At 45.7% G+C, this 57,671-nt stretch carries 39 protein-coding genes and 1 riboswitch (2 of these 40 cut by a window edge); of the genes, 20 read left to right on the top strand and 19 right to left on the bottom strand.

Annotation, left to right across the window (positions count from 1 at the left end):
* From HC752_RS18190 to HC752_RS18180, 3 genes are all read left to right on the top strand, one after another.
* Positions 1-678, top strand: the 3' portion of a protein-coding gene (locus tag HC752_RS18190; RefSeq protein WP_190336588.1) for a tripartite tricarboxylate transporter substrate binding protein. Its footprint begins 294 nt before the window's first position; 678 of the gene's 972 nt are visible here — the last part of the coding sequence; the start codon falls outside the window, past its left edge; it ends in the stop codon at positions 676-678.
* A 239-nt stretch (positions 679-917) separates the two neighbouring features.
* The gene (locus HC752_RS18185; protein WP_190336587.1) at positions 918-1,397 is read left to right on the top strand and encodes a tripartite tricarboxylate transporter TctB family protein; all 480 of its coding nucleotides are present in this window, start codon (positions 918-920) and stop codon (positions 1,395-1,397) included.
* A gap of 9 nt (positions 1,398-1,406) precedes the next feature.
* A complete protein-coding gene (locus HC752_RS18180; protein WP_190336586.1) occupies positions 1,407-2,942 on the top strand; it encodes a tripartite tricarboxylate transporter permease in 1,536 nt (511 codons plus the stop codon).
* A 164-nt stretch (positions 2,943-3,106) separates the two neighbouring features.
* Here HC752_RS18180 and HC752_RS18175 read toward each other — a convergent pair whose 3' ends face one another.
* The 3 genes from HC752_RS18175 to HC752_RS18165 all read right to left on the bottom strand — a co-directional run bounded on the left by HC752_RS18175 (position 3,107) and on the right by HC752_RS18165 (position 6,400).
* Entirely contained in the window at positions 3,107-4,069 is a 963-nt protein-coding gene (locus HC752_RS18175) for an ABC transporter substrate-binding protein (RefSeq protein WP_190336585.1), read from the bottom strand.
* Positions 4,070-4,157: 88 nt separating this feature from the next.
* The gene (locus HC752_RS18170) at positions 4,158-4,844 is read right to left on the bottom strand and encodes a response regulator (protein WP_190336584.1); all 687 of its coding nucleotides are present in this window, start codon (positions 4,842-4,844) and stop codon (positions 4,158-4,160) included.
* A complete protein-coding gene (locus HC752_RS18165; protein WP_190336583.1) occupies positions 4,844-6,400 on the bottom strand; it encodes an ATP-binding protein in 1,557 nt (518 codons plus the stop codon). The genes HC752_RS18170 and HC752_RS18165 overlap by 1 nt, the downstream gene beginning before the upstream one ends.
* A gap of 233 nt (positions 6,401-6,633) precedes the next feature.
* Between HC752_RS18165 and HC752_RS18160 the strand changes: the two genes are divergently transcribed.
* The 4 genes from HC752_RS18160 to HC752_RS18145 are packed head-to-tail and all read left to right on the top strand — an operon-like array spanning position 6,634 to position 11,317.
* Positions 6,634-8,034, top strand: a complete 1,401-nt coding sequence (locus HC752_RS18160; RefSeq protein ID WP_190336611.1) for a TolC family protein — start codon at positions 6,634-6,636, stop codon at positions 8,032-8,034.
* Positions 8,031-9,014, top strand: coding sequence for an HlyD family secretion protein (locus HC752_RS18155; RefSeq protein WP_190336582.1), 984 nt, complete (start codon positions 8,031-8,033; stop codon positions 9,012-9,014). Before HC752_RS18160 ends, HC752_RS18155 begins: the two co-directional genes overlap by 4 nt.
* 3 nt (positions 9,015-9,017) lie before the next feature.
* Positions 9,018-10,172: an ABC transporter permease gene (locus tag HC752_RS18150; protein WP_190336581.1), complete on the top strand. Its 1,155-nt coding sequence runs from the start codon at positions 9,018-9,020 to the stop codon at positions 10,170-10,172.
* Complete coding sequence (locus tag HC752_RS18145) at positions 10,169-11,317, top strand: ABC transporter permease (protein ID WP_190336580.1); 1,149 nt, start codon at positions 10,169-10,171, stop codon at positions 11,315-11,317. Before HC752_RS18150 ends, HC752_RS18145 begins: the two co-directional genes overlap by 4 nt.
* Positions 11,318-11,385: 68 nt before the next feature.
* On the opposite strand, the gene HC752_RS18140 is transcribed toward HC752_RS18145, so the two are convergent.
* From HC752_RS18140 to HC752_RS18130, 3 genes are all read right to left on the bottom strand, one after another.
* Positions 11,386-12,138 (bottom strand): chromosome partitioning protein ParA, encoded by a 753-nt coding sequence (locus tag HC752_RS18140; RefSeq protein WP_194717407.1) that lies wholly within the window; start codon positions 12,136-12,138, stop codon positions 11,386-11,388.
* Between the two features lie 15 nt (positions 12,139-12,153).
* Positions 12,154-12,312: a hypothetical protein gene (locus tag HC752_RS18135; RefSeq protein WP_190336579.1), complete on the bottom strand. Its 159-nt coding sequence runs from the start codon at positions 12,310-12,312 to the stop codon at positions 12,154-12,156.
* A 177-nt stretch (positions 12,313-12,489) separates the two neighbouring features.
* Positions 12,490-13,224 carry a beta-ketoacyl-ACP reductase gene (locus tag HC752_RS18130; protein WP_190336578.1) on the bottom strand — a complete coding sequence of 245 codons (735 nt, stop codon included), beginning with the start codon at positions 13,222-13,224 and terminating at the stop codon, positions 12,490-12,492.
* Positions 13,225-13,647: 423 nt separating this feature from the next.
* A riboswitch (glycine riboswitch) is annotated at positions 13,648-13,768 on the top strand.
* A gap of 112 nt (positions 13,769-13,880) precedes the next feature.
* On the opposite strand from HC752_RS18130, the gene HC752_RS18125 reads away from it, so the two are divergent.
* Both HC752_RS18125 and HC752_RS18120 read left to right on the top strand, forming a co-directional pair.
* Positions 13,881-15,293, top strand: a complete 1,413-nt coding sequence (locus HC752_RS18125) for an alanine/glycine:cation symporter family protein (RefSeq protein WP_190336577.1) — start codon at positions 13,881-13,883, stop codon at positions 15,291-15,293.
* A gap of 757 nt (positions 15,294-16,050) precedes the next feature.
* Positions 16,051-17,256, top strand: a complete 1,206-nt coding sequence (locus HC752_RS18120) for a S1 family peptidase (protein ID WP_190336576.1) — start codon at positions 16,051-16,053, stop codon at positions 17,254-17,256.
* 475 nt (positions 17,257-17,731) lie between these two features.
* On the opposite strand, the gene HC752_RS18115 is transcribed toward HC752_RS18120, so the two are convergent.
* Positions 17,732-18,364, bottom strand: a complete 633-nt coding sequence (locus HC752_RS18115; RefSeq protein ID WP_190336609.1) for a LysE family translocator — start codon at positions 18,362-18,364, stop codon at positions 17,732-17,734.
* Between the two features lie 185 nt (positions 18,365-18,549).
* Between HC752_RS18115 and HC752_RS18110 the strand changes: the two genes are divergently transcribed.
* A complete protein-coding gene (locus HC752_RS18110) occupies positions 18,550-20,031 on the top strand; it encodes a carboxypeptidase M32 (protein ID WP_190336575.1) in 1,482 nt (493 codons plus the stop codon).
* A 450-nt stretch (positions 20,032-20,481) separates the two neighbouring features.
* Here the strand turns inward: HC752_RS18110 and HC752_RS18105 are convergent, their stop codons facing one another.
* The gene (locus HC752_RS18105) at positions 20,482-21,339 is read right to left on the bottom strand and encodes an AraC family transcriptional regulator (protein WP_190336574.1); all 858 of its coding nucleotides are present in this window, start codon (positions 21,337-21,339) and stop codon (positions 20,482-20,484) included.
* Between the two features lie 169 nt (positions 21,340-21,508).
* On the opposite strand from HC752_RS18105, the gene HC752_RS18100 reads away from it, so the two are divergent.
* Positions 21,509-22,225: a sugar isomerase domain-containing protein gene (locus tag HC752_RS18100; RefSeq protein WP_190336573.1), complete on the top strand. Its 717-nt coding sequence runs from the start codon at positions 21,509-21,511 to the stop codon at positions 22,223-22,225.
* Between the two features lie 60 nt (positions 22,226-22,285).
* Positions 22,286-23,029 carry a copper homeostasis protein CutC gene (locus HC752_RS18095; protein ID WP_190336572.1) on the top strand — a complete coding sequence of 248 codons (744 nt, stop codon included), beginning with the start codon at positions 22,286-22,288 and terminating at the stop codon, positions 23,027-23,029.
* 93 nt (positions 23,030-23,122) lie between these two features.
* On the opposite strand, the gene HC752_RS18090 is transcribed toward HC752_RS18095, so the two are convergent.
* A complete protein-coding gene (locus tag HC752_RS18090; RefSeq protein WP_190336571.1) occupies positions 23,123-24,052 on the bottom strand; it encodes a DMT family transporter in 930 nt (309 codons plus the stop codon).
* A 149-nt stretch (positions 24,053-24,201) separates the two neighbouring features.
* Between HC752_RS18090 and HC752_RS18085 the strand changes: the two genes are divergently transcribed.
* From HC752_RS18085 to gspS2, 4 genes are all read left to right on the top strand, one after another.
* A complete protein-coding gene (locus tag HC752_RS18085) occupies positions 24,202-24,657 on the top strand; it encodes an Lrp/AsnC family transcriptional regulator (protein ID WP_190336570.1) in 456 nt (151 codons plus the stop codon).
* A gap of 278 nt (positions 24,658-24,935) precedes the next feature.
* Positions 24,936-26,192, top strand: coding sequence for a DUF1611 domain-containing protein (locus tag HC752_RS18080; RefSeq protein ID WP_190336569.1), 1,257 nt, complete (start codon positions 24,936-24,938; stop codon positions 26,190-26,192).
* Complete coding sequence (locus HC752_RS18075; protein WP_190336568.1) at positions 26,189-27,334, top strand: alanine racemase; 1,146 nt, start codon at positions 26,189-26,191, stop codon at positions 27,332-27,334. The genes HC752_RS18080 and HC752_RS18075 overlap by 4 nt, the downstream gene beginning before the upstream one ends.
* Complete coding sequence (gene gspS2 / locus HC752_RS18070; RefSeq protein WP_238930554.1) at positions 27,279-27,656, top strand: type II secretion system pilot lipoprotein GspS-beta; 378 nt, start codon at positions 27,279-27,281, stop codon at positions 27,654-27,656. Before HC752_RS18075 ends, gspS2 begins: the two co-directional genes overlap by 56 nt.
* A gap of 197 nt (positions 27,657-27,853) precedes the next feature.
* Here the strand turns inward: gspS2 and hflC are convergent, their stop codons facing one another.
* Positions 27,854-28,858 (bottom strand): protease modulator HflC, encoded by a 1,005-nt coding sequence (gene hflC / locus HC752_RS18065; protein WP_190336567.1) that lies wholly within the window; start codon positions 28,856-28,858, stop codon positions 27,854-27,856.
* Positions 28,855-29,919, bottom strand: a complete 1,065-nt coding sequence (hflK, locus tag HC752_RS18060; protein ID WP_190336566.1) for an FtsH protease activity modulator HflK — start codon at positions 29,917-29,919, stop codon at positions 28,855-28,857. Before hflK ends, hflC begins: the two co-directional genes overlap by 4 nt.
* A gap of 485 nt (positions 29,920-30,404) precedes the next feature.
* Here hflK and dld point away from each other — a divergent pair, with 485 nt between their 5' ends.
* From dld to otnI, 3 genes are all read left to right on the top strand, one after another.
* A complete protein-coding gene (gene dld / locus HC752_RS18055) occupies positions 30,405-32,111 on the top strand; it encodes a D-lactate dehydrogenase (protein WP_190336565.1) in 1,707 nt (568 codons plus the stop codon).
* Between the two features lie 467 nt (positions 32,112-32,578).
* A complete protein-coding gene (locus HC752_RS18050) occupies positions 32,579-34,114 on the top strand; it encodes an alanine/glycine:cation symporter family protein (RefSeq protein WP_190336564.1) in 1,536 nt (511 codons plus the stop codon).
* Between the two features lie 159 nt (positions 34,115-34,273).
* Positions 34,274-35,068 carry a 2-oxo-tetronate isomerase gene (gene otnI / locus HC752_RS18045; RefSeq protein ID WP_190336563.1) on the top strand — a complete coding sequence of 265 codons (795 nt, stop codon included), beginning with the start codon at positions 34,274-34,276 and terminating at the stop codon, positions 35,066-35,068.
* Between the two features lie 46 nt (positions 35,069-35,114).
* Here the strand turns inward: otnI and HC752_RS18040 are convergent, their stop codons facing one another.
* The 7 genes from HC752_RS18040 to HC752_RS18010 form a co-directional block, all read right to left on the bottom strand.
* Positions 35,115-36,431 carry an McrC family protein gene (locus HC752_RS18040; protein WP_190336562.1) on the bottom strand — a complete coding sequence of 439 codons (1,317 nt, stop codon included), beginning with the start codon at positions 36,429-36,431 and terminating at the stop codon, positions 35,115-35,117.
* On the bottom strand, positions 36,432-38,381 hold the full coding sequence (locus HC752_RS18035; RefSeq protein ID WP_190336561.1) for an McrB family protein: 1,950 nt from the start codon (positions 38,379-38,381) through the stop codon (positions 36,432-36,434).
* Between the two features lie 61 nt (positions 38,382-38,442).
* Positions 38,443-39,930, bottom strand: a complete 1,488-nt coding sequence (locus HC752_RS18030) for a restriction endonuclease subunit S (protein WP_190336560.1) — start codon at positions 39,928-39,930, stop codon at positions 38,443-38,445.
* Entirely contained in the window at positions 39,930-41,570 is a 1,641-nt protein-coding gene (locus HC752_RS18025; protein WP_190336559.1) for an N-6 DNA methylase, read from the bottom strand. Before HC752_RS18025 ends, HC752_RS18030 begins: the two co-directional genes overlap by 1 nt.
* A 120-nt stretch (positions 41,571-41,690) precedes the next feature.
* Entirely contained in the window at positions 41,691-45,239 is a 3,549-nt protein-coding gene (gene hsdR / locus HC752_RS18020; protein ID WP_190336558.1) for a type I restriction-modification system endonuclease, read from the bottom strand.
* Positions 45,240-45,552: 313 nt separating this feature from the next.
* Positions 45,553-48,027 (bottom strand): EAL domain-containing protein, encoded by a 2,475-nt coding sequence (locus tag HC752_RS18015; RefSeq protein WP_190336557.1) that lies wholly within the window; start codon positions 48,025-48,027, stop codon positions 45,553-45,555.
* Positions 48,024-49,142: a substrate-binding domain-containing protein gene (locus tag HC752_RS18010; protein ID WP_190336556.1), complete on the bottom strand. Its 1,119-nt coding sequence runs from the start codon at positions 49,140-49,142 to the stop codon at positions 48,024-48,026. The genes HC752_RS18015 and HC752_RS18010 overlap by 4 nt, the downstream gene beginning before the upstream one ends.
* A gap of 150 nt (positions 49,143-49,292) precedes the next feature.
* Here HC752_RS18010 and HC752_RS18005 point away from each other — a divergent pair, with 150 nt between their 5' ends.
* Positions 49,293-50,336 carry a substrate-binding domain-containing protein gene (locus HC752_RS18005; protein WP_238930559.1) on the top strand — a complete coding sequence of 348 codons (1,044 nt, stop codon included), beginning with the start codon at positions 49,293-49,295 and terminating at the stop codon, positions 50,334-50,336.
* Positions 50,337-50,488: 152 nt separating this feature from the next.
* On the opposite strand, the gene HC752_RS18000 is transcribed toward HC752_RS18005, so the two are convergent.
* Positions 50,489-57,671, bottom strand: partial view of a non-ribosomal peptide synthetase gene (locus HC752_RS18000; RefSeq protein ID WP_190336554.1) — the 3' portion only. Its footprint extends 1,901 nt past the window's final position; only the last 7,183 of its 9,084 coding nucleotides appear in the window; the start codon falls outside the window, past its right edge; the stop codon is at positions 50,489-50,491.

Genomic DNA, 57,671 nt, shown 5'->3' with positions numbered 1-57,671 from the left:
GTCCGTTCCCTGACGGGGATTTTCCCACAATCTTTCCGTGACTTAACACCGGTTGCTGCCACCATTGCCGATTACGGTGCGATCGTTACATCAGCGGATTCCAAGTACAACACGTGGCAAGAAGTGGTTGCGGATTTTAAAGATGACCCACGCAAAGTAAAAATCGCCGGTGGTTCAGCGCGAGGCAGTATGGATCACTTAGTCGTCGCGGCGGCCTTTAAAGGTGAAGGCTTTGATGCTAAATCCGTACGCTACATTGCATACGATGCAGGGGGTAAAGCTATGGCTGCGCTGCTCTCTGGTGAAACTCAGCTTCTTTCTACAGGGCTTGGAGAGGTGCTCGAAATGTCGAAAAGCGGTCAAGTGAAAATACTGGCAGTGACCGCGCCTAAACGCCTCCCTGCGGCACCAGACATTCCAACACTCGTTGAAAAGGGTAACAACACCGTTTTTGCGAACTGGCGTGGTTTCTTCGCCGCACCGGGGACGCCTCAAGCAAAAATCGACGAATACAATAATGCGCTCTCTAAGATGTACACCACTAAAGAATGGGCGACGGTTCGAGACCGTAATGGATGGATTGATAACTACAAGCCCGATCAAGCTTTCTACAAGTTCCTAGAAGAGCAGGAAGAAACAATGGGCTCGCTGATGCGTGAACTTGGTTTCCTGAAGTAAGAGATTGATCGCTCTCGTGCTGTTAAGCAGCCGAACCTAGCAGGCTGTTTTGTTTGAGCTGCTTAACTCACAGAGCTGGTTGTTCCGCCCCTTTTGCCGTGTGCGCTGTAAAGCGACAAACTCCTTTGTTTATTTAGTTATCCTTCAGTGAGGTTGCCATACCCGCGCCATCACAACTAAATTGATTAACTGAGCGTACGCGGCTCTTTTCCTTCCAAGTTGAACAAAGGAATGAAGATATGTCTGTTAAGCCCACCAACCTATTTTGCCGCGACCGTGTGGGTGCGATGATATTTCTCGTCGTCTGCTTATGTTACGGCTATCAAACCACGCAAATCCCTCTATTTCCCGGGGATGAATACGAACCCTTTACAGCGCGCACACTTCCGACACTGCTCACTTTTGTTGGCGTTGTCCTCTCTTTGATGCTGCTTGTCACTGGTCGCCCTGATGACGAAAACAGTTCACTCACGGGGTTTGATTGGAAACTGCTTAGTGGTTTCCTCGTGTTAATGGCGATGTATGGCGTCGGTCTTACCTACGTTGGATTTGTACTAGCCACTGGTTTATTTCTAATGATCGGGTTCTACATGCTTGGAGAACGCAAGAAATCCATCTTGCTTGGCGCGTCTTTCCCGTTTGTTATCGCTTTCTATTTACTACTGACACAAGGTTTGGATATCTATCTGGAACCGGGTGTTTTGTTCTCTATCTGGTAGGAGATTGACATGTTAGATGGAATATTAGCGGGTCTCTCTACCGCAGTGATGCCAATGAACATCATGATGGTGATCGTGGGCTGTTTCGTCGGAACGTTTATTGGCATGTTGCCGGGGCTTGGTCCGATTTCGGCTATCGCATTGATGATCCCGATCAGTTATGGCCTTGATCCCGCATCGGGGTTGATTCTCATGGCTGGGGTGTATTATGGGGCCGTTTTCGGAGGTTCTACCTCTTCAATCTTGATTAACGCTCCGGGGTGTTCGTCGACAGTGGTGACCGCGTTTGATGGCTACCCAATGGCACAAAAAGGCATGGCCGGTAAGGCGCTGGCACTGGCGGCTTACTCCTCTTTTACTGGAGGCACGCTTTCAGCCATCATGTTATTGGTTGCTGCCCCTGCCCTTGCCAGCGTTTCGTTAAGCTTCCAATCTTCCGATTATTTCGCACTCATGTTGCTCGGTTTGTCTGCCGTCGCCGCGTTCGCTGGTAAAGGTCAGGTATTGAAAGCGTGGATGATGACCATTTTAGGCTTAATGCTTTCAACGGTAGGTATCGACAAAGGTGTTGGTGTGGAACGCTTCACCTTTGGTTTGACTGATTTGATGGATGGTTTTAGCTTCCTATTACTTGCCATGGCTACATTTGCCCTTGGCGAAACCTTAATGGGCATTCTAAAGCCACAACAAGACACCCGAGGTGATGAAAGCAACAAGATCAAAAACTTAGGCAGCATGAAAGTCACCAAAGAAGAAATCAAAGAGGTAGCTCCTGTTTCTCTGCGCTCTTCCGTACTGGGTTTTTTTACGGGTGTGCTTCCTGGTGCAGGCGCAACCATTGCAGCGTTTTTAAGTTACGGAATGGAACGTAACCTTGCGCCCAAAGACAAGCGTGAAGAGTTCGGTAAGGGCAGCATCCGAGGCTTGGTTGCCCCAGAGTCTGCCAACAATGCCGCGTCTAGTGGTTCCTTTGTTCCTTTGCTTACGTTAGGCATTCCGGGATCAGGCACCACGGCCATCATGCTAGGTGCCCTGATTGCGTATGGCATTCAGCCAGGTCCGCGCCTGTTTGTGGATCACCCGGATGTATTCTGGTCGGTTATCATCTCCATGTACTTTGGTAACATTGTGTTGATTATCTTAAACCTACCGCTGATCCCATACATCTCGAAGCTACTGATGGTGCCTCGTACCGTACTTCTGCCCATGATTCTGTTCTTCTCCATCACTGGTGTGTACTTGGTGTCATTTAACACGATGGATGTGTTCATCATGCTATTGATTGCCATGGCAGCCATCGCATTAAGGTTGGCAAACTTCCCGCTTGCCCCATTACTACTCGGATTTATTCTGGGCGGATTGATGGAAGAAAACCTACGCCGTGCGCTTATGATCAGTGACGGTGAACTGAGTTTCCTTTGGGAGCGCCCTATAACGGGGGTCTTCGCGACATTAGCGCTAGCTGTTCTGCTAAGCCCTCTTATCGCTCAGCTTGTTGGATTTTTAAAACAACGCCATGCCTCAGCCCCGAACCACCAAGATTAGTTCGAGAACACGCACTTAGGTACTAATGACAAGATCTCAAAAGGCTTCTGAAAAACCGGAAGCCTTTTGGTTTTCTAAAAGCTTATTGGTTTACAAAGTTTTTAAAGATTTTAATTGATAAAACGTTTCACGCCGTCGATGGACTGGTTGTTCACAACGCCATGTTAATCCAGCATTTCCGCTTTCGTTGCAATGTCGCTAGGCATACTTAACTGCCAACGCTTTAACTCTTTCTTACTGAATATGAACACCCCTTTCTTGGGTGTGATAATGGTTGGCATGTCACCCGTTTCATTATACTCATTAATTAATTTGGCCACTTCAATCCCTTGCTCAAGCGCACTGATACTCAACCCACCAATGGCTCTCCCTTTGCCAACGGAATACGACCAAAACGCAAAAACAGGTAAGGGGGAGTTTTCACTTGTCCAAGTGCTCACTTCATCCAATGAATAGTGCCTGCCAGATTCGTCTTTTAATGCAGCATAGTTGGCGATGATAATGGCATCATAGCCCTGTTGTTTGGCCTTCAAGACATTACTTTCCCAGAGTTCGTACTTCGAAATCAGGCTGGTATCCACCGTTATTCCATTAATATCTTGAGTTAACTTATTACTAAAAGAGGTATTGAGAATGGCATGCGATGTCACCGTCCCGTCCATCAGTACTCGAACCTTCGCTACGTCGGGTAACACTTTGCTGATCATATAAACGGATCGCTTCATCAGTGGTCGCTCTAACACGCCTGATATATTGGGGGTGATTGGCACATAGTTTCGAGGATTAGCATTAATTCCTAAGAAGAAAGTAGGAATGTTGCTTTCGATTAAGCGGGGACCTAAATATTTCAGCGCATTATCGTCAGACACCACCACAATATCGGGATTGTGCTGCTGAATAAACGCCCACGCTTTATCCGCTATGGCAGGAAACTGACTCACTGGCTTACGCTTAGTATCCATTTGGAAGTCATGGATATTCATATTCTCGATTTCGCTATGGAAGCCTTCTCGATACTCTTCTACCCATGGGTATTCAAAATGATAGCTATGAATAAAAACAAGTTCTTTAGCAAAACTCGTGTTTGCAGATAGCGTCACCGTCAGCAGCAAAAACAATTTTCTCATAAGAAAGCCCTAACACATTGCCTTATCCAAGTTTAGACAATTTGTTAGGATCTGTTCATTTTAACCACAAGCTCGCTCCAGAACAGAGTTAGCGAAAGATTCTGCGATAAGTGCGCTCAGGTCGACCAACTGAACCATAATGGACGTCGGCTTCAATCTCACCCGTGCTAATGAGGTATTCAAGGTATCGTCTTGCTGTTGTTCGGCTAGCACCAATTTTGATCCCTGCTTCGTCGGCGGTGAATTGTGCGTTGCCGCTAAAGAGCTGACGAATTTTGTCCAGTGTTACGCCGTCAATGCCTTTCGGTAGTCGATTCGTCAAAGGCTCTTGTGTCGTCGATGATTGCAACATTTTATCGACCAGTTTCTGATCCAAATCGGATACCGTTTCCAGCTCTTGTTTTTGTGCTTGATACTTTTTCAACGCGGCTTCAAGGCGTGAAAAAATCACCGGTTTCAACAAGTAATCGACCACCCCACCTCGCATGGCTTCTTGCAGCGTATCCACGTCCCGCGCCGCTGTAACCAAAATCACATCGCAATGCTGTTTTTGCTGCCTGACTTGGCTAAGAATTTCGAGCCCATTCCCGTCGGGCAGATACACATCCAGTATCACAAGATCCGGTTGAAGAAGATCCAACTGCATCTCGGCTTCGGATTGCGAGGTGGCGATGGCGACCACATCAAACCCACCAATCTGATTCAGATATCGGTGATGTACCTCAGCGATACCTTCGTCGTCCTCGATGATCATCACCTTTGTCCTTGCCGCCATTATTGCTTTTCCTTTGGTATATACACCGTTGCTCTTACTCCTTGAGTCGGTCCGTTTCCAATATCGAGCTGACCACCATAGTGCCTCACCAAATTATCGACCAGGTAAAGCCCGACCCCTCGATTATTTTTCGCTTTGCTCGATACCCCTTTGTTAACCAGTTTGGCGACATCAATGTCACTTGGCAAACCGCAACCGCTGTCTTCTACTTCTAAAATAACCTCGGTACCGTAATCGCTGATAGAAACAAAAATGTGGTTACTGGGCATGTTTCCACGCTCAACCATCATTGCGTCAAACGCATTGTCAATTAGGTTACCTAAAATCGTCACCAGATCTTCCGCATTCATGTGATATGGCAACGGTTCTAAGCGCGTACCCGTATCGATCTCCAGCACCAAGCCAAGCTCGCGGGCACGTTCGGTTTTACCAAGTAACAAACCTGCAACTAACGGGTCTTTCACCGTCTCCCTTATAAAACCAATCAACGCTTGGTAGTGTGCCGTTTCTTGCCCTATCAGCTTTTGTACTTCTTCAGATTCCCCAAGTTGAACCAAACCACTGATGGTATTGAGCTTGTTTCTGTGCTCGTGGGTTTGAGAACGCAGCATGTCGGCGTATTCACGGGTCTGGGAGAGCTGTTTGGTCAACTCGGTTATTTCGTCGCGACGACGGAAACTCGACACCGCTCCAACCACTTCTCCCTTAACAATAATAGGATTACGGTTGGCGACAATTCGCTGATCATTCAAATAGAGATCGATGTCGTGCTGCGGTTCTTTTGTAGACAGAATATCAATCAAATCACTGTCTGGCAGCACGTCTTTCATTGGCCTGTTCATCACGCTATCGCGCTTAATTTTAAGAATGTTACACGCACTGCGATTAATTGATCGAATCAATCCTTTATTGTCGATGCTGATCACGCCTTCTTTTATTGTGCTCATCGTCACATCGAGCTCAACATACAATCGGCCGATTTCTTCTGGCTCAAACCCTAATATCGCTTTCTGAAATCGTCGTGATGCGTAATTAGATAAAATGGCATTGGCTATCACCACCAACAACGCCATCGCGATAAGAAACGCGAGATAAGGTTCAATTCTGTCTTGTAGGCTATCCAATAAATACCCCACAGAAACCACCCCAATAATATTGCCATCGCGATCAAATACAGGGCTTTTACCACGAACCGATTTACCCAATGAACCTTCCGCATAGGATACGTAAGACTGCCCAAATTCAAGCGCCTTAATATTATCGCCCCCTTTCATGGGCTTACCCACCCGTTCACTTACTGGGTGGATCAAACGGATACCCTCTTTATTACCAATCACGATAAAGGTCGCCCCAATGAAGTCCGTCAGATCTTTAAATTCTTGTGGGAGCAGCCCCACCTCTTCGGTTGTCACCATGTCGACAACCGATTGAGACTGAGCCAAAAATTGCGCAATTCCGAGTGCTTTGTAGCCCATCTCTTCTTGCTGGGAGTGCTTTATGTAGGCAAATCCGGCTGCGGTTAAAATCAGCAGCTCGAACAGACCAGATAATGTCATAATTATCAAAAGCCTACGGCGGAAACTCAGATTCTTCCAACTTAACACGGTGATTCCCCTTGATTCTGAGCTCGGAACATAACAAAAAAGAAACCTGGCTTCCGTTAGGCGTCGCAAAAAAATTGACTCCGTTATCAAAAAGACTCGGTTGCACCGTTATTTTTTAGAGTATAAACTCTATTTTTATTTTTAGGGCATTAACTCTAATTTTAACGTTTAGCGGTATATTAATGATGATGAAAAGACCTTGCGCCGTTCTTTTAGGGGGGCTGATTGCCCTGCCTTTCTCGACACAATCTCAGCCAGTTAGCTTCGACCAAGCGTGGCAAATTGTGCAACAACAAAGCGATGCCTTGTCTGCTTCTCGAGCGAATCTACAGCGCTACCAACACCTTCAAGCATCTAAAGACCGTTTAAACTTACCCAGCATCACCCTTTCTGCTCACTACACGCGCTTAAGTGACGATGTCACATTGTCGGCTAAGCAAGTCGCAGAAAGTTCCAGTATCGACTTGTCGGGCTTAGGCCATATGTTGCCTCCCAGTGTGATTCAAAGCCTAGCGGGGGCGAGCTCCACTATTACCGAGAAAGACATTTTTTCATCGTCTATCCGAGCCATATGGCCGATATTCACTGGCGGCAGAATCACAGCAGCTCAAGAGATCGCAAAAGGTCAAACCGAAGAAGCGCGTAGCCAACTTGAAATGGAAAGGCAGGCAAAATTTGACGATCTGACCCAGTTTTACTTCAGCGTCGTCCTTGCTCAACAAGTCGTGGAAACAAGGCATGCCGTAGAAGATGGGTTAAGAAAACATCGCGATTTTGCGTTGAAAATGGAAAAACAGGGGCAAATCGCCAAAGTGGAGCGCTTGCAAGCCGAAGCCTCTTTAGATAAAGCCAAGGTTGATCGAAAAAAAGCGGAGCGCGATTTAGACATCGCCAAAACGGCGTTGGCGAGTATGTTGAACGTAGAAGATATCCAGCTGCAAAGCCACCTGTTTATCAACGATAGCCTACCGCCCATGTCGGCTTTTGTTGATCAAACCTTAAAGACTTACCCTGGCTTACACTTGCTCGACGCTAAGGAACAACAAGCCAATCACTTAGTGAAAGCGGAAGACGGCAAATACTTCCCGAACGTTTACCTCTATGGTGATTACACCGTCTATGAACACGATAGCTTGGCCAGCCAAATGAAGCCCGATTGGCTTGTTGGTATCGGCGTCAGCATCCCGCTTATCGATTCTTCAGGCCGTTCTGAACGCTCTCAAGCCGCTCATAGCGCCGTTCAGCAGGTACAACATTTAAAGGCACAAGCACGAAAAGATTTACAAGTGTTTGTGGAAAAAACCTATTTAGAAGCCGAACAAGCCAAAGAAGAAGTCAATGGACTCATTTCTAGCGTCAATTTGGCAGAAGAAAACCTGAAGCTTCGCCAACGTGCGTTTTCACAGGGTTTATCGAACTCATTAGAAGTGGTTGATGCGCAGCTTTATCTCGCCAGCATTAAAACGCAGCAACATGCCGCACGTTTCCACTACCTTATCGCACTGAATAAGCTGCTCGCACTGAGCAACGAAATGACCACCTTCCACCAATACGAACATCGAGCCAATCTGGAGACTTCATCATGAAATCAACCCCATTCAAACCTGTTTTCGCTGGCCTTGTCGCCTTTGGTTTAGGTGGATGGCTGATCTACAGTTTCAATGCCGCCTATGAAGAACAACCTGTACGCCTTCAAGGGCAAATTGAAGCGCAGCAATACCACATTTCATCCAAAGTGGCTGGGCGTATCGATAAGGTCTTAGTTCGAAAAGGCGATGTGATTCAAAATGGGGATCTCGTCTTCACAATCTATAGCCCTGAACTCGACGCAAAATTAGAGCAAGCCATCGCCAGCAAAGAAGCCGCTGGCGCGTTAGCTCAAGAAGCTGAGAAAGGGGCACGTGCGCAACAAATTCAAGCGTCTAAAGATCAGTGGAAAAAAGCCAAAGCGGCATCGGACTTGATGGAGAAAACCTACAGCCGCATTAATAACCTCTACAACGACGGTGTGGTGGCAGAACAAAAACGCGACGAAGCGTTAACCCAATGGCAGGCGGCCAAATACACAGAAAGCGCCGCGTACCAAATGTACCAAATGGCAAGCGAAGGTGTTCGGGATGAAACCAAACGCGCCGCCGCAGAAAAAGCCAGAATGGCCGCGGGCGCCGTGGCGGAAGTCGAGGCTTTTACTGCGGATACCAAAATCCGAAGCTGGTTTAACGGCGAAGTATCACAAGTGCTGTTAAGCCCAGGTGAATTAGCGCCTCAAGGGTTTCCTGTCGTGACCGTTCTGGATATGGAAGACGCGTGGGCGGTCTTTAACGTGCGGGAAGATTTACTCAATCGATTTGCCAAAGGCAGTGAGTTTTCAGCATGGATCCCAGCGATGGACCAGCACGTTACCTTCAAAGTCACTCATGTTGCAGTGATGGGTGATTTCGCCACATGGCGATCCACTGACTCGTCACAAGGTTTCGACATGAGAACCTTTGAAGTCGAAGCCCGTCCTACTGAGCCTGTAGAAGGGTTGAGGATGGGCATGAGTGTTGTTATAGAGAGTTTATAATTCATGATTCAAACGTCATCGGATTCTGACCAACGCTCGATCATTAACGCAGACAAATGGCTTTTGTCCACACTAACGTGGATCCCGATTTTGGTTGCATTGATCATTTGGGGAGTGTTCAACCAAGGGCTCGCCAGAGACATGGCCATTGGCATTGTCGACAACGACCACACTCCATTTTCACGTGAACTGGTGCGCCATTACGACGCCTCTCCAAGCCTTAAAGTGCAACGCCACTTCACCGCCCCCCTTTCCGCCAAAGAGGCGCTTCAGTCTGGCGAGATCTATGCCTACGTTGTAATACCGCCAAACAGCTTTAAACAGGCGGTACAAAGCAAGCCCCCGCAAATTTCGGCGTTTACCAATACGCAATACATACTGATTGGTCGCTTAATAAATTCTGCGCTGGTGCAAGCCCAAGGGACATTTAATGCAAAACTTGACGCTGGAAAAGTACTGTTAGGCGGTGACACCACGATGGTGCAAGCATTAGGGCAAACTGTGCCAATACGTAACCAAATCACACCTCTGTTTAACAGCAACACCCACTACTCCCCGTTTCTTCTTGGTGCTGTGGTGCCTGCCATTTGGCAAATTGCGGTGGTGGTGGGCACTGTGATGGCATTATCCGCCAACTTGCGTTTACGAGGTGCAGACCAATGGTTCAAAAGCACACCGATTTTCAATGTATTTCGAACGCTGGCGCCCTACTCTTTGGTGTTCGTTGCTCAAGGTTGGTTAATGCTTTACTGGTTTTACATCGGAATGGATTGGCCGTTTCATGGAAACATCGGCATATTAATGCTGGCTCAAGCGTTCATGGTGATGGCTTGTATGATCATGGGCAGTGTGTTTTTCTTCTTGAGTATGGATGCGACACGCGCCATGAGTTTTGCAGGTGCCTTCACCGCCCCCAGCTTTGCCTTTATGGGGATCACCTTCCCTGTTACTGAAATGAATGGTATCGCACAAGCTTGGCGATCTATGCTGCCTGTGAGCCACTATATTGAGGCGCAAGTGTATCAATCCAACTACGGGGCGACTTGGGCGGACACATTGCACGTTCTTATGCCAATGGCAGGTTACTTGTTGCCATTCATAGTGTTGTTGCTACTGATTCGCAAAAAGAGCCCGTCTCTGGGAGCGGTTATCTCATGAGCACCCAATGGTCATTCCCTCGGTTTATTTGGCAAGAGTTACGCGCTATTGCTGCGCACCCTGCGATTGTTCTCACCGTATTTGGTGGCACCCTGTTTTACTCTTTTCTGTATCCCCTGCCGTACATCAACCAAGTGGCGCAGGAACAAACCATCGCAGTCGTTAACTTGGACAAAAGCCAAACCAGTTATCAGTTTGAACGTATGGTCGATGCCACACCTCACGTTGCTATTGCCTCGCGAGCGCATTCAATAGAAGACGCAACGTCGTTGTTTTTGTCCCATCAGGTCAGCGGTATTTTGGTGATCCCAGAACATTTTTATCGGGATCTCCTGCAAGGGAAAAGCCCCGTTTTGTCTTACGCTGGCGACGCGTCATACTTTTTGGTGTATGGAACGGTAGTCGAAGGGCTGGCACAGGCATCGGGCACGTTGGCAGCGAAATTGAAAGTGGTCAAAATGCTGACCGATGGCATGCCAATAGCGAAAGCAGGTGACCAGTATTCGCCCGTTCATTTAAACATAAAACCCACGTTTAACCCCGAGATGGGCTACGTCGACTATGTCGTTCCTGCGGTTTTTGTGTTGATACTTCATCAAACACTGATCATGGGGACTGGTCTCCTTACCGCACACCAAAAGAACACGAATAACCCAGCGGCTTACTGGCGCAAAATGTCCCCATTGAGCGTCGTAAGCCATCGTTTGTTTGTGTTCGGATGTTTATACTTCGCTCTCAGTTTGTACTATTTCGGATTCAGTTTTGAGTTCTACGAAGTCAACCGATTGGCGAGCATATCCAATCTATTCGTTTTGCTCGTTCCTTTCTTAATCAGCACGGGGGCCGTTGGCATGGTATTGGGCAGCCTGTTACCAAGAACGGAGCTGGTAACGTTAATCGTCCTTGTAAGCTCCATGCCACTGATTTTCACCGCTGGGTTTATATGGCCAATTGAAAGCTTGCCTCAACCTCTGATTGGGCTGGCGAATGCACTGCCAAGTACTCCTGCCATTCAAGGCTTCTTAAAGCTGAATCAAATGGGGGCGCAACTATCGCAAATCAAAGATGTGGTCACACAGCTTTGGGTACTCGCGTTTGTCTGGGTTGGCATGGCTTGGTGGCGAATGCATAAGCTGAATTCGTAATAAAAAATGACCCCACCAACAACGTTGCCGGGGTCATTTTCAACATCACATTTGCTTTGTCTACAAAATCAGTTGCCTAACCCTAACCCTTCAGACAACGCTTTGATTTGCTCAAGATCCAATTTATTAACCTCGATCATTTGTGCAATTTGACTCAGCTTAGAATTCACATCATCGCTCTTATCACACGCGTCTGAAGACGCATCCCAAGAGGTGCCAGCCAAAAACTCATCGCATTCTTTACTGAGTTTCTCCTTCTGAGGAAGCAGCGCTTCCTGTTCTTTGAGCAAACGCTCCAACTCTTGTCGGATAGCCATTTCACGTTGAAAGACTTCTCTTGAACGTTCAAATACAGACGCTTGTAGATCAGCTTGTCTATTAAGCTTTTTATTGGAGATACCTAAATCTTCAAGTTGTGCACCTTGTTGGGCAATCAACGCTTCTTGTTCTAGATTGACTTTTTCAAGCTCTGTCACCGTCATTTGTAACTCTTGAAGCTGCGCCTGGAAGTTCGCATTCAGTTTTTCGGCTTGTTGAGCCAGTGCCAACTCCATGGCTTTTACCGAATCTTCCTCATACGCTCTTAACGTTTGTTGAAGCTGCACATTTTCGCCAGCCAACGTTTGGGCCTTTTTATCCTGAGATAGGTAAGCATCCTGCCAACTGCTTTGAGTCACCACCGCGCCAACCAATCCACCAATTGCCAGCCCTAAGATGGCAGCAATAGAAATATAGATGTAAGAGGACTTGTTACGCTCTTCAATGATGACGACCTCTTCCTGATCGTCATTGCGTTCGTCTTGGATAGTATTGTCTACCATTCTTCAGCTCCAACGTCAGTGCATCAATTCCATGGTTACAACCGACACAACGTAGATTACAAACCCCAATATCGATGCAAGAATGACGCCTTTTTGTAGTTTTTCGTTGGTTCGGTACCGAAAAAGTAACACGGCGATGATGATAAGTACCGCAATGGCGATTAGTCTGGTCATAACTTTCTCCTGTTCAGTTAGTTATACCATTTTTTTAAGCATAGAGCGTAAACACAATGCCCAAAATATCGCAGTCACGATGGGCAAAAAGAAAGGCAAGTTTGAAATGTAACCAATATGGTTAAAAAAAGAGGTGGTCGTATAAACTGCCACCTCATAGATACATTCATGGGAGTGTTAAATCACTAACCCTCCATCAATTTTTAATACCTGACCAGTAATAAAGCTGGCTTTATCGCTGGCAAGAAATTCTACACCGTTCGTAATGTCTTCTGGTTTACCCATTCGACCCAGTGGTGTTTTCGCTTTCATCATATCCAGTACTTTTTCGGGCAAATCTGCCGTCATGGGCGTTTCAATAAAACCGGGAGCCACACAGTTTGCCCTAACCTGAGCGCCTTTACGTGCAAACTCTTTCGCCCACCCTTTCGTCATGGCGATCACTCCCCCTTTGGTCGCCGCGTAGTTAGTTTGACCAATGTTACCGTCGGTGCCAACAACCGATGACATCGTCACAATGGACCCATAGTTGTTTTCAATCATGATCGGAGCAATCGCTTGGGTGAGATTGAACACCCCTTTTAAATTGACATCAATAACCTGATCCCAATCTTGCTCCGTCATTCTGTCGATTAAACCATCTCGCGTGATACCAGCATTATTCACCAGTACATCGATGCGACCAAACTCCGATTGAATCTCGTTCACTAATGCTGCTATTGCATTTCGGTCACAAATATTCACCGTGACGGCTTGCACATTTTCATGATTTGAAAAGGCTTCTTTCAGCACTTGTTCATTCATATCAAGGGCATAAACTTTTGTTGCACCTTGCTCAGAAAACCGTTCGACAATCGCTTTGCCGATACCTTGGGCGGCACCGGTGACCACACATATTTTATTGTTAAACATTGAGTGTCCTCTAGTGGGCTATTTAATACGCATTTCAGCGTCTGGCAATGGTTTGGGCTTAAAGTCCGACGTGAAAACAACGCGTTCCATGTTTTTACTGCTGAATTAATAATAGGTTCAATCCGCGTGAGTGCTAGTCGCCTTAATCAAGATCTCACGACAACTTGATCTCCATCATTTCTTATCCATTAATCGTTTGCATTGATTGCTATTTGACCAAACAAATTTTCTGCTACTGACATCATCTTGTTCTTTTTGTACGATGCGCAACTTAAAGTCGAAAGGCTTTTGTTCCAGTGAAGACTGCAGGAGAGAGGTTTTACTCTATCTTTTCATATGAAGTGAGTATAACCCGCCGAAGAAGTAAATCTTTCAGGTGCTAAATTCCAGATTTTAAATCTTGAATTGGCGAGGACTGTTGTTGGAGGAACCTCTGGAGAGAACCGTTAAATCGGTCGCCGAAGGAGCAAGCTTCTATACCCAAGTGACCTCAAGGTCTAGGGCGAGAAGTGAAACTCTCAGGCAAAAGGACAGAGGAGTGAAAGGCAACCATGAAAACCGATCCTTTTGGTGTATAACCCGTTTTGGGAGCTGCTCTTGTGAGTAGACGCCCCCTTTCTCTCTTCTCCTTATGCATTCATTATTAAGGGGAAACCATGCAAGAACTGCATTCCATTTTACTTACCATCGACAACTTGGTCTGGGGACCGCCACTGCTGATCCTGCTTGTGGGCACGGGCGTGTATTTCACCGTCAAACTGAACATTCTTCAATTTCGCTCTTTGCCTATGGCATTAAAAATGGTGTTTAGAAAAGACTCCGCTTCTGGATCAGGCGACGATTCTCGCTTTGGTGACGTGTCCAGCTTTGCTGCATTATGTACCGCGTTATCCGCCACGATTGGTACAGGCAACATCGTTGGCGTCGCAACAGCCATAAAATTAGGCGGACCGGGTGCGTTGTTTTGGATGTGGCTGGCTGCTGTGTTTGGTATGGCGACAAAATACGCTGAATGTTTACTCGCCGTAAAATATCGCCAAAAAGACAGCAACGGACGCATGATCGGCGGTCCTATGTATTACCTGCAAGATGGGGTAGGGTCTAAATGGCTGGCCAGGTTGTTCGCCATTTTTGCACTGGGTGTTGCCTGTTTTGGTATCGGCACGTTTCCACAGGTGAATGCGATTTTAGATGCTTCTCTGCTTTCATTTGGATTACCACGAGAAATCGCTGCCATTGTGCTCACCCTGCTCGTTGCATTTGTTACGTTGGGTGGCATTCAATCCATTGCTCGCGTGGCAGGGAAAGTCGTTCCATCTATGGCACTGCTTTATATCGGTGCGTGTGTCAGCGTTTTACTGATGAATGCAAGCCAAGTGATACCCGCTATTCAGCTTGTTCTTGAGTCCGCGTTCACCCATACGGCGGCAACTGGCGGTTTCTTGGGCGCAAGTATCATGCTGGCGATTCAATCGGGTATCGCTCGTGGCGTCTTTTCGAATGAATCCGGGCTGGGAAGTGCCCCAATAGCCGCCGCTGCCGCAAAAACAGATTCTTGCGTTAAACAAGGATTGATCTCAATGACGGGGACATTCTTCGACACCATTATCATCTGCACTATGACGGGATTGACACTCATTTTAACTGGCGCATGGCAAGGTGATTTCGCAGGAGCAGAGATGACAGCATCTGCGTTCGCCATGGGGCTAAGATCCGACACGATTGGTCCTATATTGGTATCGGTGGGGCTCATCTTTTTTGCTTTCACCACCATTTTAGGGTGGAACTACTACGGAGAGCGTTGTGTGGTATATCTGATGGGTACCAAAGCCGTGTTGCCCTACAAAATCGTGTTCATCGTATTGATAACTTCTGGTGCCTTCTTAAAACTGGATATGATTTGGCTGATTGCCGATATTGTGAACGGTCTAATGGCAATACCCAATTTAATTGGGATCATTGCCTTAAGGCACGTCGTAGTGGAAGAAACCAAAATCTTTTTCGAGATACGATCTAACGCACCCAGTTTAACTGACTCACCAAATTTAATGTCAAAACATCAAAACTGATTTCAAGCCCAGGTTGTGCTTGGGCTGATTCATTCAAGTCGGAGGCAACGACTCTATCCCCTCCTTTCACGGACACACCGTATTGGCTGATATTGTCGATGTATACATGTTGTCGATATGCACACATTACCGACATGTACACTCAGCCCATCCGATACGCTTAAAACGAGCTAAATAATAAAATTATCGTTGCCTTTCTATCTGAATAGAAAAACGGTTATTCAAGGATAGAGGAAAGAGAGAGATACGCTCAAAATGAAGCAACGCCTATATAAATGCAGTTAAAATATTCATCTATTGGTAATTTTATTCAAAGGGAAACGATTGCTTTTTTGTTTCTTCAATAAAAATGCATTAGAAAAATATAAATTATACTCAAATGAAATATTAAAATCAGGCATCTTCTTTTGAAAAATTATTCAAAACCCCATTATTCCTTTTTTAAAGATTAGCTTTTAAAAAAATAATTCGCGGTTCTAATTTAATAAAAAGCTCAAAAATCACAACAAAAAACATTAGAAATTATTTGTAACAATTATCAAATATTATTAATTTCATACATTTATGGTTGCGTATTCCATAAAAATAATCTTGACATAAAATTAACATTTACAATTATTTTATAACCGACCCCATAATACGCCTCGTTTTTAGGCCTAACGCTTAAAACATACTATTCAGTCACTAATGACAGTGTTATCAAATTACTTAAATGACAATATTCTTATATTGTTTTCACTATATATGAGGTTAAATTTTGAAACTGAGTAAATCTAGTGCTTTTAATACAGCAAAACTTGCTATTGCTATTTCCTCTTTGGCTTACACTTATTCAGCATCTGCAATTATTAATGGTACAGTGGCAACACAAGAAGAGAGCAGCCACCACTTAATGGTTCTTGTAAAAGATAAGGTGCAGTGTGGTGCTTCTATTCTTAATGATTACTGGGCGGTAACAGCAGCACATTGCGTTAATTCATTTGATGGTCAGGTGAATCGTCCGGATAGCATGAAACTCGTGACGGGGACAAGCCTTAATATCACACCTAATAGAGATTTCGGAACAAGTGGCTCGACAACTCACCAAGTTATACGCTACAAAAGCTACACGACCTTCCCTTTTAATGAAGGTCTGGAACCATTTGGTCTTGGTCAGGATGTGGCATTACTACAAGTTTCAACTCCTTTCCCTCAAGCATTGAAGCGAGTACGTTTGCTTACTAACGCGGTAATAAACGACGCGCTCAAAGGACAACGTTTAGATGATCTCACTGTCTATGGTATGGGACTCGGTACGCCGACGATTGATGGTGTTCGTAGACTAGAAAAGTCTTCTGAGGACCTTATGAGCGCTCAAGCATGTGGACAGAAAACAGTACCTTCTGGCTCCGGTACAAGTACAACACCCGTAAACGCCAACCAAGCATTTTGTACTACTAGTGAAAGGACTCAGCAAGTTAACTGCACAGGTGACAGTGGTGGTGGTCTTATTGTCAGAGACAACCAAAGCAATCCTGTACTATTAGGTGTCGTGAGTTTAGGTACTAAATCGGCGACTTCACCTCATGCTTGTTCATTTGACTTCACAATATTTGGTCGTCCAAGTAATTTCTACAACGATGTGCAAGAAACAATCAAGCAAACTCCTCCTCAAGTTTGTCCAGCAGGCACGTTAACTTACCGTGGTACCTTACAAGCAAATAACGCCATTTTCATTGGTGGTCAAAACGGAAATAACTGGTACCAGACAAATCAAGGAAAACATAGCCTTCAAAAATTTGTAGGGACATTTAGAAGCCAACTAGAAAAATACAATGTCGATGCCAATCAATGGGAAAGAGTAAGCGTATTTGATAACGGCACATACAATGGTAATAACATCGCCGCAGGATTCTACCGAACTAGCATTCTCTCGGATTCAACATCAGCTTACCATATTTGTCTGGATGTACCTTTAAGATAATCGTTACGCGTCTGTATAATTTTGAAGACGCAGGTTGCCCGGAAATTATCATTAATTCGAGAAGCTAAATAACCTGCGTTTTCTAGTTAAATGACTACTATGATATCTCACTCTATCTAAAATAATGTGAAACTTTTCTGCTAACAGGTAACGCTTTTGGATTTAAAAGGAAAACAGACGTACTTTCCCTATTGAAGGTTTCGTCGTCATTTAAGGTTATGATACCAGTGAGATATTTTCGTTGATTGGGTTGGATAAAGGACACCGATTAATATAACAACATACTTATATAACCAACTTAACCATATAACTAAATTAGCCATATAGATAAGTTAGCGATATAACCAAGTTGGCGATATAACTAACTTAGCGATATAATAAATTAATTTAACCATATAAATAGATGTCTATTATATCCTTATTTATATAAGGTTGTAGATAGGAAGAAGAATGATGTTTACATTCAATGGGAACATTAATTCTCCGTAAAAAGCAACTTAACGCCTAACCCGATCAATACCACTCCCGTTGCACCTTCTACTGCTTTTAGGAATGTGTCGCTACTCAATAGTTCTTTCGCTTTATTAACCATAAGGACTAAACCGCCCTGCCAAACCATGGCAATAACAAAATGGATCCCAGCCATAAACATGGATTGCGTCACCGCACTGTCTTGAGGATCAATAAATTGTGGTAAAAACGCCAAGTAAAAGACGGCTGTTTTTGGGTTAAGCACATTTGAAAAAAAGCCTTCGCGCAATGCCACCAAACTTGTGATACCCGATGCGCTTTCTATTTCATTGGGTAAGGAAGTGCGAACTTGAAACAAATGCCGAATAGAACCGATGCCTAACCAAATAAGATACCCTGCCCCAACAAGCTTTAATGCCATAAACCACTCAGCCGATTGCAATAAGATCGCGGAAATGCCAATAGCAGAAAATGTCGCATGAACAAACAAGCCACAACAAATTCCGAAACTGGTTAATAGACCATGCTGAGTACCGGCTCGGCTGGTATTTCTGACAACAACGGCGGTATCTAGACCAGGAGTTAGTGTAAGAATCGTAATCGCAATCAAAAAGGCTTCAAAGTTCAGAATGTGCATCACATACCCATAACAATTCAATCGAGTTGAATTTATACCGCAAATCATGCTCAGTCCCAAGTTTTGAATGTTTAGGCTCAGCTCACAGGACAATGATTATTTACCATTCCGCCGCATGATTTGAGGCAAAAGCCTTGCTATAGTTGGCTGCAACAATGATATGACCCCATGCAACAAGGACTACCATGAGTTACTACGATAAGTTGGTAAAACACAATAAAAAAATTTCTCGCTTTGAGCACCTAGAGGCAATCTGTGGCTGGGACGCAGCAGCCGTTATGCCCGCTGGTGGCAGTGAAGCACGCTCTGAAGCACTAGCCGAGCTTTCGGTACACCTGCATCAGCTTTCCAATAAGCCAGAATTAGCTGAGTGGTTTGATAAAGCAGAATCTGAATCCTTATCTGCGGACGAAACAGCCAGCCTAGCTGAAATGAAGCGCGTTTGGCAGCAAGAAACCGTCTTACCTGAAGAACTGGTAGAAGCCAAATCATTAGCAGGTTCAAAATGTGAACACGCATGGCGTACCCAACGTGGCGAAAACGACTGGAACGGCTTTGAAAAAAACTGGGCTGAAGTGGTTAAACTTTCCCAAGAAGAAGCGCAGATCCGCGCTGAAGCGACAGGGAAAACACCTTACGATGCCATGTTGGATCTCTACGAACCCGGTGTATCCACTGATTCACTGGAGTCCGTATTCAGCAACGTAAAAACTTGGCTTCCAGACTTGATCAACCAAGTCATTGACAAGCAAGCTAAAGAAGACATCATCATGCCAACTGGCACATTCAGTGCGGCAGACCAAAAAGCACTTGGGCTGGATGTCATGAAGCTTCTGCAATTTGACTTTAACCACGGCCGCCTAGATGAAAGTACCCACCCATTTTGTGGCGGTGTACCAACGGATGTTCGCCTCACCACTCGTTATGATGAGAACGACTTTATCCAATCTATGATGGGCACCGTGCACGAAACGGGTCACGCACGCTACGAGCAAGGCTTACCGAAACTGTTCGCAGGTTTACCTGTTGGCGAAGCTCGATCAATGGGAATCCACGAGTCACAATCTCTCTTTTTTGAAATGCAGATTGGTCGCAGCACGCCATTCATTCAAATTTTGGCAGACAAAGCGCGCCAGCAATTCCAACGCAGCAACGATCCTGCTTTCTCAGCAGAGAATTTCCACAAACTGTACACTCGTGTTGAAAAAGGGTTTATTCGTGTGGATGCCGATGAACTGACCTACCCTGCTCACGTGATTCTTCGCTACGAAATCGAACGTGATTTGATGAATGGCAAAATCAAACACACCGACGTACCAGAGCTTTGGGCAGAAAAAATGCAAGCGTATCTGGGTTTGGATACTCGCGGCAATTTCACCAATGGTTGTATGCAAGACATTCACTGGACAGATGGTGCTTTTGGCTACTTCCCAAGTTACACATTAGGTGCCATGTACGCCGCTCAAATGATGGCAAGCATGAAACAAAGTGTCGATGTAGAAGGCGTTATTGCTAGCCAAGATTTATCGCCAATCTTCACTTGGTTAGAACAAAAGGTATGGAGCCAAGCTTGCTTACACACTACCGATGACCTAGTGACACGCGCCACAGGCGAAGTGCTCAATGCCGATCACTTCAAAGCGCATTTGGAAGGGCGTTACCTGTAAGTTCTCACCAATATGCTAAGAGCCGCAACCACGGCTCTTATTATTTCAACCGTGACGAATTCGATCATGAATTTCGATTCAACATCAATACACTCAGCACGACACCCAACACATTCAAGCCTACTTTAAATACCATCGCGAACCTGCCCCTCATTAAAGCCAGTACAGCGACGAGTGCCGTTAACACTGGTGACAATGAAACAATCACTGCGGCTATGTTGTTCGTATATACGCAAACACCATTAAATTAAGAGTGTTGAATTAATACCGTACCAAACCATGTCGGTGATGATCGGATAATGTTACCGTAAAGGCTAAAATACCAGTCGTATCGACGGTTAGCTCTGTTGTAATACGTGTTTCTGAATATCAGGTGTTTGGGTATACCAGAGGAACCTCAAGCTATTAAGCCAGGTAAGACGTCCTCTGGACAATGGCAGCTTGAGTACACTACTTAAACTTTTTCCGATATTGAGTAGGCGCGACGCTTTTGTATTTCTTAAACAATCGGTTGAAGTTGGATCGATTGGTATAACCAACCTTTTCTGCTATTAGGCCAATTGGCAGCGATGTGGTGGTGAGCAGTTGGCAGGCATGATTTAACCGGAGTTTCATCAAGTAAGAAGTATAACTTTCATTAAAATGTTGAATAAACCAACGGTGAATGGTGTTTTCACTTACGTACATGTAGTCTGCAAGGTTTTTGAGTGTAATATCTGATGCGTAATGATTGTCGATGTATTTGCACACTTGCTCAATTTTACTGTAGTTGGCGTTCGTTTTTTCTTTTTCCCCTTCAGACAAATACGAAAGCAACGTGGTATGGGATTGATCGGCGCACAACTCCCCCAGTATCTGCACCAATACGGCGAGCTGCCCGATAGGCGAAAGGTGATTAAAATTATCGAGACGCTGAAAAACCTTTTCAGCGGTGTCCGTGGAAAACCGAACCCCCTTGCTGGCACTCTTAATCACTGGTCCTAACTGCCTAAGTTCGACGCAGCTGTACATCAGTTTGGCAATCCATTCTTCTCGAAACCAGATAACGTGAGTTTCACACGGGTTTTGTTCATTAGAATTTATCGATTCAAAGCTGTGTGCAATACCCGGTCCAATCAATAACAGTTCGTTGTGCTCTATCTCACCTTCAAAATGCCCAACTCTCGATTTCCCCTGAAAGTTTCTGTGTAAAACGAGTTCAAACTCCTGATGGGCATGCCAATATTCTGGCTTCGTCACCTCTTCAAATTTCTTATAGCGCCAAGACCAACCGACCCGTTGAGGGACTTTTTGCATCGTTGCTTTCATGCTGGCTCGTCTCCCTACCCACCTCATACGCTTTCATGCATTTTGCAGTGATAACACACACAATAGACATTGATCAAGATAAGTATCAGTAATGGTTAGAATAGTATCAATAATGCTGTTTTGAGGTGATACGGTAGTAAAGCCAGTAAAGCTAAGGAGGCATGACATTATGTCTGAATACGTTCATTGCTTACTACCAAAATTGACTTCTGTTATCGAATCGAACCAAGAGGCGTTATCTCAAGCGACGGACTTGTTCGCTCAAGCCATTGTGAACGACAACATGATACAAATCTTGGGGACGGGTCATTCACACATGATTGGTTTAGAGGGCTTCATTCGAGCAGGTGGGCTTGGCAACATTAACGCGGTTTTAGACTCGGTATTGCTAACAAACGATGGCGCGCGCAGAGGCTCCGCTATGGAAAAGTTGCCGGGGCTGGCTGAAGTGATTTGGAACGATCACACCATCTCCCCAAACGATGTCGTTATGATTATTTCCAATTCAGGGCGAAATGCTTTGCCAGTAGAATTTGCGCAAATCGCGAAATCCAAAGGCCATGTTGTCATCGCCATCACCTCGGTAGAGCAGTCCTCTCACTACGACAGCCGCCATGACTCTGGTCTGAAGTTGATGGACATCGCGGATGTCGTGATTGATAACCAAGTGCCTCCAGGTGATGGGCTGTGCACCATTAATGGAAAAGTGACAGGGGCATTTTCTAGCATCGCAGGCATGCTGATTATGAACACGCTTGTCGTTGAAGCACAAAAAGCAGCACTAGAACAAGGGGTTACCCCACTCATATTCTCTAGTCAGAATGTGGATGGTTTCGATAATGACAATGTGTATCAGCACTTTGGTTCTCGATTAAAGTCCATGTGATTCATTAAATAACAACCCAACTGAGCAAGCCAATAGAGCAATAAACCGAGGAACATTTAAATGGGTATAGAAATAGAAGCGTCCATCGAAAATATTGAGTCTCTTTATAGCGCCATTGCGGGTGGTGCAACCCGAATTGAACTTTGCTCCGCGTTAGCATTAGGTGGATTAACCCCAAGCTACGGCTTAATGCAGCAAGTCCGTAAAATATCGACCATTCCTGTCTACGCGATGATTCGCCCTCGTCAGGGGGACTTTTTTTATAATGATGAAGAAATCGAAAGCATGATGTTTGACATCAAATGCGCCAAGCAAGCAAAGTTAAATGGGGTGGTGCTTGGCGTATTAACGTGTACGGGACACATTCATATGCAGCACGCAAGAAAGCTGTGTGATTACGCTCGAAAGTTAAAGCTTGGCGTCACTTTTCATCGTGCTTTCGATCAGTGCAATAACGCAAAAAAGGGGTTAGAAGACATTATTGCTCTTGGCTGTGAACGCGTTTTAACTTCTGGTCATGCCACCACCGCACCATTCGGCATAAATACGTTAGCGGCCCTTGTTCAGCAGGCTGGAACCCGTATCTCCATTATGGCCGGAGCAGGTGTGAACGCCAGCAACGCCAAAGAGCTGGTGACGAAAACCAAAGTGCGTGCGCTGCATTTGTCTGGCAAAACAACGCGCCCAACGAAAATGTCGTACACCGCACCGCAAAGCAAAATGGGATCGTCAGATATTGATGATTACCAAATACCAGTGACCGACCGACAAGCCATTGCTGAACTGGTGCGCATTTTTAAATAGCCCGATGGGATAAGCGGTTAGCGAATAATGTCCGCTTGCACCAACACCCGTGGCATTTACGCAAGATAATCACTGGGGTTCGGTTAAGCCACCTTAAACACGGTTAGACAAAATAACCCCTGCTACCGTCAGGCAAATGCCACCAACAATCGCAATGGTCAGCGACTCACCGAATACTGGCACCGCCACAAGTGCGGTCAGCCCAGGTGATAACGAACCAATGGTGGATGACTGTGCCGAGCCCAATTGCCTAACCGCGTAGCTATAGCCAACCGTGGACAAAAGCCCAACACAAAAGCCTTGTATTAAAATAAATGGCAACGCGTCTTGAAACGCAAATGCCCCTAAATGGCTTGTGACTGAGCCACTCAGTATCAGGGCTAACGTTATCGCCAGCGAGCACCACGAGAGCATAATGGTCACTGCGATGGGGCTTAGCCCAGACCGTTTCAAACGGATGGTGTATATCGCCCATATCAGGCTTGCACTCAGTAAAACCGCCACGCCTTGCAAAAACTCACCAGACACCCTATCAAGTTGCCCAACAATCATCGTGACAACGCCCATCACAATCATCATTAGAGCTGCAATACGTTTGGCACTCACGCGACCCGACAAAGAGGTATGTTGATAGAAAAGCCAACCTAAAACCGCCACAAAAAATGGTGGCGTGCCAGCCAGTACGGTTCCGACATAAGCAGCCGGAACCAAACTCGCCCCATGTGACGCAACAAAGAAGAACGGAACGCCACCAAGCAGAATCAACAACACATCTAGCGCTTTGGCACCTCGAATTTCATGGAGATAACGGTGGGTAAAAGGAAGCAAAAGAATCACAGGAACCAAAAATCGCAGCAACGCAACATCGGCCGTCGCCAAGGGAGACGCACCTATCGATCGAATGGAAAGTGCAAAGCCCGTCCAAATCATCAAGACGAACGTAATCACCACGTACCCCTTCGCCATTGGCGAGACTGGGAATAGGTTAACTTCGCTAGATTGAGCGTAAACCGTTTTTTCCATAAACAATAATCCTGAGCACATATAAGGAACAGAAGCATTATTCATCAAATCGCTCGCATTTATTCGGCGATTACAATACCTTTTCATGCTATTGTTAGTGGAATTCGTCAAAATACAGCCAATTTATAACAAAAAACGGCAGAGGAACCATGGATAGAATCGATCGCCACATACTTTCAGTCCTTCAAAAAGAAGGTCGCTTATCTACTGCGGATTTATCTGAACGGGTTGGGCTTTCCCCATCCCCATGCGCTAGGCGACTAAAAAGACTAGAAGATGAAGGCTATATAGAAGATTACCAAGCCAACTTAAGTCGCGAGAAAGTAGGCATAGCGATGAGTTTTTTTGTCGAAGTCAGCTTAAACAACCACCAAGCTGATTCCATAGAAAAGTTTGAGCAAGCATTGGCAAATATGGAAGAAGTGGTGAATGCCCATATTGTATCGGGGGGTTACGACTACCTTCTAGAAGTCGTTAGCCCCAATTTGGCAGGCTATGAGGCATTCACAAAAAAGCTGCATCGAATCACCAGCGTCAAGGACATTCATACCCACCTTTCAGTCCGGCAAGTGATCAACAAAAGCCCTCTCCCCATTTTTGTTTAATGCGTATTTTTGTTTAATGCGTAAAGATAAGATCGGAGTTCATAAAGCTTAATCATATGAAAGGCATTGGCCTGCGTGCAAAGCTTGTCAGACCCAACGGCTAGAACGGTGTTTTGTTATCCAGAGTTGTGATGACTGACAAATACCTAACGTCACCAAGCAAAGCATGTTAGTCTGTTGACTCTCCCTACCGCTTAGTAGGGACTTCTTTTCTTTTCCGAACTCACATTTCGGCATCTCTTAGCGGCCCCCTAAGCCTAATCCACTAGGCTCTTATTATGTCTATTTCAACTAAGAAATTAAGCAACATTTTTCACTTAACCCGTTCTCTCTTCAATGAAACAGAAGTACAACGTGCTTCGATACCTCTCGAAACGGCGTCTTCTGAAACAGCGCCTCCAAAAACTGATGCCCTCGAAACAGGGGATCCACTTTGTCATAACGTCCATTCCGTTTTACCTACCGCAATAATTTATTGTGAAGGGAACTTCGGAAAGGTAGATGGCAAAACGGCTAACGGGCTGGTAAGACACTCCAACAACTACCGTATCTTATCGGTTTTAGATAGTGAAAATGCGGGGCTTGACTCTGGTGTGGTGCTGGATGGGGAAGCAAACGCCATTCCGATTGTCGCCACCATTGAAGATGCCTTGATTCACGCGAAAACCACTCCCGACTATTTTATTTTCGGAATCGCCCCATCAAGTGGTTTACTCTCTGATTCAGAAAAGGCAATGATTCTAAAAGCAATGTCACTCAACATGAGCATCGTTAATGGCTTGCATGAATTTCTCTGTGATGACCCTATTTTTCTTGAAGCCAGTATAAAGCACAACGTCCATATCCTAGATATTCGGAAGCCCAAAAATAAAGAAGAACTGCGAACATTCAGTGGCGACATACACAATGTTAAGTGCCCAAGAATTGCGGTGATGGGCACCGATTGTGCGTCAGGAAAACGAACAACCGCCACAATACTCACCAATGGGTTGAGAAAAAAAGGGCTTAACGTTGTCATGATTGCAACGGGTCAAACCGGTATTATGCAAGGTGCTCCTTACTGCGTTGCACTAGATGCTGTCCCTTCTCAATTTTGTGCTGGCGAATTAGAAGCCGTTATTGTGAAAGCATACGAAGTCGAAAAGCCCGATATCATCATAATTGAAGGGCAAGGCGCGTTGAGTCATCCTGCCTTTTCTACTAGCTCCTTTATATTGCGGGGCTCTTGTCCAACAGGCGTTATTTTACAACATGCCCCTAAACGTCTGTATCGTGTTGATTTTACTAACATGCCAATGCCTTCGATTGCGTCTGAAATCCATCTTATTGAGACCTTTTCACATACCTCGGTGATAGGATTAACACTGAATCACGAAGGAATGTCTTTAGATGAGGTTCTTACTGCCATGAGTGTCTATTCCTCTGAATTTGGCTTGCCTGTCACTGCGCCGTTGCTGCAACCCCAAGAACAACTGTTGCAAATAGTGCTGTCAGCCTATCCCCTGCTCACAAACAAAATAGTCGAAAAGGAGTGAATTATCCTAGGCTAGACATCGACTGTAATAAAATTCGTCACAATGCTCAGTTTCTTATTGAACAGCTTGCTTTAAGAAAGGTTTCTGTCACCCCCGTCACGAAAGTGTGTTTAGGGCACCCTATCATTGCCCAAGTGATGATTGATGCTGGAGCAACGATGCTTGCGGACTCTAGAATCGCTAACATACAAAGAATGACGCAATCCGGCATTGCGGTACCAACAATGTTGATACGTACTCCAATGCTTAGCCAAGCCGCTCGTGTTGTTAAGTATTGTGATATCAGCCTGAATAGTGAAGTAGAGGTGATTCAAAAGCTTTCTCGTGCTGCAACACAGTTACACATAAAACACGGCGTGATCATTATGGTCGAGCTTGGGGATCTGAGAGAAGGCGTAATACCCAATCGCCTCATTGGTTTTATCCAAAAGATTATTTCCATGCCCAATATCATCATAAAGGGAATAGGAACCAACCTAGCGTGCCGTTACGGCATCACACCCGATGATGAAAAAATGGCTCTTCTCTCGGATCTGGCCAATGAAATTGAAGACAAGTTTGGGATCTGTCTTGAGATTATTTCAGGTGGAAATTCCGCTTCAATCAAATGGGTTTTGGAGCATGTCGGCCAATCTCGAATTAATAACCTTCGTATTGGGGAAGCCATTTTCCTAGGCTGCTTACCTACGGAGCAAGAAAAAATCCCAGGGTTGCATACAGACGCAATAACATTGACCGCCGAAGTGATCGAATCCAAGATCAAGCCTTCTTTACCATGGGGAAATCGTGGTTCAAACGCGTTTGGCGAAAAAGAAAGCATTCAAGATAGGGGGTCGGTGTCGCAAGCCATTCTCGCCTTAGGCCGTCAAGACGTCTGTGTCGCTGGGCTGCATGCACCCAATAATATAAGAATTATTTCATCCAGCAGCGACCACTTGATTGTTGAAACGTCAGGAAATTCTCTCGCTGTGGGAGACAAAGTGCAATTTAACGTTGATTACAGTGCGCTCTTGTCGTCGATGTCTTCTCGTTCAATTCACAAAGTTTTCTACCAACCTAACTCTTTTCGAAATCAAAGAGGGGATAATGACCCTGAACCAAAAACGAAATACATTCGTACTGTCCTTCAGCGTTTTGCTTAGTGGCTGCTTATCAAACCAGATGTCCGCGATTGCATTATCAGACTATCGGGCAACGATGATATCAAGCCAGTTACCACGAAAGATTGGACCATTAACATTGGTTAAAGCGCAATCAGACGGTCAATTCGTTACTCTCTATTTTAATAAGGAAGGTATTCTGGATATGGATAAATTAATCAAACGTGTTGCTATACACTTCTGCAATAGCCTTGAAACAAGAGATCTAATGAACCGCGGGGTGTCTTATCGAATCAGTACATTTGACCCGACAAAGACGGAAACGCAAATCCATACCATATCTGAAGAAAAATGCCTCAATTAACACTGGGATTAGCACTGGGCATAACACTAGGCAATAAATGACGGTAAATAACGGACTGTAACTGTAAGAGCCCGCGATCTGGCTTAGCTAGACTTCGGGCTCAATACGACATCTATCATTTACTGATACAGAGCGACGACACGAACAAACTCTGAACGTTCAGCAGGTCCCAGTTCAGCAGACCCGAGTTGGTGTCTTTACTTATCGTCTATTTTTTGTTGTCCAGTCACACGATTTTGCCTTCCTTCGATACCATTAAGAAACTGAAACAAATCACTGTCAGTAGACAAAACAAGCGTTGTATTTTCTTGAATGATGGTCAAATAAGATTGCATCGTGCGTGTAAACTCATAAAGGTATACAGATTCAGGGGTTTGGTTGTACGCCAGAGCATAAATTTCGGCTGCTTTTGCATCAGCCTCACCGCGAATCTCCTCTACTTCACGATATGCTTCAGATTGGATTTTATTTAAATCTCTGACTCGATCACCTCGAATTCTAGCCGCTTCACCGTTCCCTTCCGATAGAAAACGCTCTGCGATTTGGCGACGTTCACTGATCATCCGCTCGTAAATTTTAGGACGAACACTTTCATTGTAGTTAATGCGTTTGAATCGAATATCGAGCAACTCAATGCCAAAAATTTTTATTTTTTCTGACGCGGCTGAAAAGATTTCTTGCTCAACAAATTGGCGCCCTTTTTGAATAGGGACAAGCGCGCCAATCTTTAATTCTGCTTCCTCATCACTTAATAAAGTGTCTCTTAGTGGATCTCGATTTTTATTGGTACGAATAATTTCAATCAGTTTGTGCTTCGCCACAGCATTACGCGTCTCACTCCCCAAAATATCGTCAAGTCGAGATTGTGCGCTGCGCTCATCTTTCAGGCGTAAAAAATACTGGAGTGGGTCGACAATTCGCCAACGAGCAAACAAATCAACAGAAATATACAGCTTGTCTTTTGTGGGCATGTCGGACGGGTTACCATCCCATTCCAATACTCGTTTATCGATCAAATTAATCTCTTGAACATACGGTATTTTTATATTCAAACCTGCATCAACAACGGGCTCTCCAACGGGTTTTCCAAATTGAGTAATAATGACCTGCTGTACCTCGCTCACGGTGTAGAGTGCGTTGTACAGGCTAAGAGAACCCCCTAAGAGTAACGCAAATGCGACTCCTACTTTGATCGGTTTCATTGGGCTTCTCCTTGTGTTCCATTGAGGTTGAGCAAAGGTAGAATATTATTTGCTTGCTCATCGATGATAATTTTGGAACGAATGTTAGGTAATACAGCCTGCATTGTTTCAAGATAGATTCGCCTCTTCGTTACCTCCGGCGCTTTAGTGTATTCGGACAATAATGCCTTGAACCGAGCCGTATCGCCTTCCGCTTCATTAATCCGCTTTAAGCGATAGCCATCAGCCTCTCTGATCCGTTGATCTTTTTCTCCTAACGCCAAAGGGATGACTTTGTTGTAGTCCCGACGTGCTTCATTAATGAGCTTTTCTTTTTCCTGCTGAGCCTGATTGACTTCATTAAACGAACTTTGAACAGGCTTCGGCGGGTTGATGTTTTTTAACTGCACCTGATCAATACTGATCCCTAAAGTATATTTGGCCGTTAACGCTTGCATTTTAGTAAGGGCTTCTGACTCAATTTCTTGCCGACCAATCGTGATCACCTCATCCACTGTCCGATCGCCCACCACTTCACGCATGACAGACTCTGCAACATACCGGAGTGTTTCACTAGGCTCCCGCACTTCAAACAGAAAACTAATGGGCTCTGAGATTCGATATTGCACCACCCACTCGACGAGGGCTGCATTTAAATCGCCAGTCACCATTTGCGTTTCTTGTCGCCCGAAATTGGCTCGTGGACTTTGATTCGGGTCATTTGCACCTGGCGTTGTAAACCCAAACTCTTGTTTAAGCTGCCGTTTTACAGGCACGATTTTCACTGTATCAATTCCCAGTGGCATCTTAAGATGAAGCCCGGCTGGAACACTGTGTACATATTTACCAAACCGCTGTATCACCGCAACAGAGTCACTCGGCACGGTATAAAAAGCTGTCCATAAAACAGGCGCTAAGAAGAAGATAATAAGAGGAGCAAAAAAGCTTGAAGGCTTTCCTCCTGGTCGGTTTTTTTTAAAAAAATGAATCACAGAAGAGAAGAATTCATCCAAATTAGGAGGGGCTTGTTTTCCTCCTCCCCAAGGGTTGGGGTTTTCTGAAGACTGGTTACTTTGGAGCATGAGAATGCCCTCCAGTTATAGGTGAACAATTTTTCACCTATTTCATACATTGGGGGGAAGTCATCATTAACAAGGGCACAACCACTTTTAATTATCCTTTTGAAGGTTCCTTAGGGATGTAAGGACCTTTCGTGGTTAAATTGAGTTCAGTCTCTATGCGTTTTCATCGCTTCAGCAGATAACACACTTAGCCAACGGCTCTCCCCCCCAATCAAAACCATGCTCTACATCACTTTCCATTCACATAAAATCTAACTGACCACCACTCGGCTTTATGTCACTTTTGGAAAAATACAATGTTATTTATTCCAATAATGCAATAATCAACCTTTGTTAACCTGTTGATTTACAACAAATCCATGCTTTGCATGAGATCTTTAAATTGCACTTTTGGAAATTATGCGAAGTTCGCTTCTGGTTCACACTGACATTCGAATTTAAGATGAATACATCACAATGATTAACAAATCGATCACAAGGACGCCATGAGTACCCAAGAGCTAATCAACACCTTCATCGACATTGTCGGGCATGAACACGTTTTAACGCAGGAAAAGAAAACCGAGTATTACCGCTCTGGTTTTCGTTCTGGTAAAGGCAAAGCCCTTGCGGTGCTGTTTCCGGGTACGCTGGTAGAGCAATGGCGCTTATTAAAAGCGGCCGTAGCAGCGAATTGCATCGTCATCATGCAGGCCGCAAAAACTGGTCTTACTGAAGGTTCGGCCCCTAGCGGCGAAGACTACGATCGTGACGTTGTGATCATCAATATTATGCGCATGAACACTTTGCACTTAATCGATAATGGCAAACAAGTCGTGAGTTTACCCGGCGTTAGCTTGCATCAACTTGAGAAAACATTGAAAACGGTTAACCGAGCACCCCACTCTGTGATTGGCTCCTCCTCTATTGGCGCAACAGTGGTCGGCGGCATTGCGAATAATTCTGGGGGCGCATTGGTTAAGCGAGGCCCTGCTTACACAGAGCTTTCGTTGTTTGGGCAAGTAACCAAAGACGGGGAACTCATACTGGTCAATCACCTAGGGATAGAGGGGCTTGGCGATACGCCAGAAGACATCCTCACAAATGTTGAACAAGGCAACTTTGACCCAAGCAAGATAACCCATCATGATGCGATGGCATCAGACAGAGAATACGACGAGCGCGTAAGAGATGTGGATGCAGACACCCCTTCTCGCTTTAATGCGGATTCCCGCAGGCTATTCGAAGCCAGCGGTTGTGCAGGCAAATTGGCGGTCTTTGCCGTGCGGGTAGACAGCTACCCTGTCCCTGAAAAAGAACAGATTTTTTATATAGGCTGTAATGACCCTGCCAAGCTTACTGTGCTGCGTCGAGAGATGCTGAGCAATTTTAAGCACCTACCGGAAATGGGGGAATACATGCACCGTGATATCTTCAACCTATCCGAAACCTACGGCAAAGATGTGTTCCTTTCTATCCATCACTTGGGAACGGATAAGCTGCCCAAATTTTTTGCTTTGAAAGCGAAAGTCGAAGCGACATTAAAACGCATTCCTTTTGTCTCAAAAGACTTACCCGATATTTTAATGTATTGGGCAACCAAATTGTTTCCGCAACACCTGCCCAAACGCATGCGTCAGTTTAGGGACAAATATGAACATCACCTGATTCTTAAAATGAGTGATGGCGGTATTGAAGAAGCTAAAGAGTATTTGGGTAGCGTTTGGTCTAAACAAGACGGCTGTGATTACTTTGAATGTACGGCTGATGAAGGCAAAAAAGCATTACTTCACCGATTTGCAGCGGCAGGTGCCGCCATTCGCTATGAAACCATCCATTCTCAAGAGGTAGAAGACATCTTAGCGTTGGACATCGCATTGCGCCGCAACGACATAGATTGGGTGGAACAACTACCGGAAGACATCACCAAAGATATGGTGATGGCGCTCTACTATGGTCACTTTATGTGTCATGTATTTCACCAGGATTATGTCTTCAAAAAAGGGGCCGACACCAAGAAGATCAAAGCCCAAATGTTAGCGCTTCTGACCCGCAAAGGCGCAAAATACCCTGCCGAACACAATGTTGGTCATTTGTATGAAGCTGAACAACAACTCCAAGCCTTTTACCACGCATTAGATCCCACCAATACGTTCAACCCAGGTATTGGTAAAATGAGTAAGTACAAACGGAATTGCAGCTGTTGTGGGTGATACACTCAGCCCAGATATGCAACAAAAACCAACAGGCAAATCAGCCAGAAATTAGAGTCTGGCTGATTTATTTTTAAACAATCCATATTGATAAAACTATCTATAAATAAAAGACTTACATGTTAAATTCAATCGTGGAAAAATAGAAATGAAGTGCTAACTGCAACAATCCAAAAAATCATGTAGATTTTAAACGCCGCGAAATTAGCAAATAATCCACCATATACCCCAAGGCATTCCACCTAAATTCCTGCAAAAACACAAAAATACAGCAAAAAAACGTTTTTAAATAACTCCATCCAGTAAATAGCAGAAGTGTCTGGCAGCTCATACTTTCCGATAGGCATGTTGCTAACATGTTACGGGGATGAATAATACTCTCCTGACTACACCGATAAAAACACAACATAAACACAACATATAAAAACTCTAAATCTCAATAAGTCTTTTTGACAGGAAGGAAACTTATGGACAAACGAATTCCGCTTGCCTTGTTGGCAAGTACCACAGCGTGCAATGCTGCCGCCGCAAGCCTTGATGACACAATCAATGAAATCGTCGCACCGATCGTCAACCCTTTTGTAGGAATGATCTTTTCAAGCATCCCTTTCCCTTTTACTGACGTACAAGTGCCGTGGATTGTTCTTTGGTTAGTGATTGCTGCAATCTTTTTCACCGTCTACCTTGGCTTCATCAATATTCGCGGGTTTAAACACGCGTTGGAGTTAGTTTCGGGTAAATTCTCCGATCCTAAAGCCAAAGAAGAAGGTGAGGTCTCTCACTTTCAGGCACTAACAACCGCACTCTCCGGTACGGTTGGCTTGGGTAACATCGCGGGTGTTGCTGTCGCGGTCACAATTGGTGGTGCGGGTGCCACATTCTGGATGATTCTCGCGGGTTTACTCGGTATGTCGAGTAAGTTTGTTGAATGTGCCTTGGGTGTGAAATACAGAAATACCAACCCTGATGGGTCTGTTTCTGGTGGCCCTATGTACTACCTCAGCAAAGGTTTAACAAAACGCGGTAATGCGGCGCTTGGTCGCACACTGGCTGTGTTGTTCTCTATCTTTGCCATTGGTGGCGCGCTTGGTGGCGGTAACATGTTCCAAGCGAATCAAGCATTCAAACAAGTGGTTGGCGTAACAGGGGGCGACGCTTCGTTCCTCGCAGATAAAGGCTGGTTGTTTGGTCTTATTCTGGCGGTCATCGTCGGTATCGTGATCATCGGTGGTATCAAGTCCATCGCAAAAGTGACCGAGAAAGTGGTTCCGTTCATGGCGGCTATCTACGTGGGTGCTGCGCTTATCATCATCCTACTTAACTTCGACCGTATCGACGATGCGTTCGGTGCCATCTTCAACGGTGCCTTTACTGGTGAAGGGGTAACAGGTGGTGTGATTGGGGTGATGATTCAGGGCTTTAAACGTGCAGCGTTCTCGAACGAAGCAGGCGTAGGTTCTGCCGCGATTGCTCACTCAGCAGTAAAAACGAAAGAGCCCATGTCTGAAGGGTTTGTATCGCTCCTAGAACCGTTCATCGATACTGTAGTGATTTGTACAATGACGGCGTTGGTTATCATTATTACGGGTTACCTAGATACAGATACTGGTTTAGCGGGCGTTGAGCTGACTTCTGCTGCCTTTGGTAGCGCCATTGGTTGGTTCCCGTACATTCTTGCTATTGCGGTTGTTTTGTTCGCATTCTCTACCATGATCTCTTGGTCTTACTATGGCTTGAAAGCGTGGACGTACCTATTTGGCGAAAGCAAAGCAGCAGAACTTATCTTTAAGTTTATCTTCTGCCTCTTTGTTGTGATTGGTGCAGCCATGAACCTAGGTCCTGTTATCGACTTCTCTGATGCCATGATCTTTGCAATGGCACTGGTCAACATTGTGGGTCTCTATATTCTGGTTCCTGAAGTGAAACGCGATCTAGTCGATTATCTAGAGCGCTTCCAAGCAGGTACAGTGTACAAAGTTCAAGAAAACACTAGTCAATATTAAGTCGAATTAGGTGAGTCCATTCAAAACAGCAGGCTTCGGTCTGCTGTTTTTCGTTTCTCTGTGTATCCATCTCATCTCGATCCCTGTTAGGATAAAACGTGCCACAGTATTCCCATTCAAGGATTGATAGGAGATAAAGGTTTGATAGAAAAAAGAAGGATGCCTAAATTTGCTGCAAATTTAACCCTACTCTTTACGGAAGAACCCTTTCTCGATCGGTTTGTAAAGGCTCGTGTGGCAGGATTTCATGCCGTTGAGTGCCTATTCCCGTATGCCCACCCACCACAAGACATTGCAAAAAAACTGGAAAAGCACCACCTTGAGCTGGCGCTGTTTAACCTGCCGCCCGGCGATTGGTCGCACGGAGAACGAGGGTTAGCTGCACTGCCAGACCGTGAAAGGGAGTTTCGGAAAAGTGTTAGCCTCGCGCTAAAATACGCTCTGGAACTTGGGTGTAAGAAAGTTCACGTTATGGCGGGCATTGTAGAATCGTGTTTTTCTCGCCAACAACATATCGCCACTTTTATCAAGAATCTACGATACGCGGCCGACGCCTTCGCACCATACGGTATCGACATTATGATAGAACCTTTGAATAGCCGCGATATCCCTGGTTACCTCATATCGCATCAAAAAGAAGCCGTTGAACTGATCAACCAAATCGACCGCCAAAACGTGAAGCTGCAATTTGATCTCTACCACGCTCAAATCATGGATGGCGACATCACCACCCTACTTCGCAAATGTGCTCCCCATATCGGGCATGTCCAAATTGCCTCTGTCCCCGACCGCAGCGAGCCCAACTTAGGCGAGCTTAATTTGCCTTACCTGCTCGATGTATTAAACGAGGTTGGCTACCACGGCTGGATCGGCTGTGAATATCACCCCAAAACCAATACCTACGATGGGTTGGATTGGTTGAAGCGTTACACACGAAACTCAGTATCCAGCTAATGACTCTAAAGCGGATACTGATTTAAAAGGTGTTTTGGCTCTACCATTATTGGAAAACGGAATGAATGCATGATGAGCTTTCTAGCCCTTTCAACTTTAGCTGGCTTTTCCCATCAGATTGGAGCTCAAACGGAACAACCCACAGTTTTAAAGAGTCGCTGAAATCAAAACTGTGCTGAATTGGCTCCATAAATGAATCATGAGCAGGGTAGATTAAGAAAAGCTCTCCTTTTCCATTCAAATACTTATGCCCGTAAGCAAACATTTGATAGAAATCTGCTTGAGATAACCCAAAGTTATTCGCTGTAACGTCTACTAACTTCCATTTGGTATCCAGCACCATTGAGGAGCCTTTCGACGTGGTCACCAGTAAATCGGGCTTGAGCCCAAACTGACTTTGACCATTGTGCATCACCAAATGCTGGGACGAGGCTTGTGTCGTAAGCTCAACCCCCTCACTAAGCTGCGATTTAAGTACCGACGCCACATAGCTTTCAAACACCGATTCCATAGGAAACAAAAGCGATGGCGCTTCGGCTTCGCCTTTCATGCTTACTGGGGTAAAGCCTTCAAGGATCAATTTTGCCCAAGCTAAAGGCCGTTCATAGTGGCTCATTCCTCGGTTCAGTTGCACCTGAGCGAAGTCATTTTTGACGTCTTGACTAATCGGGACGTCATTAAACGCAAAATCTAACTCACGTATCCACCGTTGATTCGCGTTGAGGTGCGTGTAAGCGCCTACCTTTTTCAACGCTGCCCGAATCAGCCGGTTGGCAGGTCGGTTTTGAAGAAATTCATCGTACTCGACATAAAACTTATGCTTATTCACCAAATTGTGCCGAAGTTGCTTGGGCACCAATAATTTGCCTTTTAAAAAGGTAAGGTTGTCCTCACATTGTACGTAATCCCTGCGCAACCCACGTTTCACTAACTGGTTTACACTGTGTAAAAACTGCTGAATAAACACCTCAAGCAAGGGCATTTTTTCCGTCTCGATACTTGCTGAATGGGTTTCGATATAACGAAACTCGCGAAGATGCCTGAGCATCATAAGCAGCTTTTTTCTCGCCTCTACGTTTGCAGATTTAGACTGGTCGCTTTTTTTGGCTAACTTGGGCAACACTTCAATGTGTTCACCATTGGGCGTAAACATCACACCCACATAGTTTTGCACTTGCAGTACTTTGTGCCCATATCGGGTAAACAGCTTTAAAAAACGCCCCACTTTGCCAGCGTGTTTGTTTAGGCACAATTGCTCTAGGTATTGAAAGGCAGAAAGGGAAATCAGCGTATAGCCATTGGCTTTTGCCACCTCTTCCTCACAGCTCAAATAACCAAACTCATAAACAATAGGCGTGGTCATTTACGCCTCGCTCGGCTCGGGTTCCGATTTTGTTTCTTCTGACTGTGTGTTTGCCGCATCTGAACGCTTAGCCTCGTTCACGCTGTCGGGAGCGTAAATGCCAACGTATGCCTTAGCGTTTTGCCACACGCCCGACTCATGTTCTTTAAGTGAATATTGCTGATACGTTTCACCAAAGGAATTGAGCCCATGACTGTCGCCAAATAGCTGCTTTAACGCTGTTTGTTCAAGTGATGTTTTGGTCACAAATTGTAAGTGTTCAGGCTTTTGGTTATCGGCAAGTACTAAGCGAATTTTTTCCCAATCTTCAAAGAAGTACTCTTCCAGAAGCGGAATAATCTTGTTTTGAAATACTGAAACCAACTCAGAAAACGCCAAGTGTTTTTGCTCTTCATCTTCCAGCTTGTTTTTAACAGGCATAAAAAAGGCGTGACCAAGGGTGTGCTCTCGGTCGTATAAAATCTCGATACGTTCATTGAGCACCTTAAGCAGTCGCTCAAGGTCGATACCATTGACAACCACGCCTTTCAGAAGCTCGGGCTTGGGCATCATCTCGACAAAATCAAAACGGCGGCGCAGTGCCGTGTCCATCATGGCTAATGAACGGTCGGCAGTGTTCATGGTGCCGATTAGGTACAAGTTATCTGGCACGGAAAATAATGGTTTGCTGTGGGGCAAACGAATTTCTAGGCTCTCATCTTCCGGTTTTTTAACCGCGGGCATGCGCTTGCTTGGCTCAATCAACGTAATCAGCTCACCAAAAATTTTAGAGATATTGCCTCGGTTGATTTCGTCAATTACCAATACGTAGTTCTGCTTTTGGCATGGTTCTGAGCCTGCGATCTCACTAGGCATACAGCTTTTAAGTTGTTGGAGTGCCTTAAAATAGTAGGTTGCATGTTCTCTTGCTAAACCCGATACCGTTGAATTTTTTTTCACTTCCTGCCGATTATCTACACCAGCCAAATAGAGGTTTTTTAAATCCGAAAACTTCATGATCTGAGAAGCCTTCCAGTTACTGCCGCTGTAACGAAAACCTTCCTCCGTAATATCAATGATCGATACCGCTTCGGTTAGGGAAATTCCAGCCGAGTCATAAAAAGCAGAGAGTTTCAACGCCTCTAAACCATGTTCGAATTTTTTCTCCTCATTCAGTGCTTGCTGATCTTTCTGACTATTTTTCAGGTTTTCTCTGGCATCATCCGCAATGGCTTTGAATACGCCCTTTTTAATGGTGTATCTGACTTGGTCGTTGTCTGTTGTGGTTGCGCTTAGACCCTCAACAAACTCTTCATAGCCATAGCTTTGATGGAAGGTAACAAACCGGATGCGTTTGGCTTTTACCAGATCATCGTATATGGCTTTTAACTCACTCCGAGTTTCCCAATAAGAGCCCGGCTCAGCGGCTTTTACTGCCGCTTCAATAGTGTGATAGGTTTTGCCTGTGCCGGGCGGACCGTAAAGGATTTGGTTTAGAGGGGCTACGTACCCACTCGATGAGTGATCGGGACTATCTGAAAGCATTTCTTTATTTGGATAATCTTTCGGCTTGTAAGGAGAGCGTTCAATTGAATACTTCTTACTGAACTCCGATAACAAATTTGACTGCTGTAAGCGTTCGAATAACCGTTCATTCGTTTGGCAAACCTCCGTATCATCGGCGCCTTCTAATCCAAATCTACGCTTATATTTCAACTCATTTTGCATCGGGGAAAAGGTGGCAAAAACAGAGTGTGCGGTTTCATGCCTCTCTTTTCTTCCAATACGAATCATGCTGTCTTTAGTATTGGTTGTGTAAACATCTAACCCTGCCTGATGAGCCAAGTTCAAAATTTTACAAAATGAATTCAGGACTTCTGGCTCCCAGTTTTTCATCATACGAGACAATTTATCTACATCCGCAAATTGCTCATAGATGTCTCTTTCTTCGAAAGTTATTTGGTTATTCATTTCTAGCCATTTGTTGTGATAAAAACCCCGTTGACCTTGCGCTCAAAGGGGTTGATTAGAATTATGCGTTTAATGCCTTCTTCGCGGCTCTTTTCTTTGCCGCTTCGGCTTTTTTGGCTGCCTTGGCGAGGGCTTCGGCATCGGCGCGAGCCTCGGCAATGCGCTCTAGCAGTATGTCGGCGGGTTCATCGGTTGGATCTTGCGCCACCAGTTCACCACGGAACGCTTTTGCCAAAATACTTTGGGTGAGGTTATCTACCCTCGCCTGCGCTTTTTTCACTTGCGCTTCGATGGTGTCAGCGAAAGCGAAGTATTGGTCAACGAGACGAACGATTTCTTTTTGTTCTTCTAATGGGGGAAGTGATAATGGAGACTCTTTAATTTTCTTCAATGTAAGCCTTTTTATCGCGGTTCCACCCATCTTATCTAGCATAAGCTTGCGTCCAATTGGCGAGTTTAAGTAGTGTTGTAAATACTTTGGAGTCAAATAGTCAGCTACTTTAATCACACCAACACTAGAGAGCAATGATATTGGCTCGTCGATACTATTGACACACGCTAGTCCAGTATTTGCACCGTCTTTTACATACAACACATCCCCAAATTTAACATCACATCTAGAGTAAATCTCTTCGTGTGTATCTTTAGTTACGTAAGTAAGGTTATTCATATCTAGATACCCCTCACGCACATTTTTTGATGTTACGTACATAAAGTCCCCTTCTGGGTAACTCTGAGGGGAATGATGCGTACCATCAGTAATTTTTAGGGAGCAAATATCAATAGAGTTCCAACTCCAAGTTGTTGGTAGTTTTAGTCCTGGAATATCATCTAGTGTTTTTGCTTTTTGAGTTCTACCGTCTACGCTCTCTTTTCTTTGTATTGCATTAATTTGAGCTAATTCACTATTATCAACTTTCTTGGGGGAGTTGGTTAATCTCCACTCTTCCGTCAACTTACCCGACACCGCAGAAGCGAGTACCGATTGGCGGAAGCGTTTCAGCAAATCTGGGATGCCATCTAGACGGGCTTTGATGGTGTCGACCTGTGCCAATACTTCATCAAGTTTTTCAACGATGCGTTTTTGTTCGGCTAGTGGGGCGACTATCATTGGCGCTTTCTTGCCATCTTTTGTGCCCAACCTTGGCATATTCACGCCGTAGCTTACTGCGTTGACATAGTCACTAAACTGCTTTCCTTTTAGCCAATAGAAAAGAAAGCGGTTTTCGAAAAGATCATTAGGCACCTTTAAAGGCACTATCTCTGTCGTACAAATCCCATCTTCAGTAGCGATTAGCATCTTGTTCAAGTAAGGACGGAGCTTTCCATAAAGAACATCACCTTTTACAAACGAGTTCTTTGAGCTTTTAGGCGCTCGGTCACTAAAACTTAGCCGTTTTAGCAACTTAGAAGAATCTTTTTCTATATCCTCTAACTCTAGGACCCAACATTCATCATCAATGGTCTTTAGATCAGGTTTAGTCGTTGCCCCGTAATTAGTTACATTACCAAGCTCAGTTTCAGCCCAACCCTTCGGCAAATCACTCATTACTCTGCCTCCGGCTTTTCTGCTAAGCCAAAGGCTTCTTCAAGCAACTGCTTTTGCCCTTCTGCTTCATCATTCGCGCCCAGTGCTTGCATCAGTTGGTAAATTTCCGACATGGCTTCGGTGAGCTCTGCCATCGCTTCACCGGCCAGTACTTCTGGCTCTGGCAGGTTTTCTGCGCTGGTGGCTTCTAAGTCTTTTAACCAAGAGATATCCAGGCTGTCGCCTTTTTGGTCACGAATGTAATCACGGCTGAATTTGCGGAAGCGCGCGTTGCTTTCTACATGCGCTTTCTCGCTGTTATCCTTGTGCGCTTGCTCGCAGAGGCTTTCTGCTGTTTCACCTTCTGGATAAATGGCACCCAAGGTATCGAATACGCCTTCTTCACGCGGTGATTGTCCGTTTTTGTCTGTGCCATAAGCATTGATGAAAGCTTCAAAGTGCTTTTCAGTCAGTGGACGACGTTTACCAAAAGTGTTCATGTTGGTACGCATATCGAATACCCATGTCTCTTTAGTACAACCTTTGTCTTGGTGCTTGTTTTTTGGCGTGCCTTTTTGGAAGAAGAGTACGTTGGTCTTCACACCCTGTGCGTAGAAGATACCCGTTGGCAAACGTAGGATGGTATGTAAGTTACACTTGTCCATTAGGTCACGGCGAATTTCCGTACCTTTACCGCCTTCAAATAACACGTTATCTGGAATGACTACCGCGGCACGGCCACCTGGTTCAAGCGCATCATAGATATGCTGCATAAAGCAGAGCTGTTTGTTGCCCGTTGGGTGTACAAAGGTGCGGGTAATGTTGGTGCTGGCTGCACTGCCAAATGGCGGGTTGGTTAGGATCACATCGGCTTTTGGCAAGTTTTCCCCTGCGCTACCAAGCGTATTGCCTAAGCGGATCGCCCCTTCGTTTTTATCGCCTTCAATATCGTGCAGCAGGCAGTTCATCAGGGCTAAACGGCGGGTTTCTGGCACCAGTTCCAGCCCAACAAAGGCTTGTTTCATTTGAAAGTCTTGGTCGTCGCCGCTTAGGGTTTCTAAATCGTTGGTGTGGGCTTTTATGTACTTGTCTGCTTCTATTAAAAAGCCGGCGGTGCCTGCTGCCGGATCCTGAATGATTTCAAGGGGCTGCGGCTGCATTAGCTTAACAATGGTGCTGATGAGCGCACGGGGGGTGAAGTATTGCCCCGCGCCAGACTTGGTCTCGTTGGCGTTTTTTTGCAGCAGCCCTTCGTACATGTCACCAAAGTCGTCGCGGCTTTTGCCTTGCCCTTGCCCAGAATCGGATTCGTCAAACCATTCCAGGTTGTCCATGTTGTTCACCAGCTCTGTGAGCTGCGCAGGCTGGGTAATGGTGGTGTTTACGTTTTGGAAAATGGCACGAACAATGGCGTGGTCGTCGGCACCCAACTGCACCAGCATATTTCGGTAGAACTGGTGCTGTTCTTGGCCTAGCTTGGCTTTTAGATCGGCCCAACGGTAACCCTCTGGCAGCAATTCTTCTTCCTGACCTGTCTCTTCACACATTTTCAGAAACAGCAGAGACGCCAGCTCGTTGACGTAGTTTTGGTAAGAGACGCCACCATCGCGCAGGTTGTCACACAGCTTCCACAGTTTGCCGACCAGATCATTATTGTTCATGTTTGTTCTCTTGTTTGTTATAGGCAAGTGCGGCGATGTACGTTCTCAGGTTCTGATTTGAACCACGCCCAGCACTTGCCTTTCATTTGGCTACATTAAATTGGGTTCGATTCTACTGAGTTAGGCGGGCGCATCCCACATATATTCTTTAAATTGGGTGAGAACGCTGTCTAATTCGTCATTAAAGACGCGCTCTAGCTTGCGTTTGCCCCCTTTGCGTTTGTAATTCCCGGTTTTAAAGGTGTCGTCGTCGAGCACCACTTTTTCTTTAATGGATGAAGCAAGGCGATCAAGCCAGTTTAGCTGCTCGGCGCTCCACGCGTTTTGCGCTTTGATTTTGGTCAGCGCGAGATCGACCCTTTCTTCAAATGGCAATAGCGCATCCCCAATGGCGGCTCGGCGAATGTGACCGACAAGGCGAGCGGCTATATCTTGGTTTTTGGTTTCTTTCCACGCTTTTTTGAGGGTTGGCTCGTTAAAGTTTTGCGCATCGAACCACTCTTGCAGTTCTAACAAGCCTTTTCGAGTTAAATCCCTTGGGCGGTTGACGATCACGTTTAACGCTTCTTGCTGGTTAATGGAACGATCCACCAGCGCGTCAAAGGCTTCTAAAAAATCTTGCGCGGTTTCATGCTCGCCATACACGGTTTCAACGCGCAAGACTTCGTCGTCTACGTCGGTGAAAATCGGCATGTCTCGCAAGTCGTTTATTTCTTGTTTGAGCTGCTCTAATCGCCCGACCATGCTGGCCACCTTGTTAAACACTTCTGCCGACCATTTGGGGCCTTTCTGCTTGAGTGTATTGGCAAGATTGCCGAAATTGCACCCTGCTGAACTTAAGCAAAGTTCATCTAGGCGTTTGATTTGGCTGTCGATGTTTTTTGATTTGTAACGGTTGAATTCTGCATGTTTAGCTATGCGTTGAAGCTTGGCGATCAATTGCTCGTGGCTATGTTCCGCAAAGCTTCGGCCATCCGCTTCCTTCACTTTGTACGTTTCAGAATCCGTGATTTCGTTCACTAAGGTTTGCAGCTCCACTTTAGGACGAACCACAACAGGGCGCATGGTATCGACACTTTCCAGCGTGGAATACAAATCCACGGCGTCGAAGATCTTAAACGCGGTTTTCCCCACGGCTGGACACAAGCGAGTTGCCCGCCCTTTCATTTGCTCATACAAAATACGGCTGCGCACTTTGCGCATAAACACGAGGTTACCAATGCTTGGGACATCAATCCCCGTAGTGAGCAGATCAACGGTGACGACGATGTTTGGCAAGCGCTCTTTTTTGAAACGAGTGATCATCGATTGGACTTTGGTTGCGTCTTTGTCTGAATCGCCGGTGATTTTGATGATCGCATCGTGCTCTAACTGAGGGTACTTGGCTTTAAAGGCGGTTCGTAGCTCTTCAACGACGGTATCGGCGTGCGTGTTGTTTACACAGAATACCAATGTTTTCTGTGAGCTGGTTGGATCTATGTGATTCACCAGCTCTTCGCATACCACTTTGTTAAAGTTAGAGGCAATCAATGCGCGGTTGAAGTCGGCCACTTCAAAGCCTTGTTCGTCTTCTAGGGTGTCGCTGATGAGTTCACCTTGGTTAGACAAACGTTGTACCTCTGTGCCTTGCGAATAATACACGCCGCCTTCGCTTAACTTGGTGATGATGCGAAGGGGTGGATCCTGATCACACAGGTAACCGTCCACCACTGCTTCTCGGTAAAGATAACGGTAAACCGGAGCTTTCTTCACACCACCGAAAATATCAAGGGTGTGCACTGCCGTAGTGGCGGTAAGGCCGATTTTCACGGCATCGAAATGGTCGATGATTCTGCGATACGCAGAGATAAAATCTAGTTGGCTTCTGAACTTTTCTTCACCTTCGGTTTGTTCTTTATCAAGAATGTAGCCCCGGTGCGCTTCATCTACAATAATGCAGTCGTAACGCCCAACGGGCATCACTTCATCACTTTTAAGCGTACGATTTACTAGCGACTGAACCGTTGCTACGTGAATTTTTGTGCTGTCTTCAGGAAAACGTTCCGTGAGCCCTTGGATGTTAAAAATCGTATTAAAGGTGTCGCCTTTGATGCTGGTGTCTTCAAACGAATCTAATGCCTGTTTACCCAGTGATGTTCTATCAACGAGGAATAAAACGCGTTTAAAGCGCTGCGACTGGATCAACCGATACATGATGGCAATGGCGGTTCGAGTTTTACCTGTACCCGTTGCCATGGCGAGCAAAATGTCTTGTTCACCATTGATGATGGCTTGTTCGGTCGCTTGCACCGCTTCCTCTTGGTAGTAACGTAAGTCGAGGTCGCTCATGTCTGCGTTTTTGCTAAACCACTTGTTGTTGAGCTGGTCGTCACTGTCTAGCTTGGCGATGAGCTCTTCCGGTCGGTGCCACTCTGGCAGGGCTTTGGGCATATTGGTTGGGTGGCGTACATCTCGAAACCAGATCCCGCTTTTGTTTTTCTGGGCGGCTCTATAGCCTCGCCCATTGGCAGAAAAACAGAATGGGATCTTAAAACGTTCACTGCCACTGGAGTCTGCCCACGTGGGTAAAGAAAGAGGAATAGCGTCTAAGACGGCTTTTTGCTCTTTGTCATCATTGGCAGCGTGTTGCAATTGATCACGCAGGAAATCATTATCAAAGTACTTGCTGTAGCGGTATGCCTCGTTCAGCTTGGCGGATACGTCTTTGTTGCTTTTCTTCGCTTCGACAACACCGACTGGCTTTAAACCAACAAACAGTACGTAGTCGGCAAAGCCTGTTCTTCCGGTTTCATCTTTGCCTGTTGGCCACTCAGCAATGGCCATATTGCGCCCAACTTGAGGACGAGTGCCATTGGCGAATGTCAATTTTTTTGTATCCGCATCCCAGCCAGCTTTACGCAACTGGGTATCGATGAGATAACGGGTTTCCTCTTCACTTAGGTCTAGAGGGCGTAATTTCGCCTCATCGATGATTTGTTTCTTATACGCTTTACGTTCGGCTTCTGTCTTCTTAGAGAGCTCTGCTTCTTGTTCTTTAAGCTTGGCTTCAAGGGCATGAATACGAGCTTGGTACTGAACTTGTGTTTCTTGCTGCTTACTCTCCAATACCGAAATATAACCACTCAATGCGATTAACTTTGCCTGCTGAGCTTCGTACTCAGCTTTGGATTGCTCTTTCGCTTGTTTTTCACTTTGGCGCGCTAGAGCCAGCTCCTGTTTCAGAGAGGCGATTTCCTGTTCAAATTGCTCATTATTTTCAGAGGTTGGCAGAACAAATTCTGGTGCAGGGAAATCGTATTGTTTGGTGACTAATCGGTAATACCACACCGCGATACGGAACGCGAATCGTAGGCACATTTCAGCGTCTTGCAAATCATCGTGGTACTCGTGTACTGCCTGATTGCCTATTTTACGTAGCTTATGGAATACGTTAAGAATGCCGTCATCGACAAAAGGGATTTTGCCCAATTCACGTAGGAGATCGTATTGGTTCTCAGGAATTGGGATGTCTAGCAATTTTGCTAGGTGTTTTGCAGTTGATTCGCCAAAAATTCGCAATTTGGCAAGCGTGGTGTTTGGGTCATCCGGATAGTTTTTTTCTGCTGCGCGAGCAATAGCGTACAAGAAATCATTTACGCCTTTCAGGAATTCGAAGTTAGACCTAGCCATGTGTCCTTCCTTGCTTGTATTCGTTGTTCATTACTTCTGCTTACCGACTTTATATGGCATGGACGGTCAGTGCCGGGGTTATTGGACTTTTGCCTTTGTCGATAAGGTTTGTTCTTATTACGCACTTAGGTGCGCCGTTCGAGCAAGTGTAATGATAACTTTCGCAATACTCCACACTTCAGATCACATTTACTTTACGTATGGTTAGAGTTTGTTCGATACTTATTGATATTCCACTTATCTCACACAAAAAGAGCTTTAAATTAAAGAAAAGAGACCTTACGGTCTCCTTCGTTGAACTGGGCGGGTTAAGTTAACCTTGTCGCTGTTTCTTCTGATCATCTACCAGATAAGCAAGCCAATCATGAACAGGAAGTGGCTTGGCGAAGTAGTAGCCTTGAGCGCAGCGGCAACCGATTTGCAGCAGCGTATCGACATGGCTTTGGGTTTCTACCCCTTCTGCAATTACCGCCAAATCCAGTACTTGGGCCATTTTGATGACGGCACTGGTAATTTCATAATCGAGCTTGGATGAATTCACATCTTGAATGAATCCTCTGTCGAGCTTGATGCAGTCTGCCGATAGGTTTTTGAGAACAGAAAGTGACGAGTAGCCGGTACCAAAGTCATCGATCGCTATTTTGTAGCCTCGCGTTCTCAAGGTTTCGATGGTGCGCACGCAAGTTTTAAAATCACGCATCATATCCCGTTCTGTTATTTCCAACAGTAATTGATGAGGCTTACAGTCCGTTTCATCTAAGATACTCTGTAACTGGTCAGCCAGATCCGTCATGTAGAACATTCTCGCCGAGAAGTTGACCGAGAATATCACGCCGTCTAAGCGAGTGCCTTCACTTTGCCACTCTGAGATCAAGCTGGCGACTTCTCTGAATACCCACTTATCAATATCAATAATTAAGTCGCTTTTCTCGGCGACCTCTAAAAAATCAACGGGGGGAAGTAATCCCAATTTAGGGTGTTGCCAGCGCACTAACGCTTCCGCCCCAATGACTTGTTGGGAATTGAGATCAACTTTAGGTTGGAAATACACAACCAACTCATCATTTTTAATCGCATGATGTAAACCAACATTGGTTTCAATCAAGTCGGTGACTTCTAATGTCATCTTATCGGCATAAACGCGGTATTGATCCCTACCGTTACGCTTCGCGTGATACATCGCTGTGTCTGCATTTCGGATAAGGGTTTCCCCATCAACGCCATGATTAGGGAATTGACAAACCCCAATACTGACGGAAACAAACACCGTTTTATCGTAAATGTAATACGGCTTTCTTAATGCTTTGTTGATGCGATCCGCCAGTACTTCACCACTCGATAAACTGTCGACTTTGGTCAAAACCACCATGAATTCATCCCCTCCCATTCGGGCGACAAATCCAACGTCCGTAATTAACTGGTCAAGGATTTCTGCGATGCTTGCCAACAAGCTGTCACCAGAAGCATGCCCTAAGGAATCATTAATGGTTTTAAACTCATCAACGTCCAAATACAGCAGAAGAAAGGAGCTGCCTTCTTTGGTCGCCTTGTCGATCTCTTCATCCAAACTTTTCGTGGCCAATAGCCGGTTGGCTAAGCCAGTCAGGGGATCATGATGGGCTAAAAAGTCGAAGTTTTTCTTTTCATCATTCAAGTCGGTATAGGCTTCAGACAACCGAAGGGCCATCTTGTTAAACGCATTCTCTATGTGGCTCCATTCATCCGTTCTTCCTAGGTCGATCGGCTTATTCGCCCCTTGAGATTCGAGCCTTTCAAACCCTTCTTTTAAATCATCCAACGGTTTTTGAATATGTCGTTTCACCACCTGACTGATCAGAAGTAAGGAAGTGAAAAAAGCCAGAATACTGATGATGATGGCATTAAAGCGGGATTGGCTAATTTCTTGTTCCAATTGCTGTGAAAGTTGCAGTGCTTGCTTTTGAACACGTGCTTCTGTCATTTCAACCATATCGAGCAGTTTGTTTTGCGCGCTCACCAACGCTTTCATTACTACCCAACGCTGTTCTAGGTTCGCACTAATCCGTCGCAACGCTGCGTTATAGCGTTTTACGGTGCGCTTCATTCGTTTTTTTTGCGCTTTGACTTCGTTGGTTTCGATGTCGACGTTTTCTAAGTGCAGCAAAAAGATATCCAGCTCTTTTTGAATCTCGATGATCAGCACTTTCTCGGTTTCGGGTGTGATACGGCTGTGAATGCTCCCAACCATTTTCCCAACGGTAAGAAACACTTCGCGCAGCATATTCACCAAGTCAAGTTCATTGTTATAGCGCAGGTACTCTAGCTCGTGGATATTGGTGAGTTTGCTATCGGCGACAACTAATTCAAGTTGATCAAGCTGTTCAGACAAAGAACCGTCAATTTCTTGAGTTTGTTTAAGAATTTGGTTCAGCGCTAACGAACTACCCAAAAAACGGTGAAAGTTATCGATAAACGAGTCCATTTTCTGCGAGAAATCTCGGTTAGTCGATAGGTCTCTCAAACGCTGTAATTGAAGATCAATATTAAACGCTTCTTCCGACAACGTGGTTTCACTAAACAGAAACGTTTGCTCTAGTAATTTGACTCTTGAAGTCAACGCGAACACTCTGCGGCTAATTTCCGAATTCACCGTAAGCACAGAAATGTGCTCGGAGGCTTCCGTTTTCAGCGTTGACTCAACGTAATATAGAGAACGAATAACCGTGAATAGGGCGATGGTAAGAATAGCCAAGAGCAATAGATTGGAGAAGATGAGGCGCTGAGTAATACTGACTTGATTCAATTTCATTGACCCTTCCATATTTTTAGGTAGGCGTCACGATAACCATTCTGAGGATCATAAATTTCCGTATCTTCTTGACTGATAAGCTCTGCTACGTTTTCTGGCGTCACGAGGTGGACAGACGCCGAATAACCACTTGGCGGCATACCATGAAACGCTCGGTTTAATTCATCTACGGTCTGCCATCCTTGTAGGTAAAGTGGTTCTGGAACGGTCGCTAACTGAAAATAGTCTTGATCGATGCGCTTATACGCTGCTTTACTTCCATCCCCCGCAGAAATATTGTTCGGAACGGGTTTTCCTTCTTTTACATTGGACTCCAGCGACGGGATAGCATAATCGATGTACAAATCGTTAATCGCAAGAATATGGGTAATTTTCTCTTTGTATTTGTCCCAAAGATTCTTAAATGTTTCTGGCATTTCCCCAGCGATCTTATCTAACGGAAGGGATTGTATTTCAAGAAGATTACAAGTTTTACAGCGTTTAATGGTATCCGCCATCATATTGGCTTTTATGGTGGCAATTTCGTAATTAGGATCGGTGAAGACAACGGCGTTAACATTGCCATTAGAATTGACGATCGCCAATAGTGCAGCAACTTCGGCTACATCGAGCGGATCGGTCGTAATGTTCGTGTACAAGCCAAGATCGTCATTTCCACCTGCTTGCTCGGTCGCGTGCCAACCAATCACCACTATCCCTAAACTTTCTGCAAGTTTCAGGATGTCACGGTGACGTTGTGCATCGATTCCCCCAAGAACAATGGCATCAGGTTCAAACCCAATGGCTTTTCGTAACGCAGCGCCCTGCCTGACCTCAGAACCTAACCCATCAATAAAGCGAAGGTGCCAATCCAAATTCGATATGGCTTGCGACATTCCTCTCGCCACACCATACACCCCACCATTTCTCAGATCGGACGCAATGAAGATGATGTTCTTCTCAAAGACAATTTTGGGACCACGCGTAGGACCATCCCAATTTCTGTCACTTGCCACCGCTTTTGCTACTTTTTCACGTGCATAAGCGAGAAAATCCTCCTCAGAAGCGTTGGCAATACTGCATGAACTATAAGCAACTATGAACCAAGAAACGAACCAGCGTATGATTTTCTTCATATATTGTATATTTAATTGTTTTTTTGTAAGCATTTTTATATAGATTAACAATAATGTTAATACATAATTAAATAATTGGTAACAGTGATGGTTAGCCAGATTTACAAAACTTTTCTTGCTGCTGTATTCATGACTCTTGTTGCGACGCCAATGGAAGGTCTAGCCAAGAGCGACAAAGAAAAGAACTCCCTTGCATATCAAATAGATGTTAAAAAACTCAATCAATTTCAGATTACGGTCAGTGCCAACGCTGAACCCCTGACTAAGGCATTGAAAAAACCCGTTCGTATTGCAATCATTTATCCGAGCGCTGATATTTCTGATTTTTGGGTTCGTAACTTCACAGCAATGACAAAACGTTTGGAGGCATTGAACCTCGCGTTTGAAATTGATGAATTTACGTCAAAGCAAATCGAGCACTCATTGCAAACACAATATACTGAAACGGTTCTCAAATCAGACATTCCCTATGATTTTGTTATCTTTGGACCATCTGAACTCGGTTTACAAGCCGACAACATTCAAAAGCTCGCCGCATCTGAAGATTTCCGAACATTTATTTGGGCGTTTCACACCCCCAACCCTGCATGGACACATCAGCCAGACGCTTGGTTTGATTTTTCCAGTGCAATGGGTGCCGAAGTACTTTGTGATTATGTAATCAAGGAGTTAGGGAAAGGTGTTGAGTTTGCCGTCAATCGAGGCATTCCAGGAATTACCGATACCCAGCGATCACAAGGCTTTATTGATTGCGTAGAAGAAAAGGGCGATTGGCTAAATCTTTACGAACATTTTGGGCAGTATCAAAAGCTCGGGGGAGCTGATGGTGTTCGTTTGGTATTGGATAACTTTCCTGAAGTGTCTATGATTCACAACGCCAATACCGCCATGACCATGGGCGCGATAGACGCATTAAAAGAAGCCAAAAAACACAAAGATATTTTTGTTACTGGGTGGGGCGGTACGGCGAAAGAAATTGAGAAAATCAAACTCGATGAACTGGATGCGACCCCCATGCGAATGAGCGATGATTTGGGTGTTGCCACCGCTGAAGCGATCAAGTTCTACGTTGATGGGCGCTCGGCAGAAGTGCCACTTATTTATCTCGGGCGTATTACGGTGGCTCACAGCGGCATGAGTGATGTCAAACTGAATACCCTTAGACGAGAGGCGTTTCGTTACTCCGATCCATAAAATCAGTCAGCATCATAATACCGTCGACACGAGAAAACCGTCGGCATAAATGATATTCACCCATCACGGTGTAATTGAAAACGGTGTGACTTAAACTTAAACGCCTTCTCACTGAGCTTGACGTTGTCTATTTTTATCCCACCGATGACTGATCATTCTTCATTCTTTTCTAGTATGGAAAGCATGTTGCGAGAACCCACTTCATTCAAAATGGAGTAGTGATCCCCAATAACCGTTCGAATGTTGATATCTGGCAGCAGGTTTAACCACGACTCCGTAACCTCTGCTTTATCGGCATCTGAATGATCCGAGGCAATAAACAACCATGCGTGTTTAACATGCACTTGGCTAGGCTGATATTGCCTTAACGCATTCGCATTTTTCTGACACGCAGAGACCACCCGCTGCAAGTATAGGCGAGCGTCGTCGCTGCTTGTTTGCATGGCGTCAACAATATCATTCACTGAGCTGTACTCGTTCAGTTGCCCTTTAAGGTCTGGATATTGCTGTAATACCTCTTTCACGAAAACCGAATTCGCGAGCGCTGGGCAATGCGGTAAGGGCTGGGTAAGCGCTGGCGGGTCGATGAGAACCAACTCCACGTCTTCACCTAGCATTTTCACCATTTCCTGTGCCACTACCGCGCCAAAAGACCAACCAATCACCCGCTTCACTCGGCGTTCGGAAACGTAGTCGCAGTATTCTTGAGCACACATTTGAATGGTGCTGAGTGGCTCCCCTCCCTCTAACAAAGGATCTCGAATCGCGATGAGCTCTCTGTTTTTCGGATAATATTCTCGCCATTTACGGTAGCCAGACACATCGCCACCTACCGGATGAATAAGCACATCGACGGGTTGCTCACTGACACCGGCGTCATGAACCATTGTCGCAGAGTGGCGCTCGTCCTCGTTGCTAGAAGGAAAGCCAGCACTGGCTTGAGAGATGTGCTTATCCAATTGAAGACAAAGCGAATCGATGGAAACATTTTGATTAAGTTGCGCCAGCGTAAAAGCCGCAGGAAAGGACTCGTTCAAGGCATCCAGCAAATCAAGAACCGTCAGCGAATCGCCACCTAAGTCGTAAAAGCAAACATCGGGCTCAATGTCACTCTCTTCCATACCCAATACCTCGGCAAACAAGGTGTGCAACGTAAGACGAAGGGTCATGCTGTGGGCACCTTCAACGAACGCCCCTTTCGAATGGCTGCCTTGTTCTACGCCATTTTTCTCATTCCGGGTACGAATCACACGATGATTGAGCGAATCAAAAAAATCCCGCGCATCATTCTGCTTTAACGGCGACACATACACACAACCTTCAAAAAGGCTGTCTATCACCCTATCAAAAACCTTCAAACCTTCTTGCGGCGTTATCGCAAAGTCGGTTTCACTGACGTGTTTTGCCATCCCCGTTTGCAACCATGTCGGGAAATTAACCGAAATAACGCGTGTTTTTGCTTCCCTCTGACGAGTAGACATCTGATTCAGAAACACATTGGCAGCGCTGTAATCGGTTTGCCCAGCCACGGGATAACGAGAAGACATCGACGAGCAATACAAAACGAATTCTGGTTGCAATGTGTCGACCGAAAAAGAAAGTTGAATGGCACCTTGCACTTTGGCACCCACGTTGCGTTGGAGGATGTCGGGATTCAGCGCATGTATCATTGCCCCCCCCGCTTCCCCAGCGGCATGAACAATGCCTTTTACACGACCATAAGATTGATGAATTTGCTCCACGAGTGATCGCCACTGCACCGCACTTGAGATATCGCATCGAACGTGCTGCTCTCTTTGACCTGGCTGAATGCTTTCTTGTTGCGCTGAGCGAGATAAACCTATCACCACGTTTTGGTGATGTTGTGATAAAAAGTGTTGAGTAACATACCGCCCAATGCCGCCATTCGATCCCGTCACGAGATACACACCAGATTCACTCGATTTCGTTGGTTCATTCGATTCCACTGGTTCTATAGCTGATTCAAGAAAAGAGCGTTGCCATAAGTAACCATAGCGCAAGGCAAAAAAGGGCTCGTTTGAACGTTCAGGCTTGGTGTTCACTAGATCCAATAGGTGCATCAAACACAACGCTAAATCCGTGGGCGATTCATGCTCCCCCACATCCAAACCGTAACCAGCCATGGTTGGATTTTCGATGGCTATGGTGTTAACCAAACCATTGATCAAAGCACTGTTAGGATTCACGTGCTCGTTTCCCAATACCTCTGCCGAATAAGCGTTTAAGAAGACCACCTGAACCTTGATGGTTGAGCTGCATATTTGCAGCGCTTGAATCAGCTCGACTCGTTGCCAAAGGGGCCGTACAGAACCGTTTTCCGAATCGTGGTCATCACTGAAAACCACAACGTTTAGCCAAGAAACCTCACTAGTTTCGGAGCTAAGCCACGCGCGTAACCCCGCTACATCGCTAACACAAGCGGCTCGATTGCCTTGCTGCTGATAATGTGACATCACCTTTTCAAGGCACTGTCTGTTGTAACCAATAAAAAGGGTTTGCCCGTTTACAGCCTTAGCCGCTTTTATTCGATGGATCCGCTGCCAACTTTCTTCCAGAAACCACTGGTCAAATGGCGCTCTAACACGCTGCGCAACTTCCATCGATGCGTCGGCTTGAAGAAGCTTCGTATAATACTGGCTCAAATACGGTTTGGTATTGAATGGGGTGGGTGGTGCATCCCATTGATGATCGCCATCGTAATCACCGTCAAATGACCCCAGTATAACGTGAGCGTTGGTGCCACCCATTCCAAAGCTGCTGACGCCAGCCAGTCTGTTGTCGCCTTCCCAAGGGTGAACTCGCCTGCTCAATGCCACTCCTGCCGCTTCAAAATCAATGGCTTCGTTGGGGCTATCCGCCCACAGCGTGGTCGGATAGTATTGGTGATATAGGCACAACGCCGTGCGAATAAATCCCGCCACGCCAGCCGCACTGCCTAAATGCCCCATCTGACTTTTGAGCGAGCCGAGCTGGCAGACACCATTTTCATTGGGCGATGCTCGGTTCGCTTCAAACGCTGCGGACAAGGCGTCCACTTCAATGGGATCACCCAACGGTGTGCCAGTGCCGTGCGCTTCCACGTACTGAACTTGATTCGAAAACACCTGAGCCTTTCGCTGCGCTTGCACGATGACATCACGCTGACCATGAACAGAAGGGGCATAGAAGCTGACTTTGTTCCCGCCATCGTTATTCACGGCACTGCCTTTCACCACGCAATAAATGCGGTCACCGTCTTGCTGTGCTAAGTCCAGCCTTTTGAGTACCACCGCCCCGATCCCATTTGCTGGAACGGTGCCACTCGCCTGATTCGAAAAAGGTTTGCAATGCCCGTCTTGCGACAAAATCATCCCTTTCCTAAAGGCATAACCGTCAAGTGTGTCGAGATCCGCATTCACGCCACCCGCTAACACAATGTCGCATTCCCCTATTCGAATTTGCTGGCACGCCTGATGGATCGCCACCAAAGAACTCGAGCACGCGGTTTGGGTGCTGATCGCAGGGCCAGACAAGTTCAGGTGGTACGAAATACGTGTTGCAATAAAATCTTTCTCGTTCAGTAAAGAGAGATGATACGGGTCGATGTTCCCCCCGCCCTGTTTCGCGATGGTTTCACCGTAGGTATTGTCGCTGGCGCTCATGACGACGCCGATCTTTCGAGCACCTTTTGATTGAGAAAGATGGGGTTTCGTATGGAATGCATTCGAATCGATATCCTTGGTGATACCCGCATTCTCTAACGCGTGAACCGCCGTCATTAACGCGTGTCGCTGCTGAGGATCCATCAGCTTTGCATCGTGTTCAGAGATGCCAAAATACGCGGGGTCAAAGTCGGTTACCCCACGCATGCTTGAACGAACAAACACCCAATTCTCGTCGCTGCATTTATCACGACGTTGATCAAGAGGTATCCGCTCAATGCATTCTTTGCCACTTTGTATTGCCTCCCAAAATTGCCTTAAGTTATTCGCTGCTGGTAAGTTCACCGCCATACCAATCACGGCAATATCCTGATTTCCCCCTACCGTATCCTCACTGATTTTTCGGCTTTCTTTATTTTCAGATTCACGAAACATACTGTCTTCTTGCCCCAAATAATCCGCCAATTTACGAATACTCGGGTAAGCAAAAAGATCCACCAGTTTGATCGGTGACCATTGCGTGCAAAGCCATTTGTCCTGTACTAACTGGCTATGTACTTTCATCAGGCTCAAAGAGTTGAAGCCGGATTCGAAAAATGGGGTGTCAGGGTGAATGTGACCGCCACATTGCTGGCTGAACATCGCCACCAAATGGGCTACTAAGGGGGAGGCTGAATGCGCTTTTTTTTGCTCGTGGTGATGGGTTTTCAATCCCCTATCAGGGGTTGGAAGCGCTTCCCGATCCAGCTTGCCATTCGGCGTTTCTGGAAACGCATCCACCGCACAAAAATGACTGGGTAGCATGTGATTTGGCAACTGTTTCGCCAACGTTTCCATGATCTCTTTCTGCTTCTGAGCAAGTTGCGCGTCACTGAGTGAAACATACGCCACCAGCATCGCATTCTCGCCGTGTTTTAAGGCAACCGCGCAGCGCACGTTGGGTAACGCACGGGCTAGTGCCGCTTCAATGTCGCCCAATTCAATGCGGTAACCATGAAACTTAACTTGGTCGTCTTCACGACCACAGAATATCAACTCGCCCTCGGCGTTCCAGTAACCCACATCACCAGTTTGGTAGCAGCGTTGTATTTCCCCATTCACCTCCAAATGAAGAAAGCGTTCTCGGGTTTGTTCACTTTGATTCAGATAACCCAGCGCCAAACCACAACCACCGATGTGTATGTTACCAATAACATTCGGCGCACAAAACTGAGCGTCCCTATTGAGGACATAGAGGCTGGCACCACGAATAGGGTAACCAATAGGCAATGCCGTAGCCTTTTGCTCGCTGGCATCGGGGGAATACACATAGGTGCTGCACCCCACCGTCGCTTCGGTTGGTCCATATTCGTTGATCCATTTGGCAGAAGGAAGCAGCCGTTGGCATTGCATCGCGGTTGCGGTATCAAACGCCTCTCCACCAACAACGAAACGATGCGCCAGAGTTACGTGCTCGGCTTTTAAATTGTCACCGAGGTCTTTTAAATAGTAACCGAGAGCTTTTAGATGGGTGGGGGTCAATTTGAAGACCATCGGCTCCTCTGCGTTTTTGAGGGTATTGGCTAATGAGTGAACATCATTGCCGTCTTGCGGTACCAATTTTACGGTTTTACCCGCCATCAAAGGCGCAAGCAATGTGGTCACGGTCGCATCAAAGTTGACCGAGGAAGACACCACACCAGCGCGCACTTGCGCGTCGTCAAAATAATGGTTTACGCAGTGGTCGAGGTAATTGAGTAACGCATCGTGAGACACCTCCACCCCCTTAGGAACCCCTGTCGAGCCAGAGGTATAAATCACATAGGCGCGGTCGCTGCCTTTCTTTTCTGCCGCTTGTTGCCGTAAGGCATCACAAGAATCGAAATGCGGTTGTGAACTTTCAGGCGAAAGTGGCTGCAATTCATCGCCGGAATCCAAACAATAGACTGGACAGGAAATCGAATGAGCAACGCTGTTATGGACACCGCTATTTAAACCGCCGATTTCCGTTAACACCAAATCGAGGTTGGCTAACTCGCACATGGTGATCAAACGCTGCGTCGGATAATCAGGATCCAGTGGCAGATACGCAGCACCCGATTTCAAAATCGCCATCATCGCCACAACAAGATCAATCCCCCGATAGAAACTTAACCCGACAATGGTGTCACTTGGCGATTGTGTGTATTGTTCACGCAAGGCACTGGCAAGCTTTTCGCTGCGAACTGCCAGCGTTTGATAACTGAGCTGCTGGCCTTCCATTTCCACAGCAATATTGTGCGGTGACATAGACGCTTGGTAATCAAACCCATCCTCTACGCGATGCCAAGGTAGAGATGACTTACTCGACTGAGGCGTTGACCACGCGGCAATTTGCGCCAACTGAGAGGGTGATAAGTGGGGCAACCGCTGAACAGAACGATCCAAGGATTGAAATAGATGGATTGATAGGGTCATAAATGACGTCAGCATAGCATTGGCTGTCTCATTCGACAGTTTCTTACCCTGATATTCCAATACCAATTCGGCATTGTCGCCACAATCGGTTACAAACAGTGTTATCGGGAATTTTGCTTCACCACTAAAGTGCGTCTGGGCATTGACCTTTACACCATCGATCTTGAGCCGATTTGGATCCGTATTTTCGAAAACCAACATGCTCTCGATAACGTCATTCCCCAATTCGCTTTCCGTTCGCAGTGCCATTAAGCGGGCAACATCGGCAAAATCCACCTGCTGGTGTCTTTGCACTTGAACAACGCACTGGTGTGTTTGGTTTAAAAACTTGCTCACCGCCAACCCTATCGGCATCTCAAGGTTAAATAGGCAGGTGTTCGCACACATGCCAACCAAGTGTTCAAAATTGCCACCTTCTCGGTTTGCGACTGGGGAGGCGATCACGACACGGTTTTGATGAAAATATCGGTTTAGCGTTAACCCCAGCGCGCCAAGTAATGCACTAAACAGCGACATCCCTCTTTTATGAGCGTCGCTTTTCAACGCTTTCCAATCGGGTGATGAAAACGTCTTTTTCACCACACCATCCAATTCCGTGCGCGTGTGTACTAAAGACCGTGAGGAAAACAAACTCGGTACGGTATTGAGCGACTGCTCTCGCCAAAAATCCATGTGTTTCTGATACGAACTCGCAGCAATACTCTCTTGTCTTTGTTGGCAAAACTGAAGGTACCTTGATGCTTTTTTATCTGCGTGGATCTCTTGACCGGACAACAACCGCTGATACGCTTGGCTTAGATCGTCCAACAACACATTGATGCTCCACCCATCAACAATTAAGTGATGAAAGCACAGAACGAGGTGATAAATAGGCGGATGCTGCCTTTCCTCCACCTCAATAAGTGTGGATATAAACAACGGCGCAGTTTCAATGTCGAAGCGATGCGTGATATGCGTACCCATTGCTTCGCTGACACCACGTTCAGATAGGGATTGGAATCGTAACGTGCCCATGTCATCGTTGAACTCGCGCTCTTCGACCATCACGCCTGTACTCGTGGTTAAAAACTGGCTTCTTAATGCACCGTGTTGTTGCACAATGCCCAACCACGACTTCTGTAAGGCTTCAACATCCACATTTCCAGTCAATGTAAAAACAAATGGCGCATTGTAAGCCGTCGAATCGGTATTTAAATAATGCAGCAATGCCAAGCGACTTTGCTCGGGCGAAGCTGGG

Source organism: Vibrio sp. S9_S30 (assembly GCF_014694455.1).
Classification (GTDB): domain Bacteria; phylum Pseudomonadota; class Gammaproteobacteria; order Enterobacterales; family Vibrionaceae; genus Vibrio.
Note: the sequence above shows the minus strand (reverse complement) of the source record. Positions and strands in the feature narration are given on the sequence as shown.

Coding starts and splice junctions, on each gene's coding strand:
- HC752_RS18185 (WP_190336587.1), top strand. CDS start 918: ATGTCTGTTAAGCCCACCAACCTATTTTGCCGCGACCGTGTGGGTGCG.
- HC752_RS18180 (WP_190336586.1), top strand. CDS start 1,407: ATGTTAGATGGAATATTAGCGGGTCTCTCTACCGCAGTGATGCCAATG.
- HC752_RS18175 (WP_190336585.1), bottom strand. CDS start 4,069: ATGAGAAAATTGTTTTTGCTGCTGACGGTGACGCTATCTGCAAACACG.
- HC752_RS18170 (WP_190336584.1), bottom strand. CDS start 4,844: ATGGCGGCAAGGACAAAGGTGATGATCATCGAGGACGACGAAGGTATC.
- HC752_RS18165 (WP_190336583.1), bottom strand. CDS start 6,400: ATGACATTATCTGGTCTGTTCGAGCTGCTGATTTTAACCGCAGCCGGA.
- HC752_RS18160 (WP_190336611.1), top strand. CDS start 6,634: ATGATGAAAAGACCTTGCGCCGTTCTTTTAGGGGGGCTGATTGCCCTG.
- HC752_RS18155 (WP_190336582.1), top strand. CDS start 8,031: ATGAAATCAACCCCATTCAAACCTGTTTTCGCTGGCCTTGTCGCCTTT.
- HC752_RS18150 (WP_190336581.1), top strand. CDS start 9,018: ATGATTCAAACGTCATCGGATTCTGACCAACGCTCGATCATTAACGCA.
- HC752_RS18145 (WP_190336580.1), top strand. CDS start 10,169: ATGAGCACCCAATGGTCATTCCCTCGGTTTATTTGGCAAGAGTTACGC.
- HC752_RS18140 (WP_194717407.1), bottom strand. CDS start 12,138: ATGGTAGACAATACTATCCAAGACGAACGCAATGACGATCAGGAAGAG.
- HC752_RS18135 (WP_190336579.1), bottom strand. CDS start 12,312: ATGACCAGACTAATCGCCATTGCGGTACTTATCATCATCGCCGTGTTA.
- HC752_RS18130 (WP_190336578.1), bottom strand. CDS start 13,224: ATGTTTAACAATAAAATATGTGTGGTCACCGGTGCCGCCCAAGGTATC.
- HC752_RS18125 (WP_190336577.1), top strand. CDS start 13,881: ATGCAAGAACTGCATTCCATTTTACTTACCATCGACAACTTGGTCTGG.
- HC752_RS18115 (WP_190336609.1), bottom strand. CDS start 18,364: ATGCACATTCTGAACTTTGAAGCCTTTTTGATTGCGATTACGATTCTT.
- HC752_RS18110 (WP_190336575.1), top strand. CDS start 18,550: ATGAGTTACTACGATAAGTTGGTAAAACACAATAAAAAAATTTCTCGC.
- HC752_RS18105 (WP_190336574.1), bottom strand. CDS start 21,339: ATGAAAGCAACGATGCAAAAAGTCCCTCAACGGGTCGGTTGGTCTTGG.
- HC752_RS18100 (WP_190336573.1), top strand. CDS start 21,509: ATGTCTGAATACGTTCATTGCTTACTACCAAAATTGACTTCTGTTATC.
- HC752_RS18095 (WP_190336572.1), top strand. CDS start 22,286: ATGGGTATAGAAATAGAAGCGTCCATCGAAAATATTGAGTCTCTTTAT.
- HC752_RS18090 (WP_190336571.1), bottom strand. CDS start 24,052: ATGGAAAAAACGGTTTACGCTCAATCTAGCGAAGTTAACCTATTCCCA.
- HC752_RS18085 (WP_190336570.1), top strand. CDS start 24,202: ATGGATAGAATCGATCGCCACATACTTTCAGTCCTTCAAAAAGAAGGT.
- HC752_RS18080 (WP_190336569.1), top strand. CDS start 24,936: ATGTCTATTTCAACTAAGAAATTAAGCAACATTTTTCACTTAACCCGT.
- gspS2 (WP_238930554.1), top strand. CDS start 27,279: ATGACCCTGAACCAAAAACGAAATACATTCGTACTGTCCTTCAGCGTT.
- hflC (WP_190336567.1), bottom strand. CDS start 28,858: ATGAAACCGATCAAAGTAGGAGTCGCATTTGCGTTACTCTTAGGGGGT.
- hflK (WP_190336566.1), bottom strand. CDS start 29,919: ATGCTCCAAAGTAACCAGTCTTCAGAAAACCCCAACCCTTGGGGAGGA.
- dld (WP_190336565.1), top strand. CDS start 30,405: ATGAGTACCCAAGAGCTAATCAACACCTTCATCGACATTGTCGGGCAT.
- HC752_RS18050 (WP_190336564.1), top strand. CDS start 32,579: ATGGACAAACGAATTCCGCTTGCCTTGTTGGCAAGTACCACAGCGTGC.
- otnI (WP_190336563.1), top strand. CDS start 34,274: ATGCCTAAATTTGCTGCAAATTTAACCCTACTCTTTACGGAAGAACCC.
- HC752_RS18040 (WP_190336562.1), bottom strand. CDS start 36,431: ATGACCACGCCTATTGTTTATGAGTTTGGTTATTTGAGCTGTGAGGAA.
- HC752_RS18035 (WP_190336561.1), bottom strand. CDS start 38,381: ATGAATAACCAAATAACTTTCGAAGAAAGAGACATCTATGAGCAATTT.
- HC752_RS18030 (WP_190336560.1), bottom strand. CDS start 39,930: ATGAGTGATTTGCCGAAGGGTTGGGCTGAAACTGAGCTTGGTAATGTA.
- HC752_RS18025 (WP_190336559.1), bottom strand. CDS start 41,570: ATGAACAATAATGATCTGGTCGGCAAACTGTGGAAGCTGTGTGACAAC.
- hsdR (WP_190336558.1), bottom strand. CDS start 45,239: ATGGCTAGGTCTAACTTCGAATTCCTGAAAGGCGTAAATGATTTCTTG.
- HC752_RS18015 (WP_190336557.1), bottom strand. CDS start 48,027: ATGAAATTGAATCAAGTCAGTATTACTCAGCGCCTCATCTTCTCCAAT.
- HC752_RS18010 (WP_190336556.1), bottom strand. CDS start 49,142: ATGAAGAAAATCATACGCTGGTTCGTTTCTTGGTTCATAGTTGCTTAT.
- HC752_RS18005 (WP_238930559.1), top strand. CDS start 49,293: ATGGAAGGTCTAGCCAAGAGCGACAAAGAAAAGAACTCCCTTGCATAT.